General features: G+C 37.5%; 40 protein-coding genes, 1 tRNA gene and 1 other RNA gene. 14 read left to right on the top strand and 28 right to left on the bottom strand.

What is annotated here, in order from left to right; translation table 11 throughout:
• Positions 1-50: 50 nt before the first annotated feature.
• Positions 51-503, bottom strand: a complete 453-nt coding sequence (locus AACV33_RS10395) for a hypothetical protein (protein WP_017022904.1) — start codon at positions 501-503, stop codon at positions 51-53.
• Between the two features lie 111 nt (positions 504-614).
• Positions 615-1,622, bottom strand: a complete 1,008-nt coding sequence (locus AACV33_RS10390) for a helix-turn-helix domain-containing protein (protein WP_182700184.1) — start codon at positions 1,620-1,622, stop codon at positions 615-617.
• A 276-nt stretch (positions 1,623-1,898) separates the two neighbouring features.
• Between AACV33_RS10390 and AACV33_RS10385 the strand changes: the two genes are divergently transcribed.
• Genes AACV33_RS10385 through AACV33_RS10370 form a run of 4 tightly spaced genes read left to right on the top strand, consistent with a single transcriptional unit; the run spans position 1,899 to position 5,782 of the window.
• Positions 1,899-3,020, top strand: a complete 1,122-nt coding sequence (locus AACV33_RS10385; RefSeq protein WP_182700183.1) for an HlyD family secretion protein — start codon at positions 1,899-1,901, stop codon at positions 3,018-3,020.
• The gene (locus AACV33_RS10380) at positions 3,010-4,029 is read left to right on the top strand and encodes a DUF2955 domain-containing protein (protein WP_182700182.1); all 1,020 of its coding nucleotides are present in this window, start codon (positions 3,010-3,012) and stop codon (positions 4,027-4,029) included. Before AACV33_RS10385 ends, AACV33_RS10380 begins: the two co-directional genes overlap by 11 nt.
• A gap of 26 nt (positions 4,030-4,055) precedes the next feature.
• Positions 4,056-5,117 carry an AI-2E family transporter gene (locus AACV33_RS10375; RefSeq protein WP_182700181.1) on the top strand — a complete coding sequence of 354 codons (1,062 nt, stop codon included), beginning with the start codon at positions 4,056-4,058 and terminating at the stop codon, positions 5,115-5,117.
• Between the two features lie 2 nt (positions 5,118-5,119).
• Positions 5,120-5,782 (top strand): potassium channel family protein, encoded by a 663-nt coding sequence (locus tag AACV33_RS10370; protein WP_012550482.1) that lies wholly within the window; start codon positions 5,120-5,122, stop codon positions 5,780-5,782.
• Between the two features lie 445 nt (positions 5,783-6,227).
• Here AACV33_RS10370 and AACV33_RS10365 read toward each other — a convergent pair whose 3' ends face one another.
• Positions 6,228-6,818: a UPF0149 family protein gene (locus AACV33_RS10365; protein ID WP_023603768.1), complete on the bottom strand. Its 591-nt coding sequence runs from the start codon at positions 6,816-6,818 to the stop codon at positions 6,228-6,230.
• Positions 6,819-7,143: 325 nt separating this feature from the next.
• Between AACV33_RS10365 and AACV33_RS10360 the strand changes: the two genes are divergently transcribed.
• The 6 genes from AACV33_RS10360 (at position 7,144) to AACV33_RS10335 (ending at position 13,049) form a co-directional block, all read left to right on the top strand.
• Positions 7,144-7,593 (top strand): L-alanine exporter AlaE, encoded by a 450-nt coding sequence (locus tag AACV33_RS10360; protein ID WP_017022910.1) that lies wholly within the window; start codon positions 7,144-7,146, stop codon positions 7,591-7,593.
• Positions 7,594-7,985: 392 nt separating this feature from the next.
• Positions 7,986-8,073: transfer RNA gene (locus AACV33_RS10355), tRNA-Ser, on the top strand.
• A 454-nt stretch (positions 8,074-8,527) separates the two neighbouring features.
• Positions 8,528-10,459: a penicillin-binding protein 2 gene (gene mrdA, locus AACV33_RS10350; protein WP_182700180.1), complete on the top strand. Its 1,932-nt coding sequence runs from the start codon at positions 8,528-8,530 to the stop codon at positions 10,457-10,459.
• Between the two features lie 35 nt (positions 10,460-10,494).
• Complete coding sequence (locus tag AACV33_RS10345) at positions 10,495-10,890, top strand: ACT domain-containing protein (protein ID WP_017022912.1); 396 nt, start codon at positions 10,495-10,497, stop codon at positions 10,888-10,890.
• 266 nt (positions 10,891-11,156) lie between these two features.
• The gene (gene hflX / locus AACV33_RS10340; RefSeq protein WP_012550486.1) at positions 11,157-12,518 is read left to right on the top strand and encodes a GTPase HflX; all 1,362 of its coding nucleotides are present in this window, start codon (positions 11,157-11,159) and stop codon (positions 12,516-12,518) included.
• A 105-nt stretch (positions 12,519-12,623) separates the two neighbouring features.
• Positions 12,624-13,049 (top strand): GNAT family N-acetyltransferase, encoded by a 426-nt coding sequence (locus AACV33_RS10335; protein WP_012550487.1) that lies wholly within the window; start codon positions 12,624-12,626, stop codon positions 13,047-13,049.
• Positions 13,050-13,101: 52 nt separating this feature from the next.
• Here the strand turns inward: AACV33_RS10335 and AACV33_RS10330 are convergent, their stop codons facing one another.
• From AACV33_RS10330 to AACV33_RS10320, 3 genes are all read right to left on the bottom strand, one after another.
• Complete coding sequence (locus AACV33_RS10330) at positions 13,102-14,082, bottom strand: zinc-dependent alcohol dehydrogenase family protein (protein ID WP_182700179.1); 981 nt, start codon at positions 14,080-14,082, stop codon at positions 13,102-13,104.
• A 162-nt stretch (positions 14,083-14,244) separates the two neighbouring features.
• On the bottom strand, positions 14,245-14,562 hold the full coding sequence (locus AACV33_RS10325; RefSeq protein WP_012550489.1) for a hypothetical protein: 318 nt from the start codon (positions 14,560-14,562) through the stop codon (positions 14,245-14,247).
• Between the two features lie 95 nt (positions 14,563-14,657).
• Complete coding sequence (locus tag AACV33_RS10320; RefSeq protein WP_182700178.1) at positions 14,658-15,818, bottom strand: MFS transporter; 1,161 nt, start codon at positions 15,816-15,818, stop codon at positions 14,658-14,660.
• Positions 15,819-16,240: 422 nt separating this feature from the next.
• Between AACV33_RS10320 and AACV33_RS10315 the strand changes: the two genes are divergently transcribed.
• Positions 16,241-16,870, top strand: a complete 630-nt coding sequence (locus AACV33_RS10315) for a hypothetical protein (RefSeq protein WP_023604745.1) — start codon at positions 16,241-16,243, stop codon at positions 16,868-16,870.
• Between the two features lie 45 nt (positions 16,871-16,915).
• On the opposite strand, the gene AACV33_RS10310 is transcribed toward AACV33_RS10315, so the two are convergent.
• The 3 genes from AACV33_RS10310 to AACV33_RS10300 all read right to left on the bottom strand — a co-directional run bounded on the left by AACV33_RS10310 (position 16,916) and on the right by AACV33_RS10300 (position 18,699).
• Positions 16,916-17,770: a carboxylate/amino acid/amine transporter gene (locus tag AACV33_RS10310; protein ID WP_012550492.1), complete on the bottom strand. Its 855-nt coding sequence runs from the start codon at positions 17,768-17,770 to the stop codon at positions 16,916-16,918.
• A 130-nt stretch (positions 17,771-17,900) separates the two neighbouring features.
• On the bottom strand, positions 17,901-18,275 hold the full coding sequence (locus tag AACV33_RS10305; protein WP_182700177.1) for a DUF333 domain-containing protein: 375 nt from the start codon (positions 18,273-18,275) through the stop codon (positions 17,901-17,903).
• Positions 18,276-18,306: 31 nt separating this feature from the next.
• A complete protein-coding gene (locus AACV33_RS10300) occupies positions 18,307-18,699 on the bottom strand; it encodes a cystatin domain-containing protein (RefSeq protein ID WP_017022917.1) in 393 nt (130 codons plus the stop codon).
• A 302-nt stretch (positions 18,700-19,001) separates the two neighbouring features.
• Between AACV33_RS10300 and AACV33_RS10295 the strand changes: the two genes are divergently transcribed.
• Entirely contained in the window at positions 19,002-21,494 is a 2,493-nt protein-coding gene (locus AACV33_RS10295; RefSeq protein ID WP_023604597.1) for a bifunctional diguanylate cyclase/phosphodiesterase, read from the top strand.
• 67 nt (positions 21,495-21,561) lie between these two features.
• Here the strand turns inward: AACV33_RS10295 and AACV33_RS10290 are convergent, their stop codons facing one another.
• The 3 genes from AACV33_RS10290 to ffs all read right to left on the bottom strand — a co-directional run bounded on the left by AACV33_RS10290 (position 21,562) and on the right by ffs (position 25,665).
• Positions 21,562-24,717 carry a chitinase C-terminal domain-containing protein gene (locus AACV33_RS10290; protein WP_182700176.1) on the bottom strand — a complete coding sequence of 1,052 codons (3,156 nt, stop codon included), beginning with the start codon at positions 24,715-24,717 and terminating at the stop codon, positions 21,562-21,564.
• 193 nt (positions 24,718-24,910) lie between these two features.
• Positions 24,911-25,402 (bottom strand): type II secretion system protein, encoded by a 492-nt coding sequence (locus tag AACV33_RS10285; protein ID WP_017022919.1) that lies wholly within the window; start codon positions 25,400-25,402, stop codon positions 24,911-24,913.
• 166 nt (positions 25,403-25,568) lie between these two features.
• An RNA gene (gene ffs / locus AACV33_RS10280) (signal recognition particle sRNA small type) lies at positions 25,569-25,665 on the bottom strand.
• A 240-nt stretch (positions 25,666-25,905) separates the two neighbouring features.
• Between ffs and AACV33_RS10275 the strand changes: the two genes are divergently transcribed.
• Entirely contained in the window at positions 25,906-26,655 is a 750-nt protein-coding gene (locus AACV33_RS10275) for a DUF481 domain-containing protein (RefSeq protein WP_023604600.1), read from the top strand.
• 244 nt (positions 26,656-26,899) lie between these two features.
• The gene (locus AACV33_RS10270; RefSeq protein ID WP_096325342.1) at positions 26,900-28,732 is read left to right on the top strand and encodes a sensor domain-containing diguanylate cyclase; all 1,833 of its coding nucleotides are present in this window, start codon (positions 26,900-26,902) and stop codon (positions 28,730-28,732) included.
• Here AACV33_RS10270 and AACV33_RS10265 read toward each other — a convergent pair.
• The 16 genes from AACV33_RS10265 to tssA all read right to left on the bottom strand — a co-directional run.
• A complete protein-coding gene (locus AACV33_RS10265) occupies positions 28,729-29,691 on the bottom strand; it encodes a protein kinase domain-containing protein (RefSeq protein ID WP_182700175.1) in 963 nt (320 codons plus the stop codon). The genes AACV33_RS10270 and AACV33_RS10265 overlap by 4 nt on opposite strands.
• Complete coding sequence (locus AACV33_RS10260; protein ID WP_182700174.1) at positions 29,688-30,359, bottom strand: PP2C family protein-serine/threonine phosphatase; 672 nt, start codon at positions 30,357-30,359, stop codon at positions 29,688-29,690. Before AACV33_RS10260 ends, AACV33_RS10265 begins: the two co-directional genes overlap by 4 nt.
• Entirely contained in the window at positions 30,356-33,877 is a 3,522-nt protein-coding gene (tssM, locus tag AACV33_RS10255) for a type VI secretion system membrane subunit TssM (protein WP_182700173.1), read from the bottom strand. The genes AACV33_RS10260 and tssM overlap by 4 nt, the downstream gene beginning before the upstream one ends.
• Positions 33,878-33,888: 11 nt before the next feature.
• The gene (gene icmH / locus AACV33_RS10250; protein ID WP_182700172.1) at positions 33,889-34,716 is read right to left on the bottom strand and encodes a type IVB secretion system protein IcmH/DotU; all 828 of its coding nucleotides are present in this window, start codon (positions 34,714-34,716) and stop codon (positions 33,889-33,891) included.
• A 1-nt stretch (position 34,717) separates the two neighbouring features.
• Complete coding sequence (gene tssK, locus AACV33_RS10245) at positions 34,718-36,040, bottom strand: type VI secretion system baseplate subunit TssK (RefSeq protein ID WP_182700171.1); 1,323 nt, start codon at positions 36,038-36,040, stop codon at positions 34,718-34,720.
• Positions 36,041-36,051: 11 nt separating this feature from the next.
• A complete protein-coding gene (gene tssJ, locus AACV33_RS10240; RefSeq protein ID WP_023604605.1) occupies positions 36,052-36,540 on the bottom strand; it encodes a type VI secretion system lipoprotein TssJ in 489 nt (162 codons plus the stop codon).
• Between the two features lie 32 nt (positions 36,541-36,572).
• Positions 36,573-37,862, bottom strand: coding sequence for a type VI secretion system-associated FHA domain protein TagH (gene tagH, locus AACV33_RS10235; protein ID WP_182700170.1), 1,290 nt, complete (start codon positions 37,860-37,862; stop codon positions 36,573-36,575).
• Position 37,863: 1 nt separating this feature from the next.
• The gene (locus AACV33_RS10230) at positions 37,864-37,992 is read right to left on the bottom strand and encodes a hypothetical protein (RefSeq protein WP_023604607.1); all 129 of its coding nucleotides are present in this window, start codon (positions 37,990-37,992) and stop codon (positions 37,864-37,866) included.
• A 2-nt stretch (positions 37,993-37,994) separates the two neighbouring features.
• Positions 37,995-39,566 carry a sigma-54 interaction domain-containing protein gene (locus tag AACV33_RS10225; RefSeq protein WP_182700169.1) on the bottom strand — a complete coding sequence of 524 codons (1,572 nt, stop codon included), beginning with the start codon at positions 39,564-39,566 and terminating at the stop codon, positions 37,995-37,997.
• Positions 39,551-42,169 (bottom strand): type VI secretion system ATPase TssH, encoded by a 2,619-nt coding sequence (gene tssH / locus AACV33_RS10220; protein ID WP_182700168.1) that lies wholly within the window; start codon positions 42,167-42,169, stop codon positions 39,551-39,553. Before tssH ends, AACV33_RS10225 begins: the two co-directional genes overlap by 16 nt.
• Positions 42,166-43,194 carry a type VI secretion system baseplate subunit TssG gene (gene tssG, locus AACV33_RS10215; RefSeq protein ID WP_017020647.1) on the bottom strand — a complete coding sequence of 343 codons (1,029 nt, stop codon included), beginning with the start codon at positions 43,192-43,194 and terminating at the stop codon, positions 42,166-42,168. The genes tssH and tssG overlap by 4 nt, the downstream gene beginning before the upstream one ends.
• A complete protein-coding gene (tssF, locus tag AACV33_RS10210; RefSeq protein ID WP_182700167.1) occupies positions 43,158-44,909 on the bottom strand; it encodes a type VI secretion system baseplate subunit TssF in 1,752 nt (583 codons plus the stop codon). The genes tssG and tssF overlap by 37 nt, the downstream gene beginning before the upstream one ends.
• Positions 44,906-45,331 carry a type VI secretion system baseplate subunit TssE gene (gene tssE / locus AACV33_RS10205; RefSeq protein WP_017020645.1) on the bottom strand — a complete coding sequence of 142 codons (426 nt, stop codon included), beginning with the start codon at positions 45,329-45,331 and terminating at the stop codon, positions 44,906-44,908. Before tssE ends, tssF begins: the two co-directional genes overlap by 4 nt.
• An 89-nt stretch (positions 45,332-45,420) precedes the next feature.
• Positions 45,421-46,896: a type VI secretion system contractile sheath large subunit gene (tssC, locus tag AACV33_RS10200; protein WP_017020644.1), complete on the bottom strand. Its 1,476-nt coding sequence runs from the start codon at positions 46,894-46,896 to the stop codon at positions 45,421-45,423.
• Between the two features lie 3 nt (positions 46,897-46,899).
• Complete coding sequence (gene tssB / locus AACV33_RS10195) at positions 46,900-47,394, bottom strand: type VI secretion system contractile sheath small subunit (protein ID WP_017020643.1); 495 nt, start codon at positions 47,392-47,394, stop codon at positions 46,900-46,902.
• Between the two features lie 15 nt (positions 47,395-47,409).
• Positions 47,410-48,763: type VI secretion system protein TssA (gene tssA, locus AACV33_RS10190; protein WP_182700166.1), on the bottom strand; the 1,354-nt coding region annotated here is incomplete at its 5' end.

The raw sequence follows: 48,763 nt of genomic DNA, 5'->3' as shown, positions 1-48,763 counted from the left end.
CGACCAATGCGGTCGCCATTTTTATCGGTTCTTTTAGTAAGCTTGATTAATTATTTTTTGTCACTTAAAGCAAAGTAAATTTTAGATACGGTAATTTCTGCTATGAGTATCGTAAATACTACGGCAAAGAAAGCAACGACACCATTTAATGGACCGTCAAACGATACCTTATCACCAAATAGAATATTAATTGCCTCTAACATAACGAATTTACTACCGACTAATATGACATAACTGCTTAAACCACGGTATATTTTTGGTGCGGTTCCTGGTTTGTTTTTAAAATAATCAGCAATTCTATGCTCTGCATTTATGGATAGTTTTAGTAATAACTGCAGGAGTATTGCAGCAGCAAAAGAGATTGTGAATGATTCGATATTCACAAAATCCCAATATTCATCAAAAAAGTTTAGTACAGTTAAATCGACCAATACTGCAAGTGTGTAACCTACAAATAAACGTTGTGGAGTATTAAAACCATATTCTTTTTCTACTGAGCTCATAGTAATTCCTAGCTATTAATTGAATTGTTCGATGTTGTTCTGTTTATTATATTGCCTAATCATCATTCGTATTAAAAGTGAAAGAAAATCGGTTGGCGTATAATGGTAAATTTATTGTGCAAGCCCAAGTATCGACTTTCTATATACTTTTGGTGTTAGCCCACTAATGCGTTTGAATGCCCGTGAAAAGTGGGAAATGTTGTTATAACCAAGTTGGTTTGATATATGAGTTAGTGAATGACCTTCTTCCATCAATTCACATGATATAGATAGAGTAAGGCTTTCTTTTAACTGTCTAAATGATGTTCTCTCTTCTTTTAGTCGACGTTGGAAGGTTCTGGTTGTCATTTGTAATAGCTTAGCGGCTTGAGTGATGCTGAGAGAGTGTTCACGAACATAAGGAAGCAACGAGGTAAAGACGCTATCACTGAAGCTAGAATGCCATTCAATGAATGGTTCTTTATGTTTCGTGTCTGATGGAATAAATTTAACGGTAGAATTGAGCGTTTTTTCATCAATTAATAACGCGCTTTTACTTTGAGCTATAAAGAATTGTGTTTTTTTATTTAGCGCTGAACGAATCACATCATCATCAATATGTTGGACCTTTACTTGTTCAGGAAACCAATCTGATTTTGTTAATGCCTGAATGAGTTCGATGATATATAAGACGGCAAATACTTCACCCCAAATAAAATAGAGTGTATTTTCGTAAGGGGCTGAGCGGCAAAGCCAATATTTATCATATTGATTTTCAAATGTAATTTCACTGCCGGGAGAGTCATGATTGAATATGGCATTTACTTTTTCAAGAGCTTCTTTAACGGTTGCGGTGGTATCAAATTGTTTAAGTATCTGGGGTATTATTCGTTGACGGAATGCGATGCGTAACAACTCGCTAAAACTATTTACGCCTACTTGTGAAGACAGTAAATATACGAGACGTTTCACCGGTTCTACGGGTAAATAGTCTTTATCTGTTTCAAAAAGATCGGGTGGTAAACCGGAGTCATTTAATAATGCCTGAATATTGATCCCGTGCTTTGAAAAAACGTCTAAAAGGATTTTTGTGTATCCAGTCCGGATCATTGGTAGTGGTTTTGAGGCTTTTTTTATCATTAATATCTCCCTTCTTTTTACTAATCCATTCTTTATAGAATTAATTATTGGCGTAAAGTGGTAAGTTTTCATCCTACTTAGTTTGATATATTGATTTATCTGTTCTTTTTGCGACAGGTAACTCAAATGCAAAGTGCGACAGTGTTTCTATCGTTAGAATTTATTATTTTAATAAACTATTAAATAATAAGTGACTTTTGATAAACATCACTCCATTAATTTAAGAAAGCAGCTATACATATATGAATAGAATCAATTAGGTAGTAGGTTATAAATATGACGGAAAAAATAGAAGACACAAAGGCAGAAAACAAATCAGTTAATCAAACGGTTAAAAAGACAAATAAAGTCCGGAAAATAACAAATTACCTACTAATCACGGTCATTACTTTATTATTATTTAGCATTATTTCTGATCGAGTCATTCCACTTACAGATAACGCACGAGTGAAGGGGTATGTGGTTCCAATTAAACCACAGGTATCAGGGCAAGTTTTTGATATTTTAGTTCAGCCTAATCAGCTTGTAGCACAAGGAGAGGTACTCGCTAAGCTAAATCCTGTCGATTATGAAATTGCAGTAAAACAAGCAGAACAAAATTTGGAAATTGCAGGTCAAAATGTTGGGGCGCAAACGGCAGTGATTGCTTCTTCGCAAGCAAGATTAACGAGTGCGAATGTTGAATTAGAAAATGTGAGATTACAATCTGGTCGAATCCTTGAAATGGCAGAGCGTGGAGTTGTGTCTCAATCTGATGCTGACCAATCTCGAGCATCACTGGCAACGGCAAGGGCAAATGTTGTTAATGCACAAGCTGATCTTGAGAAATCAAAACGCCAATTAGGAGCCGATGGAGAAGACAACAGTCAGATTAAAGCGGCGTTATTAGCATTAGAGCAAGCCCAAATTAATTTAGAACGGACAGAAATCAAAGCACCTACCGCTGGTGGTGTTTCTAATTTTAGTTTATCTGAAGGTTTTTACGCGTCAGCGGGACAGCCTATCATGACATTTGTCTCGACAGAAAGCATATGGATTGAAGCTTATTTTCGAGAGAATAGCTTAGGTAACATTAAGGTTGGAGATGCTGTTGAGGTTGCGCTTGATTTTGCTCCAGGAAAAGTAATTAAAGGCACAGTAACGAGTGTCGATTGGGGGGTTGATTGGGGGCAGAATGATCAAGCGGGTAAATTAGCGCAAGCGAATAATCAAACGGGTTGGTTACGTCAAACACAAATGCTACCGATAGCGATTGAGTTTGATCACTCACAAGCAATTGGATTACTACGAATTGGTGGCCAAGCGGATGTGATCGTCTACAGTGGTGATAATGTTATTTTTAATACTATTGGTAAATTGTGGATCCGCTTTGTGAGCTTGATGTCTTATGTCAGATAGCCTTATCGAGGATTCTCGAACCCAAACTAAGATAATAAGATATACCGTCGGTGTTGGCTTAGCGGTGTTTTTAGCTGCGTTGATTGATTGGCCATTGGCGTTTGTAGCACCAGTATTTGTCGCTAAATTTTTATTAGATAAACCAGAGTTAAACAAAGAAACCATTTATGAATTGATGCTCGCGATGGTCGTAACCATTGCGCTTGGATTATTTTTATCGAATGGCATCACCCAGTACCCAATTCCAATGTTAATCCTTATCGGATTAATGATGTTGTGGGGGTATTATTTGTTTACTGATCCTAAGTGGAACTTGTTTGCAACAATATTAATTATTGCGGTACTTATGTTGCCCTTTATGGCGATATCAAATCCTAGTGTGTCTGTATTTTTAGCCATTGGATTAAGCAGTTCTGGAGTTGTCGCGGTACTTATTTTTGCTTTTGTTCATATTTACTTCCCTGAGTCAGAATCGAAATTCACAGGTTATCAATCTTCCCCATTATCAAAGCAACAACGATGGTATGCGGCGTTTAGAGCGATGATTATTTCTTTTCCTGTAGTTTGTTTTTTCTTTATTTTTCAAATATCAGAAGCACTATTAACGATGATGTTTATTGCGTTGCTGTCATTAATGATAACAGGTGAGAAATCGATTAAATTAAGTGCATTTTTAATTCTTAGCAATGGTATTGGTGGTTTACTCGCCATCGGTGTATTTGGTGTTTTAAGCCTTGCACCTAACATCATTTTTTATACATTATTTATTTCACTTGTGGCCATTATTATGGCGACACAAATTTATACTAAACCAGAAAAAGCCCCGATTTACGCAACCGCATTTAGTACTGTACTTGTGTTGTTAGGCAGTACATTAATGAGTTCAGGGGAGATTGATAACAATATTTTTATACGTATATTTCAATTATTTTTGATTGGAATTTATATGATCGTTGTTTCTTTCTTTTTAGAGACGCGTCATTGGAAATTTTTAACTATGCAAACTTAAGTGCGCATAAATAACAAGGAATGTTTATGAAACTTGAAGCGAACTTTTCAAAACAAGCAATTGATGCGTTCATAAAAATTGCAGCCATTGCGATTCTACTTTATTGGTGCTTTTCTATATTAAGGCCTTTTATATTACTTGTGGTTTGGGGGGGAATTATCGCAACTGCGTTATATCCAGTCGTATCATGGGGGCATAATAAATTTAGAATAAGCAAAGGCAAGATGAGTGGGGGGTTAGCTTTTGTTGGTGTATTACTCTTATTGGTGCCGCTTATTGCACTTTCTACTGGTTTATATACGAGTGGATCAGAATTAATTTCTGGTTACCAAGATGGGACGATATCAATTCCTAAACCAGCAGCAAGTATGGCTGATTGGCCTGTTATTGGTGAGAAAGCTTATGCATTTGGTGTTCAAGTATCGTCTAACTTAGAAAGTGTGCTTTTAAAATATGGAGAAGAAGTTAAGGCGATTGCTGGTCAATTAGCTTCTTTAGCTGGTTCGCTTGGCGGTGGTTTCATACAGTTTATTATCTCTACCATTATCGCGGGTGTTTTTATGGCTAATGCTGATAAATGTGAACGTGCCTTTATCGTAATAGCAGATAGACTTACTGGTGAGCACGGTGAAGCATTAACGACATTATCAAAAAAAACCGTGAGAAGTGTTGTTCAAGGGGTGATTGGTGTTGCTGTAATACAATCGATGATGGCAGGTTTAGGCATGGCATTCGCGGGTGTTCCTGCTATTGGGTTATGGATGCTACTTGTTATGCTTGTCGCGATAATCCAGCTCCCTCCTATCTTAGCTCTGTTGCCTGTTATTTTTTACGTTTTTAGCGTAGATACCACGACAACGGCTGTCATTTTTCTTATTTGGTGCATTATCGTTAGTGGCAGTGATGCGATATTAAAACCAATGTTGTTAAGTCGTGGTTCTAATATTCCTATGTTGGTTATTTTATTAGGGGCATTAGGTGGAATGGCGATGTCAGGTATTGTCGGTTTATTCGTTGGGGCAGTAGTCTTGAGTTTAACTTATCAGTTGTTTACCGTTTGGTTAGATAGTGAATCAAAAGAGGAGTAACAATGAAAAAAGTGTCAAGGGATGATAATTTCTACTTTTTATTTTTTGCTTTATTAGGTCTTCTGTTTACTAGTTCGGTAATGCAACAACTATTTGAAGGAGGCCAAAAAATGATCTTGGCGTTGATCATTATTTGTTTGGCGGTTTCTATTGTGGGTGTAAATCATAAACAAACCTTTTATCGAAGTTGGTATGGCTTTTTATTAAGTCTTGCCGCAATCTCGGGAATATTTTCATTTTTTGAAGGTTATGATTGGTCCTTAATTACATTAACAGCGTTATTGTTTTTTTTACTGTCTCATACTTATGCCGCGCTAAAGCAAGTCATGTTAACAGATTATGTTAGCCGCAATCAGATCGTAGGGTCTGTTTGCGTTTATTTATTGCTTGGGATGTCATGGGCAATTATCTATCTTATTCAAATAGAACTTTTTCCACAGGCATTTTATGGTATTGAAGATAAGGCTTGGATAGATAATTTATTTGAAGTGATTTATTTTAGTTTCATTACATTAACAACGGTAGGGTATGGCGATATTTCACCTGTTTTACCCATACCTAAATTCTTTGTTTTTTTAGAGTCACTTATTGGTAGTTTTTATTTAGCGATAATGGTGGCAAGTTTAGTGAGTAGTCGTTTAAATCAGTCAGACAACCAACGTTAATTGATTTGACGTACTGACCGTAAAATCTCGTTATCTTTTAAATAAAGTAACGAGATTTTTTATTTTATTATAGGGATTAAGTCGTTATTATCTCATAACATAACGGTATGTTTTCTTACTTGTCCAAACGAGACCTTTACCTATATTTAAGCATGAGTTTATTACAAACTGAGATATAGAAATACCGAGTTCTTTTGCGACTTTTAGTATGTGATAAAAATCTGAGTGTTTAAAATCATTCATTGTCATTTTTTGCTTCCAAAAGTTGGTGGCATCCAATCCAAAGTGTTTTTGATGGAAGAATGATACGTTGAAAACAAAAATGATAATTACCATTTAGCGCCAATGATGAAATGCATTACTGAGTAAATATCATGATTCATATAATAAAAAATGGCGACCGATTTGGTCGCCATTTTTCTGGAAAATCTTTGTTTATCTAGATTTACTCATCTCTGCTTGCATCTGCTTCTGCTAGTTCACTACCACGCATCGTTAAGCCACAAAGCATCATTGGTACCGCTTTGTAGATTTCTACGAATTCGTCCAAGCCTGCAATGCCTTGCTCTTTTAATGTAGATAATGCGGTTTCTGGATCAAAAAGCATGCTGATTGAAAGTAATACACCACCAAGTAATGCGTTATTTTCACTATTTTCTGGCATCAACGTTTCCCAATCATCACGCGTTAATTGCCAACCTTGTAACAAACCTTCAGAAAACTGACGAGTTTGTGTGGTTACAATTTCTTCATCGTCAAGTTGGCAAGCTTCTGGCCATTGCCATTGACCATTTAAGAAAGACTCGCGATATTCATTCCATAAATTGACAACTGCGTTTGCATAATCTTCTAACTCTTCAGCTGTTGTAAATGGAGATACTTCTTCACCACCCCATAGAAAAGCTAACCATTCATTTGGGCTAATTAAGTTAGGAGCAACAGCCATAGCGGCAACAAAGCCTTGAGTTTGGGCTTCTGTTAGTAATGTATTTTCAAATTCAGGGTTTGAAAGAATTTCAGTAAGTGATAAAGACATAATATTCTCATTTCATTCAAGTTTTACTCATTGTATCAAGAACTTTTCTCCTTGTCTGAACTGAAATGTTACGCGGTATTTGATAGTGACAAGTTGCAATATTGTGAAATTAAACTACGAAATGTAAGAGGTAGCGGATTAATCTGATTTTAAATCAGAAAATAGTTGTAAATTTACTACATGCTTTTAACTTCGATATCTAATTCTGATTAAGTTGTGATTTAATAGCGATAATTACTGCTCATGCCATTATTGGTGGTCGGTATGACTGTAGGTTGCACTTTGAGTAGTATTATTAACTTTATTTTTTGGGGATAGAAAAAGAATGTCTAGAAAAGGACCATTTAGTATTCGCAATGCTGCGGCTGATACATTTGCAATGGTGATTTTTTGTTTTATTACGGGCATGTTCATTGAAATTTTTATTTCAGGAATGACGTTTGAGCAATCTCTAGCGTCACGCACGCTGTCTATTCCAGTTAATATAGCGATTGCATGGCCTTACGGTGTTTTTCGAGACTTTATGCTACGCCAAGGATCTCGAGTATCATCGATGTCGTTTATAAAGAACGTTGCAGATTTAACGGCTTATGTATTATTTCAATCACCGGTTTACGCGGCTATTTTATTTACGGTTGGGGCGAGTACCGATCAAATAATTACCGCAGTATCAAGTAATGCGGCTGTTTCATGTGTGATGGGTGTTTTTTATGGATATTTTCTTGATGCATGCCGTAAAGCATTCAAAGTTCCTGGCTATACGCAAAGAGTGTAAAAATTAGTAACATAAAAGCAGTATGCATTGTTAATGCTTATGTATAAAATGTAAAGAATACATTTTATTAATGCATCTCCCGTTTGAGACCTAATTTAGATTAATGGAATAATGAAAAGACATTTTTATGCAATGCTGTTTTTAAGCCTTATTGGTTTAATTGGTATTTCTACAATTTCAGCTGCACCATTTTTGTAATTAACGTGCAGTAGTGACTTTATTTTTAAACAGTAAATCTGTGATTTTATACATAATAAGCGCTTCAATACGCTTATAAGATCGTCATGGCGAACAAAAATAAAGCAAATAGACATATTCAGTAAGAAAGGCCTTGACCCTAAGCGGTTAAATCATTAAATTAGCGCTCGTTGTCTTGAAAGAGTCAACGACTTGGTGAGTTGTCCGAGTGGCTGAAGGAGCACGCCTGGAAAGTGTGTGTACGGCAACGTACCGAGAGTTCGAATCTCTCACTCACCACCACATTTTAAAGCCCTGATTATTCGGGGCTTTTTCGTATCTATAGCTTGCTCAGTGCCCACTGAGAGTACAAAAAAGAGTACACAAGCTAACGATAATCTAAAAAATCTACTGCATACCCTCTAAAAATAATGCGTATTTAATCTTCATACTATTACTTTTCAGTGCTTTACCACTTTCTATTGTGATTTTTTATTCTATTCATTTCTGTTTTTATCTTTTCTGAATATCTATTGGTTTTAACCGGGTGATCTAACTTGATCCGTCTTAGCGCTTGATATTCACAAACAAGTTATTCTATTTGATGTTAGTTTTCGGTAAAAAATGACAGGGGGTATCGCAAATGGATCTTAAGCGAGTATATTAGAGCCCTATTTAATACATTAAATCCTGCCAATAAATACCTCACAGAAAAGAAGGTAGAGTAGTGACCGTCCCTCAGTTATAAAGAGTTGTTATGCCCAACAGAAAGATGCTATTCAGAGATCATCAATTTGAAATATCCTTATTTGCTCGACGAGTTATTATTGCTTTCCTATTTATATTGGTAGGTATTGGAGGGTTGATTTATAACTTATATCATCTGCAAGTTGAAGATCACAATCAGTATCAAGCTCGTTCAAACAATAACCGTATTAAAGTTATTTCTGTTGCGCCGAATCGTGGTCGAATTTATGACCGCAATGGGGTACTACTCGCACAAAACGTCCCTGTCTATGCTTTAGAGTTAATTCCCGCCAAGATAGATGATATGGAGGGTACATTAGCGTCATTAAAAAAAATGCTGAGTTTGGATGATGATGAAATCACTGAATTTAAAAAGGCAATGAGCCGAACGTTAAGGACTCGCCCTGTTACCTTAATAGAGCAGATGAGTGAAGTGCAAGTTGCTGAGTTTTCAGTGAATCAATTTCATTATGATGGAATTCATATTGATGCGTATCTTGAACGTTATTATCCATACGGGGCCAGCTTAACCCATGTTTTAGGTTATGTCGGTAAAATTAATGATCGTGATATTCGTCATCTTAAAGAAGGGAATAAATACACTAATTATAAAGGCACTCGTACTATCGGAAAGTTAGGTATTGAGCGTTATTATGAAGACACATTACACGGCCAATCAGGCTACGAAAAAGTAGAAGTGGATAGCCGTGGACGTATTGTTCGAACTCTTGATTATGTCGCTCCAATTTCAGGTAAAGACATAAAATTAAATATTGATTTGGGTCTGCAGTTGTATGCTTATAAGCAATTAACGATTCAGAAACAAAATCCTACGACTCATAAGATGGAAGATTATCATCGTCGTGGGTCTATCGTGGTGTTGGATCCTAGAGATGATTCGGTATTAGCGATGGTATCCAGTCCTAGTTATGATCCGAACCTGTTTGTTCATGGTATATCATCAAAACATTATAATGCCTTATTGAATGATCCTGATCTTCCATTATTAAATCGAACGACTTTAGGCGTTTATCCTCCAGGTTCAACTGTGAAACCACAGATAGCAGTGGCAGCGTTGAGTGTGAAGGTGATCACACCAAGTACAACAAGTAATTTCCCTGGTTGGTGGAGAATACCACACTCTAAAAGCCGTAAATTTCGTGATGATGTTCGTTGGGGGCATGGTGAGGTGAATGTTGTAAAGGCGATTGAAAAGTCAGTAGATACCTTCTTCTATCAAGTTGCTTACGATATGGGAATTGATCGATTGTCGGTATGGATGAATAAATTCGGTTATGGGGAACCATCTGGTATTGATATTAAAGAAGAAAGCTCGGCTAATATGCCAACACGAGACTGGAAACATAATAATTATCACCAAGCTTGGTATCAAGGCGATACAATCCCTGTTGGTATTGGACAAGGTTATTGGACTGCAACGCCAATGCAAATTGCAAAAGCGACCGCGGTTGTTGCAGATAAAGGTGTGGTACATCGACCACATTTGCTAAAATCAGTGATGGAAGATGGGCAGTTTGAATCTGTGGCATTTAAAGATTTTCCGCCCGTCAGTGGCGCTAAAGAACAATATTGGGATTTAGCAAAAGAAGGAATGCATCGCGTATTAGTGTCAGGGACGGCACGTAAATTATTTCAAAATTTAGCGTACGAAGCGGGTGGTAAAACAGGGACGAGTCAGGTATTTGGTTTAGCAAAAGGTGAAGAATACGATTCAGAAGAGGTGGCAGAGCACTTGCGAGATCATGCTTTATTTACGAGTTTTGCCCCATTAAATACGCCCAAGGTTTTAGTTGCAGCGGTACTAGAGAATGCAGGGTGGGGGAAATATGCGGCTCCAATTGGTCGTAATATCATGGATTATGTCCTGATCAGTCCTAAAGTTAACTTAGATGATAATTCATCTAAATTACCACCAACTTAAATTAGACAATGTTGAGAAAATAAAGGAATGTGTAGATGAGTGGAATTGTAGATTTAAAGATATTATTGAAATCGATGTCACCAGAGCTTCAGAGTGATGAGTATGTTTTTTGTTCTTTGCCTGGTGAGTATGGTGACTATCAGCATTTAATGCCATTGGCGTCTTTTAGAGAAAAAGAAGGGCTTACTTTAGTGGTGACTAAAAATCACGCAGAGCAAGAAGGAATTGAATTTGAATCGACATTCAAAGTCATTACTTTAACAATTCATTCAAGTTTAGATGCTGTGGGTTTAACCGCGGAAGTTGCTAGAAAATTAACTGAGCATAATATTAGTGCGAACGTTATTGCGGCTTATTATCATGATCACATTCTTGTTCAAACAGAGAAAGCCGATGCGGCAATGTTAGCGTTGTCTGAATTCTCTGCTTGATGTAAGTTGATCGCCCCCTCATATCTTACCGTTCAAGCTGCTCAGAAAATCAGCCCTGAAACACTAAATGTATGGTCTTATTGAAAATGTAAGGTTGAAAAGGTGATATAGCGGAATATACTCGCTAAATGACGTCGTTTTTTCTCCAATTAAAATAATATATGTATTTAGTGTTCTATTCCTCTATAAAGCTCATCTATAACAGCGTAGGATCAGGTAACTTTAGATAAAACCAAGTTTGCACTTAGGTGCACTAAGAGAAAATAATGAAACTAACAGAAAAAGCATCACTTACTAATGCTTTACTTATTTCTATCTGCACACCGCAGTTTAAAGGTGATGAGGCAAAAGACTCACTTGCAGAACTTGCTCGCTTAGTGACTACCCTAGGGTTTAAAGTCGTCGGTACGCAGTCGCAAAAACAAAGTTCTACTCAAAAAGTGAATGTTCTGGGGTCTGGTAAATTGGCTGAAATAGCGCATCTTACTGGTAATCAAGGCGAGAGTGATGACGCTGATACTGAAGATTTCTTTGATGAGACAGATTTTGACGACGTTCCTTCAGAAGATCTGCCATTTGCATGCGCTGATGTAGTGGTATTTGATTGCGATTTAAGTCCGTCACAGTTACGTAATGTCGAAAACCAATTAGGCATTAGAGTGTATGACCGTACCGGTATTATTATTGAAATCTTTAGTCGTCACGCTCGTACTCGAACGGCACGTTTACAAGTTGAAATGGCTCGCCTTAATTATGTCGCACCGCGATTAAGAGAATCGACCATTGGTGATAATGAACGCCAAATGGGTAAAGGTGCCGGTGAAACTGATCTAGAGCTAGATCGCCGTAAAGTTCGAGATCAATTAGCTGAATTACGTCGAGAGTTAGAAAGCGTTCAAGGTGAGCTGAAAGGCCGCCGTAAACAACGTTCAGAGCTTTTCTGTGTGGCTTTAGTTGGGTATACCAATGCAGGTAAATCCTCCATGATGCGAGCGCTTACGGGAAGTGAAGTATTAGTAGAAGATAAACTTTTTGCTACGCTTGATACGACGGTACGTGCACTCTATCCAGTGACTCAGCCTCGTATCTTAGTATCCGATACTGTTGGTTTTATTAAAAAGCTGCCTCACGACTTAGTTGCCTCATTTCACTCAACACTAGCGGAAGCACATGATGCTTCATTACTGCTTTATGTTGTTGATGCCTCTGATGCGTCTTTCCGTACACAACTTGATGTTGTGCATGAAGTACTAAAAGAAGTCGGGGTTGAAGACGTTAAGAAACTACTTGTACTTAATAAATCAGACCAACTGACTGTTGAGCAACAAGAAGAGTTAATGGAAGAGTTTCCTGATGCGATGATGACGTCAACTCGAAACCCGCTTGATATTGCTAAACTACACAAATATATCGTTGGGGTTTCTCAACACGAAATGATTGAAGAAGAGATCATTGTGCCTTATACCGCTAAAGGTATTATTGGGGAAATTCGTTCAAGCATGAGTGTCGTTAAAGAAGAATATGAATACAGTCATATTAAACTGACAGTACGATCAAGTGCCATTGACTTAGCAAGATTAGAAAAGTTAATGTCGAATTTAGACGAAGAAAATAACGAAGAGTTATAAGTCTAAGTTTCATGTGTATTGATAAAGGTTGAAGGCATTAATGCTTTCAACCTCTATAACATACCCTAATACCAATTTGATAATAAATATAGCGTGAGTATTAACATGTTTGAAGTTAAGAATGTTGAATATACCGGTGATCATAAAAGTGCGATCCGTAGCATCCGTGATACGGTGTTTATTAAGGAACAGCAGATTGATCCTGAGATTGAATTCGATGGTTTAGATGAGGTCGCGGTACATGCGCTTGTGTTATCTGATGGTAAAGCGGTAGGAACGGGTCGCATTCTTAATGATGGGCATATCGGACGTATTGCAATTATTAAAGAGTACCGTGCGCAAGGTTTGGGCTCTAAAATTGTGTTATCGCTGATGAGTGTTGCTGAAAATAATGAGTATCAACGTGTTTATTTAGGTTCGCAAAAGCACGCAATAGACTTTTATACTAAATTAGGATTCCAACCTTATGGCGAAGAGTTTATGGAAGCGGGTATTCCACACTTATCAATGGAAAAACAATTAAATAAATAATGCGTTTGTCGTTCAATACGTTTTTTATTCCATACAGTATTGAACGAGAGTATTAAAATGTAATCAGTATTTTCCCTTTTTTTGTCTTTTTCTTATCTTGAATATAAGTGATGGCTTTATGGATCTCATTTAAAGAAAAATGAGCGCTAATGATCGTATCTGCAATGCCACTATAAACGAGCAGCATGACTTCATTGAGTTTTTCTTGGATGATGTTTTTTTCTGAAGAATGAATCCATTGTCTTAGGTGAAAATAAGAAAAATCAATATCAGATCGTTCACGCCAAAAAGTAGGGGGGATTGGTTTTCCTGATAATAAACCGTAGTTAATGAATTGTCCGCCTTCTTTAAGTAAGTGTGATAATTGCAAGGCTTCTATCCCTCCAACACAATCAAGAACCGCGTCTATTCCAGTACTCTGTTTACTCTCCAAAAGCTGTTGTACGCTATCTCTGTTTTGTATATTGATGATGCTACGAACATTACATCCTTCAAAATCTGCTTCTGTGTTATCTCGACGAACCAATGCTATTGGCGTTATTCTTAGGTGATTGAGCATCCGTATTAGTATGAGTCCAATCGCTGAGTTGGCCGCATTGATGACTAATGTCATTTCTTTGTGTCGACGTAAGCGTTCCGATACGATCAACCATGCTGTCATTGGGTTTATGTAAGAGGTTGCCGCTTGTTCATCGCTTAGTTGGTTTGGGATCGTAAAACACCATTTTTCGTCTATATTTCGATAGTGTTGCCATGCGCCAGCACTGCCAATAGGGAGAACTCGGTCGCCAATAGAAAATGCAGAGTGTGAATCGTAGCGTTCTTTTATTATACCAAGGCCTTCAAAGCCTGGAATAAAAGGGAGCGGTATACGCGAGCGATAAGCCCCTGAAATGGTAATTAAATCAGATGGGTTTATTGTGCTGTAACGCATTTTTAGCTGAATCTGAAAGGGAGTCAAAGGTTTTGAAGTATAAGGTTCTACTGTGATAGATTCTGGTGCTAAACCAAATTGATGAACAATTGCTCTCATTGATAACTGCCTAGATACGCGCTTGAAAATGAAAGACAATATGTAACATATCAGAACGAATGATGAAAGAATTACCGAAATAAGTCTATTTACTAGAGACTAAACGAAGAAAGCACACCGTTAATTAAACCGTGTGCTCTTATTATTCGATTAAAAAATTATTTAATAATCGCCGTCGCTTGGTTCGATGAAGAACTCACCATCAGCGGTTTCTGTAATTTCTAGAATTTTCACAATCTCACCATTAATGGTGATGTTTGCTAGACGAACAGGATCTTCATCATAAGGATGGAAAGGTGCTAACTGCATCTCGATACGATATTCTTCATCGTCAGGGCCTTGGAACCAACCTTCGCCAAAGTCTAGCTCAATCTCATCGCCTTCTTCTGGGCAAGTGTGATATGCAGAAACAATTTGGGCGCCTTCAAAGCTTAGGGTAATCGTATCACCCCATTCCACAACGTATTGTGTATCTTCCATTGGTCATTACTCATCAAGAATTCTTAGGGCTATTGTATCGCTATGAACCCTAAGAACCTAGTTTTTATGAAAAGAAAGGCTTTACCGGTTAGAAGTTATTCGCCAGCAACCATTGGTCGCTGTTGGCGCATACTCGCTAGTAACATATAAATAGCGGTCGCTAGTAGAATGGCGAATAAATAGCTCATTAAACCTTCAGCAGTGTTCATTAGTGTATTTGCTAATACAGGGCCACATACAGAACCAATGCTATAGCTAAATAGCATTACTTGTGTTGCTGAAACAATGTAAGACTCATCCAACTGATCACAACCCAAAGAGATAGCAATAGGATAAATAGCAAAAGCGGCCATGCCTAGAAGCACCAATGAGGTTGCTAGAACGGCAGCATGATCACTTAGCGTAGTTAATCCAATAGCAAAAACGCCCAGCACGCAGAATAATGCCATCAATAATGTTTTCCCTAAGTGTCGAGATAAGTACGAAACTAATGGTTGAACTGCCATTCCACCTAAAACAATCAACGCCATTAAGCTGCCAATTTGAGTGATATTAATATTACGGTGTTTTAGTTCTAGAGGCATCAGGCCATAAACTGCACCGAGTAATAAACCAGAAACAACGCAGCCCATAATAGACGCTTTGTTTAGTTTTAAAATTTGTTTTAGGTTTAATATATTATGATGCTGAACTTGGGGTTGAGCACCTTTACCAAACAGTAAACATGCAATAGCCATCATAAGTAAGCCAATGATCATATAATAAGGAAGTAACCCTTCAATACCAATAAAACCGATACCCAGTTGACCTAAAGATGAACCACCGTATAAAGCACCCATGTATAAACCTAAGCGTTTTGGACGACTTTCAGCGTCACCAATAAGCAGCCAAGATTCAACAACAACAAAAACGCCTGCAACCGCAATACCAGCCACAAAACGAAGAGTCATCCATACCCATTCAACAGGGGCTACAGGTAAGATCACGATAGTTGCAGCAAGTAATGCTAAGAATAATACAAATGCATTTTTGTGACCAAGACGAGCAACAAAAGGTTCAATTAATCCTGCGCCAACTAATAGGCCTGCGTAAAAAGCACTTGCTAACCAACTGGCGTATTTCGCCTCCATTCCATATTGACTTAACATCAATGGGATAAGACTCATTAAGTACCCAGATGCTATAGCAAATAAAGAAAGTGCAATCACTGGAACGAATAAACCAGATTGTGATTGAGTTGATGTTGTTGTGTTCACCGCAGTGCCTCAAATAATGAATAGGAAGTAGATTTTCCGCGACTATGAGGCTAAAAAGCGACCAAGTAAAACGAGTAATTTTTCTTGTAATGATTAAATTTACTAATGGTAAAAGGGATATTTTAGAAAGTTAAATTTTGTATAAATATATAGATATTACAGGGCGAAACACACTATTTACGCTAGTTATTGATAAGATTGTTATTATTTGTTTTGTTGATTGAATTGGGTTAAATGGAAAGTTATGTTTTTATTATGTATTAATAAATTTAATCTAAATTATCAAGACGTAAAGATAACCTCTATTTTAATATGGTCTTAATTTTAAGAGGGCAGCAGCGTTGCTATTGTCATTTGAGAGGCAGAATATTGGAGCTTGTAAATTACGTCATATTCCTATCAACCGTATTAGAGGTAGCCTTTTGAATCACATTATCCGCCAGATCTTTGAACCTAAAAAAATAATGCTTTATTTTGTTTTTGCATTTATTCCTGCAATCTTATTTTATGCACTTTCACTTGTTGGATTGCATCAGGCACTTGGGTTTACACCTATGCAGGTCTTGCGTGATTTAGCGCAACAAACAGAAGTACATAGCTTTTTAGGTTTTCTTTCTAATATTGGAGTCTGGTTTTGGATTTCCTCACTCGCGGTTGCTTATTTCAGTGCTATTTATCTACACAGTGGCAAACACAGAAGGTTGTTGATATTAATGGGAATGCTGGCATCTATCTTAGCGGTAGATGATTTCTTCTTAATTCATGATCGTTATGTAAATCAATATATCTGCTATTTCTTTTATGTGGTGGTGGCATTAGCGCTATTGGCTTTTCATTTTAAAGATATTGTTGAAATTGATGGATTTGCATTTTTAGTTGCTGGAGGATTACTTGCGGGTTCTATCGCTACAGATGTTATTCAAGGGTATTTGCCGTTTGGTTATGAAGTGACTCAAGTATTTGAAGAAGGCTGTAAATTTATTGGTGCAGCTTCATGGTTATATTTTACTTGTACTGCTGCGTCCTATGGTTGTAAGAGAGTAGAGAAGTAATTGGTAAAGGGGCACTATTTATTATTTTAATAGTGCCCTATTTATTTATCGAGAACGTCGTTTTTCTAATTGTTGGTTGACGATTAAAGCGATGAGAATTAACCCTCCACCAAGGCTTAAACGGAATATATCAGCATCGCGATTCCAAATGACTAAGTTGACTAATATCCCCGCTGGAATTAATAAATTATTCATGACTGCTAGAACGCCAACATTGACCAGTGTTGCCCCTTTATTCCACATGAAATAGCCAAGCCCAGAAGCAATTATCCCTAGATAAACTAATACTCCCCATTGTGTCGATGTTGTTGGAAGTTTTTCACTATTTCCAAAAAGGGCATAACACACGCTTGCTACAACCAACGCGCCAATAAAGAAAAAACCAAATACGTTTTTTTGTTCAAGTTGGTTATCTTTCATTAATCGTTTATAAGTGACTTGTCCTGTTGCAAAGCACAGGTTCGCGCCTTGTACGGTAGCAAAACCTAATAAAAACCCGGCATCTATGCCATTGTATCGGATAGCTATTGCTCCAAGAGTGGCAATGAGAGCGCTGATCATAAAATGAGGGTGAAATTTACCTTCAAAAGCATCGTTTAATAAGGTGATATAAATGGGTGTCATTACGGTGAAAAGTAAAACTTCAGGAACCGTTAAATAGAGAAAAGATTGATAATAGAAAACGTACATTAACCCAAGTTGGATCGCGCCAATGAGCATTAATTTAATAGCGATTGGCAAAGGGACTTGTTTTGGACGTAAGAAAGGAAGAAAAACAAGCGTCGCTAGGCCTATTCGCATTAAGACAGAGAACCAAGCATCGACTTGTCCTGCTAAATACACGCCAATTAAACTGAATGAAAAGGCCCAAAGTAAGGTTATTGAAAGTAAATACGACATGTCTAATCCATTAATAAAAGCAATGAAGGCATTCTAAATGAGATTTACTATCAGTAAAGAAAAAGATAATAAAAAAGGCTGAGAAATCAGCCTTAATTTTATCTACTTAGAAGAAGCCTAAGTTAGGGTATTATTTTTGATTGCTACGAAAGAAATCCCAAGCATCAACCATTTCACCATTTTTTAGTGTGCACGTGCTGTTATCTAAATTATAAGCACCCAGTTGGTCAATACAATAAGTTGCAGCAGGGTTTGGCTTGCCAATTGGTTTCTCAACTGGTTTTGTCATCGTGTGCTTTTGGCTGCGGTAGTATTCCCATCCATTCACAACTTCACCAGTATTTAAGTTACAGTTACCTGACTCTACATCATAAGTTCCATGTTCAGCACAAAATTCAGCGGCTGGATTGGCTTTTTGAGCTGTTGTTGGTTCTTGTGTGCCTGAAGAGCTGCACGCAGCTAAAGAAAGAAGCAGGCCAAGTGTAATGCATGTTTTCTTAAACATAAAAAATCCTCTTAAAACAGTATAAATGAAATTATTGGCAATCTTGAGTCATGCTGCCTTGTTGCGCGGGTTGGGTCATTTTGAATTTGCCATCAAGACTTCTAAATACTCGAGTATTCCAAATTTGACCGTCATCAAGCTCAAAATCAATCGCGTAGTTAATGCCATTAACAACTTGTGTTTTCACTTCGGTAATTTGTTTTAGTTTTGCAGATGTATTCATCATGCTTAACACATGATTTAAAGCGGCTTCAACTTCTGGAGTTACGGTTGATGTTACCCAACCTCCACTCATTCCATTATCAACATTACACAGTGGATTTATATTATCTGAAGATAGTAGTGTTGTTGATTCTGTTTGTTGGGAGCATCCTGCTGTGAATAATAAAACAGTTGATAGTGTTAATATAGCAATGCGTTTCATGAAAACCTCAAGATGGTAACTATTTATTTAATACCCACTAATTTAGTACGGAGTTAAGGGTTATACAAATCAAATTTACACAGGTTATTGTGAGTCTCATATTCAGGGCAATTATTTCAGGATAAATTAATCGATTGATTATTAATGTGTCTATAATTTACTTAAGTAACAGGCGTGCTTATATTTGGCAGGAGTCACATTTTTTTCTGTTTGATATTAATGATAGTAAGATTATTACTGTTATTAATTTGTAAATTTATTATCATGTCATGTTGTATTTCTAATTTTGGAAATGGGTATTGATGCCACGACAATCAGATAAAAAACTACTAATGCTGATTTCTATTATGCCAATTGTATTAATTGGTGTGTTTACATTCGTGTTAAACGCAATGGTGATTCATGAAAATAGATCAAAAGTAGAAATTTTAATTGAATCCGTTTATCGAGAATCTGTTGATCAACAGAAAGATCAAATTAAGCATCAAGTAGAAAATATTTTTCAGCAAATAGAGTATGAACGTAATTTGGCAGAAACAACGCTAAAGAAACGGATAAAAGAACGAGTGGATGATGGGTATAACACTATCCGTTTTATCTATGAAAAAAACAGAGACAAAACAAAAGCAGAACAACTTAGTTTAATTTCCAATGCATTACGACAAGTTAGATTCAATGAGGGAAGAGGGTACTTTTTTATTCATTCAATGGATGGTATTAATATTATGCATCCTATTTTTCCTGAGTTTGAAGGGACGGACATTAGCCAATTTCAAGACGTCAGAGGCACCTTTGTACATAAAGAATTAACCGCATTATTAAAAAAGAAAGGCGAGGGCTTTAGTCGTTGGTGGTACCCAAAACCGAATGGTTCAGAGCAAGAGTTTGAAAAAATAGGATACGCAAAATATTTTAAACCGTTAGATTTATACATCAGTACGGGGGAGTATATTTTTGATATAGAGCACGATATACAAGCGCGTTTATTGAGTTGGATATCTGAAATTCGTTATGGAAAAAATGGATATATTTTCCTATTAGACTCATTTGGTAATGTACTAGCCCATTACAATAAAGAGTTTGTTAGCCCACAAAAATACACAGTAGACACCCCAAATCCAATGAATCTAACTAAGAAGATGTTAGAAATCGCTCAAAAAGGTGAAGGTTTCATTGAGTATACCAGTTCATTTAAACCAGCGACTTTAGGGCCTGCAGAGAAACTCAGTTACATTAAAGGGTATAAACCATGGGGATGGGCAATCGGTGCTGGAATATACACGGCGGATACTGAAAAGCTATTAGAAGAAAAAGAACAAATGCTGATTGTTCAAAATGAAAAAGAGTTAATGAAGATATTATTATTAACATTAACCTTGGCTTTTATTTTAACGTTGTTGTCATTAGCGGTAAGTCGCTATGTTGAAATGCGATTTAATCGATTTAAAACTCGTATTCATCATGATTTTACGACGCTAGAAAAAACGAAAAATAAAATGCAGCATATGGCCTTACATGATTCTTTAACGCAACTTCCTAATCGAGTGATGCTTGAATCTAAAATTGAATTGGGTATCCAGCGTGCTGAATTGTCAGAAAAGAAATTGGCAGTGATGTTCGTTGATTTAGATGATTTCAAAAAAATAAATGATCGCTTTGGTCATGAAGTTGGTGATGTCTTACTTAAGAAAATAAGTTCTAAATTTAGTCGTATGCTTAAAGGACAAGATATAGTCGCCCGATTTGGGGGGGATGAATTTGTGTTCTGTTTCCCATTATTAACCTCGGTAGAAGAAGCAGAAGTCAAAGTAGAGCTCATTAAATCTGTATTTAATGAGCAATTTTTGATTCATGGTAAAGAGATATCGACAAGCTGCAGCATTGGTGTTGCGATGTACCCAAGTGATGCGAATAATTCGACGGCTCTTATTTCTAAAGCTGATATCGTGCTTTATAAGTCCAAAGAAAAACAAAAAGGGGGCTCACTCTTTTTTGATCAAAGTATTGATGACCAAGTCAGTTATGAGTTTCATCTAGAAGAAGAATTACGTTTTGCTTTAGATCGTTCAGAAATTTTTGTTTGTTATCAACCACAGATAAATATTCAAACGGGTAAATTATGTGGTGTTGAAGCGTTATGTCGATGGAATAATAAAAAGCTGGGCTTTGTTTCTCCTGTTGATTTTATTGCGGCGGCAGAAGAAATTGGGATTATTGATTCGATTGGTGATTTTGTATTGCAGCGAGCGTGTGAAGACTTATTGGCGTTTATGCCAAATGGAAAAGAGGCAGCGAAAGTGTCGGTGAATATTTCTCCGAAGCAATTAATTCAGCCAAATTTCATTCAACGTGTGATGCACATTATTGAACAAACAGGCATCGATGTATCGCGAGTAGTATTAGAGATAACAGAGAATATTTTAATCAGTGAATTAGATAATGTGTCTCCTATTCTACAAAAACTACAACAATTAGGCTTTGGTATTTCATTAGATGATTTTGGTACGGGTTATTCGTCATTAAGCTATTTGAATATTTTGCCAATTACAGAGATTAAAATTGATCGAACTTTCATTAATAGTTTGTTTGTAAATGAGCAAAGTGAAACCTTAGTTAAGGCGATTATAGCGATTGGTGCTTCATGTCAAATGACGGTTGTCGCCGAAGGGGTAGAAACGAAAGAGCAGTTTGATAAATTGAAAGAGTACCAATGTGATTTAGTTCAAGGCTATTATTTTGATAAGCCACTCTCGATAGAAGATCTTCGTAGTAGATATAGAATTACTCCCTCATAATAATGATGTTTTAATTTGATAAAAATAAAAAGAGCAGTCATTGAATGGCTGCTCTTTTTGTTATTAATTAAATATTACACACTTTTGTCCAACTGCCATCGCTGCCTGGCGTCGCTGATGTCCACCAGTTTGCTTGATAAATTACGTTATTATGAACGATTTTATCGCCAGTGTTTGCATGACTAGGGTTACCTGCCACATCTGTTTGTGGTAAGTCAGGGTACGTTACTAAACCTGTCGCGTCACAGCCTGCATCAGGAATACCACCATTATCACCACCGCCAGTAGATAAGTCAGCGACAGGTAAATCTGGTTGTTCAAAGGTAAATGCATATTCAATGTTATTAATTTTTACTGAATAATTTGCAGGACCAGAGATTGGTAGGTAATACACCATGTCTAGTTCATATACGCCACCAGCAGGAAGAGCTTTCCAAGCAGGAAGAGTAAAAGCAACCCGATGCATTGTGCCATCTAGACCACCAATATTATCTGCACGAGTGTGACCAGAAGCGATGACTTGTAAACCACCACCAGATTGATCTTTTGCGTTATCAGGTGCAGATACAGGGATGTCAAATTGGAATTCAGTTCCACCAGGAATGTCTTGTCCTGTGTTGTTTGTGAAACTGATTTTTGGATTGATAGGGTAGTTTTGATCACCCACTTTAAATCCATCAATCGAAATAGCAATATCAACGGTTTCTGTTGGAAGTGCTCCCGTAGCAACGGTATTACCATAAGGCGTTGCGGCGGCGAATTTATCGTAGATCGCTTTAGTCATGGTATTACCCATGTGGTATTCACCATTGCCAGTTTGACATGCGGCTTCCGTGGCATCTACTGAAGTACGTTTACCGTTGGCATCAAGTACGTAACAGTTATAATCGCCAGCAAGTTCCCAGAACATGATGCCGCCGATCTCTTTATCGATCACGTAATCCGCTTTTACGTTAATAGATGCTTTATCTTCTGTTGATAAGAAGACTTTTTTCTCTGCATTCCACAACCAAGGGGCAACGGCAACATTATCGTAATGACGAGTATAAGTGCCGACCAATTTATCCGCAGGATCATTTGCAGGGTCTAACCCATAAATGTTTGCATAAGAACCAAAGATACCTTCTTGAAGGTTTTTAGCATGCCACATAGGGTTAGAGCCTGCGCCCATTTCTTGGCCGTATGAGTTCTTATCATGCCACATGTTATCGATACCTAATGCACCGTAACCACAGTTGTTTTTCTCACCTTCACCAGTACCAGCATCACACTGTGCTTGATCTGGTAATGGTGCTCGACCCCAAAGGCCATTTTCACCACCAGTGACACCTTGCCAACCACGAGTATAGTAAGGAACACCAATATTGATTCGACCTGCTGGCATAGAACCACGGAAGTAATGGAAAGCCCAATCGGTATTTAAATAGCCAATACCCCCGTAAGCTTCAGTGTCATAAACACTCCATTGTGCTAATTCAGAATCTTTGCCTGTATCAAACAATGCGGCATTGTGGCCAACATGATCGTTCCACGCGCCGTGTAAATCGTAAGACATGATATTGACGTAATCGAGATACTTAGTGACGGCCATTGTTTCCATGCCACGGAGAAGGTAAGCAGAAGATGGAGCGGCAATCGTTAACATGTAATGGATATTATCTTCCGAACTAGCCACATCCAGCTTTTCACGTAGAACGCGCATTAGTTCATGATATGACTTCATTAAGTAAGGACGACGTGATTCAGAGAACGTCTTATCGTCAGGGTTACCGGCACCAGCCATTGATGTTGGGTACTCATAATCGATATCTAGACCATCGAATTTATACTTACGCATCATCTCAACAGCAGAAATTGCAAATTTTTCGATTGCTGCTTGATTGATACTGCCATCGGCATTGGTTGTCATAGTATAGAAACCGCCATCAGCAACGCGGTTTCCGTCGGTACCAAAGTGACCGCCTGTTTCAGCCCAGCCACCAATAGAAATGAGTGTTTTAACACCGTGTTTTGCTTTTGCTGTTGCTAATGCACCGAAGTGACCCTTAAAGCCAAGAGTTGGATCAATTTCAACACCTGCCCACTCTTTGCCTGTGGCCGCATTATTTGGGTCGGTTACATCACCGACATTCACATTGCCATCAGAACCAATACTTACGAAGGCATAGTTTATATGCGTTAATTGCTCCCAAGGAATATCGTTAACCAGATAACTGTTTTGGTCATCACCACCATCACGCCAGCTAGTGAAATAGCCGATAACACGACGAGGGTGATCGGCCCCCATTAACTCACGACCTTCTTTATCATAAACAGTACAGTATGGAACATTTACCCCTTCAGTTTGATACATACCATCAGGACGGCAGTTGTCTGCAATAGGAAGTGAACTTGTTACGGTTAATGTAGAAGGAGAAGAGTTGGTCGATGCGCCTAAATTATCGGTTGCTTTTGCATAAACAGAAAGTGAACCAGCAGCCGTTGTTTTGTATTGTAGAGTATAAGGTGCGGTTGCTGTGGTACCAATAAGCGTATTGTTTACGTAGAAATCGACTTTATCAATCGTTCCATCAGAATCGGTTGCATCAGCGGTTAATGCGACGATAGCCCCCACCTCTACACTTGACGCAGATAAGTTTAAACTTGCCGTTGGCGCAATATTGTCAGTTGGAGTCCCGGTTACAGCTACAACAACAGAGCTTTCAGTGCTGACGGCACCTTTATCATCATAAGATTGAGCACTAAAGGTATGAGATCCTTCAAGAGCTGTCCAAGGAGCGCTATAAGGGGAGGTCGTTGATGATGCTATTACTGACCCATCAACCGAAAAATCAACGCGAACGACTGAACCATCACTGTCCGCCGCAGAAGCGGTTAACGTTACAATATCCCCAATAGCGATGTTATCTGTTGAGCTAGGAGAGGTCAAATCGACGGTTGGTGCAATATTAACAAGATCACCAGAGCAAGAGCCTAAGTCTTGCCATGCACCCCATTCACCAGCCGTTGCCGGATCATTATTCTGAGTCCAATACTTTGCTTTATAAGCATTATTTCCCTGTTTCACTTGGTCACCACCATTATAAACGGTGTCGCCACTCCATGTATTTAGAGGACCGCAATCTATCGCAGCTTGAGCATTAAATGCCATAAGACAAGAAATTGTGAGGGTAGAGAGGGTAAATTTATAATTATGTTTTCTTTTTAAATTTGAATGTTCCATTTCATATCCTTAAAGATAATTCAAAAATCATCAACCACTTTTTAATCGATGTGAAATAAGATTAGAATAGAAATAAATATGTGCTAGGAACAATTTATAAATTACAGGACAGATCTCAATAAAACTCATGTAAAAGTGAATAGTTGCACAAGTTTTTGTATGAAGGTGGGGTATTTCTAATTAAATTATGTGATTAACAACCAGTATCAATCAATTCAAATTCAGGGATTGCAGATCTATTTACCGCTTCACTGTATTTAATATGACACTTATCAGTACTGTATTTTTTACTTCTGTGCATGAAAGTAATATAGGGTTTACTGGTGTCATTATGAAAATACCATTCAGATGGAATATTGTCATTGTATTGAGAATCAACAAAAACTTGATTCATTAGTTTATTCCAAGATTTGGCTGCATCGGCTTTTGGGTAACCATATACAATGTGAATATTATCACCAAGTATTGTTATAGACCCGCTTGCTTGAGTGTCAACTCCTGCAAGAATTGTTTTTGGGTGTAGTTGGTTCATTGCTCCAGTCATTTCTCCTTTTAGCCCTTGTAGCGCTGAAATTCGAGAATCACGTTGAAGGTTTATAAATTTTGATGCTGCAGTAATTGCTAAGATACTTAAAACCACAATTACAATGATAAGTTCTATCAAAGTGAAGCCTTTCTGTTTCATCGTATGCAATCCTGATTATTTAGAAGGCTATAGTCTAAACAATATAGATGAGCAGTAAAGTATTGATTTGATGAAGTTAGAACAATGTTGGTTTTATTTACATTACGAATTTAATTTAGGGAATAATAAAGCTGAGGATGTTGTTTTGCAAAGGGGGATTGGGTGGAAGCCCCAGCCACATCCCGGCACACACGTCACTCGCTGCGGCTGCTTCCTTCCGGATCTGACCGAGTTCACGAGTTAGTGTTGCGGGAGGACCAGGGCCTCCATAGATTCTGTTGTTCGTTAGAACGAGAGAGATTATTAAACATGGCTATGTAGATTGCAAGGATAAATAATGAAAAACAGGCCAAGTGCTTAATTAAACAACACAAGCAAGAAATTTAAACTAAAATCAGCGATAGTTCATGTCTTAAATGTAATACGACTGTGTAGGTTTGGCATTCAATAAAGCAAACCCCGTTATAATCATTAACAATTATAATTAATTTAAGAGGATACGCATGTTTAGGTTAACTGCGATAGCATCGTTTATTTCGGCACTTACTTTATTTAATTTTTCCGTCGTAGCGGCAGAAGAAGATGATGTTTCTGGTGAGTTTAGTGGTGATGCGAAAGTCGGTTTCATTTATTCAAAAACAGATGAAACCTCGATGTCAGTTAATTCTGGTATTATTTTAAAGTATCAAGAAGCACGATGGCATCATACTGGCGAATTTTCTACGTATTACACAAAAGGTAATGAAGAGGATGACGGAACCAATAAGAATAAGACAATTTATGATGTAAAGTATGACATCACTGAGAGAATTTTTGCTTTTGGTAATGCAAAATATGAACATGACCAATTTGCGACTTATCGTGAACAAGCACTATTAGTCGGCGGTTTTGGTGCGAATCTTATTGATACTGAACATTCAGCATTAGATGTCGGGGCGGGGCCTGGTTATAGATACTCTAAACGCCAAGCATTTGATGACGATTTACCTAATAATTCAGAAAAAGAAATGATTGCGAACTTTTTTATTGAAGGGCAATCAAAAATAACAGATGGCTTAGAAGCCGGTGGTGGTGTCCGTGTCGATTATGGCAGTTCAAATACAACCACAACGACGCATGTATTCTTAAAGAATAAGCTAATGGAAAGTTTATCGCTCATGTTAGACGCTGAATATATTTATAACAGCGTAGTAGCAACAGGGAAGACACACGATGAGATTTACAGTACATTAAGCTTAAATTATGGCTTTTAATGAGTAACTCTTAGTTATAATTGATTTTAATCTTAAAGCTCGAGCTATTTTCGAGCTTTTTTGTATGAATAAATTTAAATAGTGATATCACGTTAGTTATTCTATTTACTCGCGTGATATCACTATTTAAATTTATTGATTTGGTAGAATAAAAGAAAAATGTTGGCAAGCAGTGAAGAACAGTATTAATTTTAAACAAATAAAGTATTTTGTTATTACCATGGTCTTAATCGGGATTACTCCAATGTTTTATTTTGGAAATCAGTATGAGACACAACTAAATACAATTTACACTGATGGGCAAAATGAAGCTAAGCATCAACTGAATTACAGTAAAAAAGAAGTTTATTTTATTGGTTCTCAGTTAGGCACTTCATTGAACTTACTTGCGGATAATCGGGTTTTATTACAATTCATTCAAGATCCCTCTTCTAAAAATAAAGCCTTATTAGAAACATTGTGGTCGTTAACCGTGACTAATTTAACCTATATATCACAAGTTCGTTTTCTTGATGTTAATGGTAGAGAAGTCTCTCGCATCGATCATGGTGTTAATGGAATATCGATAACCCCTGAACATCAGTTACAAGACAAATCTAAACGAGATTATTTTATTTACGCTCAAACACTAGCGGCAAGTGAAATTGGTTTTTTTGGTGTAGATTTAGAAACGGAGAATGGGAAATCACTTATTCCGCCACAACCAGTATTGCGTTTATTTACACCTGTAGAGGTAGGGAATGAACGAAAAGGGTATTTGGTTTTTAATGTTGATGCTTATAACATCGTTACCCAAGTTGAGCAGTCTATTAATACTGGCTATTCGCTAGAGTTTATTAATGAGGATGGCTATTACCTAGCATCTAAAGATAAACGAAAAACCTTAGGCCATCTTATTCCGGAACGTAACCAGTACAACCTTTTAGTGGAAAGGCCAGAACTGTGGAAGTTAATGAAATCTCAAAAGAGTGGAAGCGTTGATTATAAGGACGTGAATTATTCATTTTCTAAGATAGAGTTAGGCGGAACATATTATAAGAGTACGCTTTATTTATTATTAAAAAATAATCATCTTCAAGAGAGTAACCTGCAGAGTCATAAGCTTACGTTTATCATTTACGAAGCAATAATGGCCCTCCTTCTGATAATTTCTCTCTCCATTATTATTTCTCGATATATATCGAAACATAGAACAACGAGCCTTGAGAGCCAATTGGCTTTAGCGGCTCTAAATGGTATGTCTGCTATTGTCATTACGGATAAAAAAAATCGTATTATCAAAGTTAATGATGAGTTTACTCGATTAAGCGGATGGGAAGAGCATGAAGTATTGGGCAAATCGCCTTCTATTTTTCAATCGGGTGATCATAAACAAGATTTTTATATCGAGATGTGGAAAGCATTAGAAACCGATGGTCTTTGGGAGGGAGAGGTCATTAATAAGCGCAAAGATGGTTCTCTTCTTACTGAGATATTAAGAATCCAAGCTGTTTTTAATAAAGAAGGAAAAATGGAGTTTTATATCGCTTCTTTTGTGGATATTACCGCTCGTAAAGAATTAGAAAATCAACTCCGTGATTTAAGTGAAAAAGATGGATTAACGCAATGCTGGAACCGCCGTAAATTTGAACGTGAATTTGCAGCAATAATTCATGAGTTTACAACTAACGTAACACCAAAACCGTGTTGTTTAGCCATTGTGGATATCGATCACTTTAAACGTATTAATGATAATTATGGTCACGACGTGGGTGATAAGGTCATTATTGAAGTTGGACGTATTTTACAAAAAGAGAGTCGCCCGAATGATTTTATTGCTCGTATTGGCGGAGAAGAGTTCGCTGTTATTTTGCCTAATACGAACCTTAAAGAAGCGGAAGTAATATTAAATCGACTCAGAGTTGCAGTGAGTTTGTATGCCGATATAAGAGTTTCTATCAGTGGTGGGGTTACCGATATTTGTCACAGTAATGAATCCTCTTACAAGCGGGCAGATATTGCGTTGTATGAATCAAAAACAAGTGGCAGAAATCAAATATCGTGTTTTAGTACTGATGATATGAAAGAAATCGCTTAACGTTTGGTGAATATTGACGTCACTCGTTTTAAGGCCGATATATTATTGGTTTTGGATTGCTGTGTGTTGATGGATTTAATTATGGATAATAGCGCTTTCATATTCATTTGACGTTCAGATGGAACCACTCTCATTGCTTGAAGCAACAATAGATGTAGTCGCTGTTCTTCTTTTGTTCGGTGAGTTGAAATGTCTTTTTTTTGTTGATAAGGGTGCGTTTTTAGTAGAAGTTTATAAAGTAAAATAGCGAGGGAGTAGAGATCACTTTTAATGGTTGGCGCATTCCCTTGAAGTACTTCTGGAGCGGCATAATCACCACTCCAGGCATGTACGTTTTTAAAATCAATCGCAAATTTATTATGTTCAGAATTCACATTTCGGCTAATACTGAAATCGAATAAATGCACTTCATTATTATTTGAAATAAGTACGTTACTCGGCTTTATATCGCCATGAATTACACCTCTTTTATGACAATGAATGAGGCAATTAATTAACACATAAGCGTATTTTAACCGGTCATTGTCTGGAATGGATTCAAAAGGGGATTCTAATAATAAAGATAAGAGATCTCCCTTTATCATTGGCATAACAAGAAAACCTCGCTGAGATTCATTACATAACGCGAGGTGTGAGATTGGGACAATATTTGGGTGATGCAGTTGATTGGCTTGTAAATACTCATTTACTAAAATTAATTCAGCGTCATGATAAGAAGAAGCCTCACTATTTAGCACTTTGATTGCGAATTCACACGCGTCAATACCAAGGCTATGAAGTAATAAATCATCCACTTGATACACCACTCCCATGCCTCCAACGCCTAATACTCGTTTTATTTTATAGCGGCCATTAATAACTTTAGGTATGGGCTTAATTTTTTTAGGTTTCGTTGAGTCTATTGCATTGTCGATCGAATTATTTTCGCCAATAAACTGATCTATATTCATAGTATTCATCGATACACCTTAATCATTATTGCAGATAAATTGTCATTTGCAGGAGTCAGTAATACTTGCTCTTTTAGGTGATAGCATCCCTTAAGCGTACTAGGTAATGCCATACAAGCTTCTATCATGGCATTTGATAGGTATTTATGTACCCCATCACTTGTGAGTAAGAACGTATCTTGATGTTGAAGAGGGATGATACAGTGTTCAATTTGCAAGTTACTCCCCATTCCAATGGCTTGAGTTAGTGCCTCTTTTCCATTCTGTTCTTGAGTGTGATCTTTTGATATTTGATACAGTTTTTTATGTCGAAATAAGTAGCACCTTGAGTCACCAGCCCAAAGACAAGCCATGTGCCCATGATGAGCGATTAACATGCAAACGGTACTGCCTATAATGCGACTACGAGAGAGCGTTTTTTCCTGACTTAGGTGATGATTTACTTTTAAAAGCATTCGTTTTGCTTTTGTGATTTTTTGATCTAATGTTCCATGAAGCTGCTCTGTTTTAAATGAATTGGTGATCATGCCACTGGCAATCTCACCGTGTTCATAGCCACCCATTCCATCAGCAACGACCCAAATCCCTTGTTCAGTAAGAGACAAAATAGAATCTTCATTTTTGTCCCTTACTTTTCCTTCTGCAGAGAAATAAGCCATTTGAAATTGTTGACTCATCCATTAATCCTTTTTGGAAGATAGAAATTAGTCAGAATTTTACGATTAAATGGGTTCGGTGTTCGGTCACTATAAATAAGGTACTTTGCGTTCATCCCTCGGTTTTTAAGATCGACTTTGATGACATCTTTTCCTCGGTACTTATTTACAGTGAACTTATCTAATACTCTGAAGAAAGCCCAAGGACCAGAGTTTTGTTGATTAACTACTTTTGTACCGCTTAAGTCTTGCAAGACAAAGCTGACGTATTGACGTTGATTTGTAATAGGCCAAGTGAACTGTTTCTTCTGAATAGGACCGTGACGATAAGCAAACTTATTTTTACCATAATAGAAGGTTGATTGCAGAGCACTCGCATCCAGTTCAAATGGGGCAATTCGGAAGGAGACATTTGCTTCTTTTCCTTTTGAGCCATAGAACATTTTTTGAATGGTTAAGCCAAAATAATATTGGTTCAAAAAAGAGTTAGAGAGGCCTAAAGAGCGTCCGTTTAGTTGCTTCTCTAAAAACTTCCCTTTTTGTTGATGCACAAATGAAGCTAAATAAGCATCGTAGAAATGATCTAAAATCCCCCCAGTTTGGAAAAATTCATCAAAGTCAGCAATATTAACGTCTTGATTGCTGTTTCTAAATGGATAACGACCTGCGAGTGCGACGTCGTAATGATTGATGACTTTGTCTTGGTAGACCATTTGTATGTGGTTTCTAGAATGGGTAAGTAAAATACCCCATGTATTATTCGCAACTTGTCTCCACCATTGTTGAAGTGGTTGCGGCAATGTTTCTGCCATGACTCGAATATCATTTAATTCATTTGGCATTCCTTGCATGCGATCTCGTGCAATTTTAAAGGCTGATGAATCTTGGTTCGGCGAGTACTTAACCATAGAAAGACGTCCCCCAAGTTCATTTATTACGACAAGAGCATCTTCTAATGGGATCGTCGCTTGCGCTTTATCAGTTAATAATAAATTCAGTGGTTCAAATTGATTACTGACTGCTTTTCGTGCACTTTGTGACCGCTCTTCGACACTATGTAGACCAAGAGAAGCGACTTTTTTTAATTTGTGATTTATCGGTAATTTCTTCGCCGTTTTTGCGGTATTTTCAGCCAGTTGAGCTTGGTCTATAAAGGTTGTGTTCTCACGTATTAAATTGAGTAATTTTAATATAGGTTGGCTTGAGCCTGTGATGTTTGATATCTGCAGGATCGCTTCATCAATATTACGTGAGGGTTTTATTTGCAATTGATCGACCGCATCTTTCCAGTAGCGGATGTAATCATGAAAATAAAGGTCTTCAACTTCTGAATATAAATTACGTATTTCATTAGTACTTAAATCGCTTGATAGTCCGATGACCCAATTCTCATCAATGAGTTGTTTTACTTGGTCTAATCCTTTGCTTAGGAAAACGGTTTGGTACCCTTTTTGAGTAAACAGCCCAGGAATAATAATATTGGTGTGATTAAATAGATTTTGATTTGGCCCTAGATGGTCACTGATTTTGATGTCACGCAGTTTCATCTCTTTGGCGTCTTGTTTCAGCTGTTGGTAAACTAACTCTGATGTGTCGGCTTCACGCAGAAATTTTCGTGATTTCGCGATGAGATTATTATTTAATTCAACAGGTTCAAAACCAATATTAAGTAAATTAGATAAATGAGTTTGCAACGATTGTTGTTCGGTTGCTGAGCCACTGTATAAATATGACCAATGTAAGCTCATCCATTCTTCAAGGTATTTTCTATCAAGGTGATCATGCAAATTAAGCATGAGATAAGCGCGAAGTGAAGGGGTTAAAAATTCTCGATTTTCTTGATTATTCGTTACTTGATATTCTAACTCACTGGTTATTTTTGGAAGTAATAAATGGTTAAGTTGATTATGGTAAGCAGTCTCTGCCGCTTCTTTTAATTTTTTGTTTTGTTGTAATCCGGTGAAGCCTTCAGTAAATGAAGACTCATCTGATTGGTACACTTTTGTTGCCAATAATAACGCATCTAATGTCGGTAATAGTTCAACAGAGGTGGCAAGAGGAGAAAGATGAACAATCGACTGGTTATAATCGTCAGCAAATGTGAGTAACTGCTGTTGCTTAGTATGGTTACTTAAAAAGCTCGTTGCCCATAGTGCGCCTAACCCGATGATAACTGAAAATGAAAATGCATAGATGGAGGCATTCTTTATTTTAATTCTCTTTTCATAATTATCATCAAGAGTCGCTAATTCACTGTTAGGGAAAATAACATCATCTAATAGTTTACGAATAAAGAAGCCTCGTTGGTGTTGATAGGTCGGTAATACTCGAGAACTTATCCCTAAGTTTTGTCCAATACTTGATGTTGTCGATTCTGTATGTTGATGGCTTGGCTCTGGCACAGAGGTTAGATACAAACCACGTAAATGAGCGGCTTGGTGATAGCGTGTTTTGGTAAATGCCAATTCAGAGAATAGAGCTAAACGTTCGGCTAAAAAGCTTAATTGGCGGGGGAACTGCAACAATTCTGCGCGTTTCATTACGTCTCGCTCATCATGTAATTTAGACATTACTTGAGAATCTATTCGTGAAATTAGCTTTTCAAACTCATGTTTTATTTTATTTGCTTTCTGCCCTTCGCCTTCGTTGAATGTAATTCCAAAAACTTGATCCATTTCTTCTCGAGAAAGAGAGGAGAAAAAAGGTTCAAATCCTTCGACCTTATCCATTTTGGTTAATAGAAAATAAATAGGCATATCAGAGCTTAATTCGTGTCTTAATTCTTGTAGGCGTTCGCGTACATAACGAGCTTGAAGTTCAATGCTACTCTCATCAGGTGACTGTAATGCACTGACATCAATGGTTAAAATTACGCCGTTAAGAGGGCGACGACGGCGTTTATTTTGTAATGCTTTTAGAAAACGAATCCAAATAGGGTTGGTCAATTCGTGTTCATGTTGATCAAAAAAGCGTCCAGCAGCATCTAATAATACGGCATGATTACCAAAGTACCATTCGCAATGTTGGCTATTTTCGATGTCTCTTGTGTAATGCCCATCGGTTTGATTTAGGGGGAAATCGAGCCCTGAGCATTCTAGTAAAGTCGTTTTTCCGCTATTTTGAGGGCCGATAACCATGTACCAAGGAAGTTGGTATTTAATGTTGTTATTTAATTTTCCATACAATCCAGCCCGTTTAATTGTGGCAATAGCCGCATCAAGTTTTTCTTTTAGTATGTTTGAATGTGCATGTACATAAGCCAACTCTGTTTGAGCGGCTTGGTATGCGTCTTTATTTTCTTCTTTTTGTGCTTCTTGTTTTTCTAACCACCAAAGAGAGAGGTTATAGGTACCCCATAAAATAAGACAGACGATAACGGTTAATATTTTTCCTGTCGTCGACTCAATTAATGGCGTCGATGCTATCGCGATGTAATGGCCAAACAAACAAAAAAGAAGGGCGATAAATAAGGCGATTAATAAAGACCAACACCATGTTTGCTTGAGCGTATTTAATAAAGCGTTAAAAAATGATTTCATCCCTGACAATCCTATAATTCAATGTGTTCAAATGCTTGAATAACGTGAGCTGATTGCTGGTCTAAGACATAGTAAAAACCACCATAGATAGCACATAAAGAAAACAGAACTACGCAGACAATGCCTACCCATGATGTTTGTCTTGTCAGCTTATGTCGTTGCACTTGTTTAGGCTCCCAATTTGGCGAAAGATTTGATTTTTCATCACCACGTAACGATCGAATTTGGCGGTATAACGAATCTCGAATGGCGTCTAATTCAATTAAACCTCGAGATAAAACACGGTATTTACCTTCAAAACCTAAGCTTAAACATAAATACATTAACTCTAATAATTCTAAATACTTAGCTGGATTTCGACTTAGCTTTTCAAGCAACAGAAAAAACTTCTCACCGCCATAGGTTTCATTGTGAAAGCTACTAAGCATACTTTGTGATGCCCAGTGGCTTTCGGCTCCCCAAGGTGTAGTAACCACCACTTCATCAATAAAAGAGCACAGTAAATAGCGGGATAGTGCGACGTAGTTATTCTCAACGCCTGAATTTAAGGCTTGGAATTCAAATGATTTAATTTCTTCGACTAATTTAGGCTTGAGTAGATCTATATCTTGATACGTTTCTTTCTTTAAATCACACGTAATGCAAAGCAAAGACGATGCGGCGCTAATCAGTGGGTTGTTGCCAGCAAAGTTGTACTCTTCAGGTTTGATACGAGCGGCATACACCATTCGATTTTGTAATTGATCAAACTTTGGGGCATTGGGGCTCTGAGTTAACGTAGGGCTAACTTGATTTGGGTCTTGGGTAATAAGTACCGTGCGGTCATCCATGCTGCTCATATTATTTATTCCTTATAGCCCAAAAAAAGAGGGACAGTTCTGGAAAATCTCCAGCGATATGGAACGCAAAACCTCCTGATTGAGTTAATTGAGAGCGGTCATTCGCATTCAAATCAAGAGTAAAATAACAATAATCGCCATGGAAAGGGACTTGTCGCGGTGCGACCGATAACGATCGGCAAGTTATTCCTGGTAATTGTAAGTTGACTAAGTTTCGAATTTTCTCAACAGGGCCTACTTTTAATTGTGGAGGAAGCTGCTTACGTAACGTTTCTGCATCCGTATGAGAGCGGGCGGCAAGAATAAAGGAGGCTTCTTGTAACAAGCTCGTATCTGAAATCGGAGCAATGAGAACGCCGGGATTACGTTTTTGAAGTGGGATCTCAAAGGCATTTTGTTTGAGTGATTGGTTTAATTGTTTACGAAGGCGGAAAAGAAGGCGCTCGAAGGAATCCCCTTGTTCTTTATGGTTATAAGCAAGACTTAACTCTGCACGACGTTGAGCTGAATCATAGGTTGCTAATTCGCCTTGTAGTGTGGCAAGTAATAAGTACAACTCTTCTGGATGATATTGATTGCATTGGTTTAAGTAATGCAATTGAGGTTCGTATTTATTCAGTAATTGAAGTAATAAAAAATCCCCGATCTCTGATGTCGCATGGCCTGATTGAGTAATTCGTTCTGCAAGAATGTCAGCTTTATGAGTGACTAACGTTAATACTTCTCGCAAAGAGCGATGAACCAAGGAAGAGTGCTGACCATTAATGAAACTGGCTTCAAAGTTTTGGTTTAACTGAATTGCGCCTTCAGGAGTGACTTGTTTTATTTCACAGAGTTTCAATTTTACCCAGTGATTATCTAGTTCTTCTTCTGTAATGATATGAAAATCTAATTCACCACAAGAGATGGTTTGTAAGTTTTGTATTTGAGCGTTGTTATCTGCAATAGTGAGATCATAAGAAAGATAGCGAGTGTTAATGCCTGTTTCTTTGTCACTACGAGCTTCCGGGCTATTTACGGTGGATAAAGATAAAGCCAAATATAATGTGAGGTTTGTTTTTGGTTCGTCAGATTCCCAAATAATTGGCGTTGCTTGATGCTGGATATCAAATAAGGAACCATCAGGTAAAATTCCACTGGCTTGATTTATCACGATTTTTCCCACAGATAGGTGGTGATTATCAAAACTTAGAGAATGAAATCCCCAATTGAAGCGGTGTTGCTGTTGGGTTCTTGTTTGTAATTGATGATTATAATAACGATCATTTTGTTGGAAATGTTGAGGGCGTAATAACATGCCTTCATTCCATATTACTTTTTGCATAGCGATGTCCTCTAAATGTGGGGGTTATTAGCTGGGGTTGTGTTTTTTTTCTTTACGCGTTCCAGCTTTACAATAGAGGTATCCGTCGCTATCAATTCTATTTTCTGAGCTTCTTCTGGTTCAACGGTATAAATATAACGCCAATCGGCACTTTCAATATTTTGATAAGCGCCAATAACAGCAAGGTATTGTCCTTTTTCACTTAATTTTAGTTTGATGATCTTTTTATCGCCGGGACGTAAGATTATTTCTTCTTCTGCAATAAAATCAGGACCTAAATTGGCTTTTGCATTGTTGTATAAATCAAAGAATTCGGCATTCTCAAGACTTGTGATTGATGACAGTTCAATGATCCTGATAACGAGTGGTGATGGACGATCAACATGATCAGGGTTAAGATTTGCCGAAGCATTAAGGGTTAATGCAACGTAGGTTGGTTCAGGCGTATTGCTACAGCCACTGAACATTAATATCGTCAATAAAGCGAACAACGATTTCATGAATGTATTCCTTTAATTATCATTAGTTGTGTTTACACGCGTAAAGCGGCAGATAACATTTGCAGTTGAGATTCGTATTGTTTCGCAAAGTCTTGTTCTAGTAAGGCATTTCTCCAATCAGAATCATGACTTATTTGCTCATGCAGTTTCTTATAGGCTTGCCAGTACAACGCGTCTGGTTTTGTAAATTTTGTTTGAATACCATCCTGTACAAACCGATATGTTAATGTCTGCGGTGATAGCTTTTCTATGAGTGCATCCAAGGTATGTTGGCAAGCATCATGAATGGCGAGTTGGTTGGCTTGTATGTCTTTACAGCTTTGGTTTATGGCTTCAATCCCCTGTAAATAACCGGGTTTATGGTGAATAATGACATTAAGGGCATCATTGACATCATGGCTGAACTTAATGGGGTTATTTCCCTGAGCCTGAATCGTGGTGGCATTCGCGGTGAGCTTATTTTTAATTTCAGTTCGGGTTCGTAAAAGCTGTTGAATGCCATTGATCGAACTTCTTAATGCGCTACCAATATCAAATAATGTTTGCTCTGGATCTTCTAGATTGGTTAATTCAATCCCTAGGCCTTTTGATAACGCGACTAAATAGGCTTGAGATTGTTCGGCATTATTCTCTTTTTCTATCGTTTTTTCTTTAGATTCTGGTATTGGGTTATCCGTAGATCTAGTTTGAGTAGAAAAAATGTGGTCTTCTATTATTTGTTCTTCTCCGGTATAAGACGTCGCATTATTTCCTTCATCAAAGTCATCATATAAAACGGGAGAAATGAATTGTTCTTTAAGTAAGGTATCGTCCATTTGAGATTGAGGGGGTACCGCATCTTCGACTTGTTTTAAAATAATGTCTTCATCGGTGTTAAGTAATTCTTCGATAGGCGCATTGCTTAAAAAACTGTCGTCAGGGATCATATCAAAGACAGATTGTTCATCATTTGAGGAAGAATCAAGCGAGTTTTGGCTTGGTGAAATATAATTCTCTGGGTCTTGTAACAAGCGAGCTCGAATTTTTATTAAACCTAATTCGTAAATATCACCATGAGAAACAGGGTGCAATTCTCCGTTGTTTAGTGAAGCCTCTTGCCCATCAAGATAAGTTCCGTTTGTGCTACTGTCTGAAATGAAAAATTGGTCATTTTCATAACTTATGGATACGTGAACATTCGACAGTTGGCGTTTATTGTCTGCGATATACCAATCTGAATTGGGACTACGGCCAATGGTGCCTCCTGCTTTTTTAAAGGTAAAAGTAGGTAGGGTATCGATAGGTAAATCTTGTGATTGAATAATATCAAAGGCGAGTTCCATTTTATTTCTCCTCTGAAACGAGAGTTGTTTGTTCTTGTGGTGCCGGATTACCAACAGGTCGGTAATCATCATAGTTACTGCATGCACTAAGCATTAAAATCGTGGTGAATAATGATAAACGTAATAACATGCTTAGAATCTCCATTCCTTGGCAGATAAATTAAATTTGCGTAGACGATAATCTAAAGAGCCTTTTGATAGCTCTAATCGGTTCGCAATGGTTTGTAGATGACCCTGATGTTTCTCTAAATATTGAACGAGCACCGTTTTCTCAAATTGTTCTATTTGAGTGGATAGACTGCCTGTTAATAGTGAGTCATTTGATGAATGTACGATGGGTGATATTACGGTGAATTCATTCAGAACACGTAAAAGAATGGATTTATTTAGTCGTCGCGCGTGGGGATCTTCTATACAGCAACGTTCTATAATGTTCTTTAACTCCCTAACGTTTCCAGGAAATGGATACGTTTGTAATGAATCAAGAAAACCATCACTGAGTTCTGGTGTCGGTTGATTTTGTTCTATGGCATATTGCGCAACAAAGAAGTGAGCGAGCAATGATATATCGCCTGTTCTTTCTTTGAGTTGCGGCAATACGATGGGGAATTGAGCTAACCTAAAATAAAGGTCTTGTCGAAATTCACCGTGTTCAATTTTTTTCATTAATGCTTGGTGTGTTGCTGCGATGACTTTGACATCAATGTCATAAATTGTTGTTGATCCTAAAGGGCGAACTTTTTTTTCTTCTAAAACTCGTAATAATTTGGCTTGCAATGAGCTGGGCATGTCGCCTATTTCGTCAAGAAATAGAATGCCTTTGTCTGCCGAACGTATTAGGCCTATATAATTACGGTCAGCGCCAGTAAACGCCCCTTTTTCATAACCAAATAATTCACTTTCTAACAGATGTTCAGGAATAGAGGCACAGTTCTGTACTACATAAGGTTCATTACGACGATTGCCAAATTGGTGAATGGCTTTTGCTATTAATTCTTTGCCACTGCCAGTGTCCCCAGTGACGAGTATGTTACGGTTAATATGGAGTGCTTTAGATATATTGAGTCGAACTTCACGCATCGCATTACTGTTGCCAATAATATTAAAATTAGCAGGAATGCACTGTGTGTGTGAGGGACTGTCTATTCTTGTTTCTAATAATTCTTGTTGATGTTTACTCGTTAACGCGACACGATCGATTGCGAGAGAATTTAATGTTTGTATTGTTTGTCGATCGCTTTGTTTGTACGTAATAAAATCTGAGAAATAGAAAACGAGTACGCCAGAAACACATTTTTTAGAATTAATTAATGGCATAAACTCTACTTCTCCATCTGTTAATTCATAATGCTCTGATGGGGTAAAGATAATGTTTTTGATTTCATCGCTACATTGACTAAAGTGAAGATTAAAATTACGTCCTTCACTCATGCATAAGGTCAGTGTATTAAATTGATTATATTCAGTACTTATTGTCTTTTTTTTCTGATCTCGACCTCTTGATACCGGCTCTGAAAAACAAGTTTGAATGTCATTACTGCATCCTTCTGCTATTTTTATTAATTCCACTCCAGAGGTTTGAGAAAGAAAGCAAATCACTTTGGTCGCTTTACTGTGCTTAATTATCCCTTGAAGCCAACATTGAGTTACCTTCATTAGGTTATCGTCTTTAACCGGATTTATATTCATCAATTTGGCAGGCATACTTCTTCCTCACCTGTACCGTGCTGTTCAAATTGACAATATACTTGTCCATCCTCATCAATATTCACTGAGATTGCTTTTAAAGGTTCTTTTTGAGCAAGAGCCAATAGTATTTGAGATGAAAATGCAGGTTTAAGCTGACCATTAATAATGGCATCAATATTACGAGCCCCGGTTTCTGTTAGCGTGCAGCTTTTGGCTATATGGCTAATAATATGAGCATCGTAGTAGAGGGTTATACGCTGCTTTTGTAATTGTTGACTTAATTGTTGCATACGAATATCAACAAGCGCTTCCATGCTCTCTAAATCCAGTGGATAAAAAGGAACGATATTCATACGAGCAACTAACGCGGGCTTAAAATATTGATTCAGAATTGGACGAATGGCTTTAGTGAGTGATTCTACTGAAGGTAACTCGTCTTGATTACATAATGACTCGATGTGTTCAGAGGAAAGATTTGAGGTCATGATAATTAAGGTTTGTTTAAAATTTATTTCTCGACCTTCACCATCATTTACCACCCCTTTATCAAAGACTTGATAGAACAAGTTCATGACTTCAGGATCTGCTTTTTCAACTTCATCTAACAGTACGACAGAATAAGGGCGTTGGCGTACGGCTTCGGTTAGAATGCCTCCTTCACCATAGCCGACGTAGCCTGGAGGTGAGCCGATCAATCGAGAAACGGTATGTTTTTCTTGAAATTCGGACATGTTTATCGTGGTAAGAAATTGTTCTCCGCCATACATCAAATCAGCAATCGCTAGTGCTGTTTGTGTTTTTCCTACACCGCTTGGACCTACAAATAAGAAAACGCCTGTGGGTGCATTGGGATTATTAAGTCCTGCTGCCGTGGCTTGAATTGCTTTCTGTAAGGCAACAATGGCTTGATCTTGGCCTTTGATCTGTTGTTTTAATTGGGTATGAAGTGTTAATACTTGAGACGATTGTCCACGCAGTAAGGTACTCATTGGTATTCCGGTCCAGTGAGAAATTACTTCAGCAACAAGTGATGGGCAGGTTTCATAATTAACTAAGACTTGGCTTGATTGAGCTTTCATTAGTGCATGATAGATCTCTTTTTGGGCACTCAGAAGTTGTTCACATTCTTCGCTATCATCACATTGAGCGACATTAATACGAGATGTTAATAAGGCTTCAGCTAATTCTTTTTGATTAAGCCAATCCTGCTCAAGGTATTGTGCTTTGATCTGTGTTTCTTTCAGTTTATTCTCAAGGTCATATATGTGTTTTTCATCAATATGAATACCGGCTTGTTTGTCTCTAAGTACGCAATTTAATTCTCGTTGAGTAATCGCAATAGTATGAAATAACGCTTCTAAAGACTGAGGTTTGGCTTTAAGGTTTATTTTTACACGTGCACAGGCGGTATCGAGCAGATCAATGGCTTTGTCTGGTAATTGTCGACCTGTAATATAACGCGCTGATAATTCAGCGGCGGCAACAATGGCATCATCTCTCACATAGACACCATGGCTCTCTTCGTATTTATCAGCCAACCCTCTTAGAATCGTAATAGCTTGAGAAACGGTCGGTTCGTCGACTTTTATCGGTTGGAAACGACGAGCTAAAGCCGGGTCTTTTTCGATGTATTTTTTGTATTCAGACCACGTTGTTGCGCCAATAGTTCTTAATTCTCCACGTGCTAAGGCGGGTTTTAATAAATTGGCTGCATCGTTACTTCCTGCTTGTCCACCAGCGCCAATAAGCGTATGGGCTTCATCAATAAATAAAATAATAGGGGTAGGGCTTTGCTGTACCGCTTTGATTACTAAATTTAGACGACGTTCAAATTCGCCTTTAATGCTTGCACCTGCTTGTAATAAACCAAGATCAAGAGAAAGTAATGAGACATTTTCTAAAATGTCAGGGACTTCGCCTTGCGCTATTTTTATTGCAAGACCTTCAACTAATGCCGTTTTTCCTACACCCGCTTCACCAACAATCATTGGATTGTTTTTACGGCGACGAGCCAAAATATCAATCATTTGGCGGATTTCACTGTCACGACAAAGAACGGGATCAATCTTGTTGTCTTTTGCTAATTGTGTGTAATTTGTGGTATAGGCGCTAAGTGCATCTTGATGTTCATGGTTGGCTGTTTTATTTTCAGTAACCGAATTAATTAAGCCTTCGACTTGTTGCTTTAAATCAGTTAAAGGAATCACACTTAATGCACGATAATAAGGAGTATGGCCATATTTATTAGGGTGTGCGAGTAGGGTTAACAGTAAGTTAGCTGAGAGTATTTCAGAGAGTTTCATTTCTAACATTGAGTATAAATAACTTTCTTGAAGCCATTCAATAAGCGCAGTAGAGATAACAGGGTTATTGCTTTCAGAGGAGCGACTTCGACGACCATGTTGCAAAGCTTCGATTAAATTTTCAATTGATACCTCATATTGAATACAGGCTTTATTCCAAAAGCTTTGAGGGTTATTTAGTGCGGCTAAAATAAAATCTTCACATAGAACTTCATGACCACCGCGAGTGACACAAAGTTGAGCGGCTTGCTCAAGAGCAAGGTGTGACTCTTTATCTAATGTTTTTATTAATTGTGGTAATTCTACGTTAATCATAATGTCTTCCCTGAAAGTGTTATACGTCCTTCATTTGGTTTTGAGCCGAGCCAACTTGTCCAACCCAGACAGCATTCATTACTTTCTGATAGCGTTAATGGGCGGGGTTCATCGTTTTTTAAATGAAGTTGAATATCGAAATCTAGCGGATCTTTTACCGTGAATCGAACTAAGCGATTTAATGTGATCCAGTTTGGTTTATTGGTTAAAAATGAATGAAAATGATCCCAAGTTAATTCAGTTATATGAATTCTAAATTTGTTTGCACGATCTGGCGTGCTGTCACCAAGAACAACATCGCCTCCGAGTGAGGAGTTTGTATTTCCTAATGTGCATTGCTGCTGATTCGGAATTTTACAATGGCGTAGAATGCACTCTTCAATGTGTATATTTGGGTGTTGAAAGTAATAACGAAGTAGACCTTCGATGGTATTTGCTGATCGAACTCGTTGGCTGAGTAACCCTAAGTATGGGAATAATCGAGACCAATTGATTGAATCATCATCGCGTAGTTCTTCACTTTTTAATCCCAATAATGCAAAAATATGCTGAGAAAAAGGGTCATTAGCACCTTTGCGAAAAGCAGCGTTGTAGCGGTATTTTTGCCAGACACCACGGATAAGTCGATGTAATCGGTGGTGGAAAATATCTAAAAATGGTTTGATGATGTTGTTTTCATCTTGTTGTAAATAATCATTATAATAATGAGGCAGAGGTGACGAAGCCCCAATCAGCGATAGCATATTAAGCGTTAAGAGTACTTTTGGTAAACCATCGTCCTGCATGAGTACGGTCACGGTTTGTATCTCTCTTGGTGCAAAGCCTTGCGATGGATTTGCGATGAATTGAATACGATCATAAGCTTCATCATAAGACCAAGGATGGTATTGAATAAGTTGATGACAAACGTGATCTAAGGCTTTCATTAGCGACAGTTGTCCAATGTATTCTATCTTTATATCAATCGTTTTATTTTTTGACATTGGATTTAAATTAGAGGTTGTTGCCCCATTCGTGGTTGCCATGAATAGTCGCCTCCATAAGTACTTGTCACATTGAGTTTATTGAATGAGTTCATACTGGTGTATAACGATAAAAATTCATTAATTACGGATGAAAACAAGTAGAGTTCGCCTTCACATAAAAAGTGCTTACTGTTAAGTGATAATTGGGTATTCATTGCTCGAACAGGCGCACCTTCATAAAGCATATCGCAAGGTTTTGTTGTGATGTGTTTGATACCATCAATTAATCGACGATGTTTTTTCCCTTTAGAGTCGTCCTGTTGCCCTGCAAAATCATAGGCAAGTAAAATGCGTTTAAATGCTTCTGGCTTTGTTAATGAGAGGTAATTGAGAGACATATTAGAGATCAAAGACCAGAGTCCATCCTTTTCAATTGGCGGAGTATAACAAGGCGTGACTGCGCGAATATTTGAAAAGGTTGCTGATCCTGTCGTCTGTTCCGTTGCATGAGTAATACTGCCGACGGATAAGCGTTGTGCAAGTTGTCCATTGCATGCAGTAACGCCAATCGATACCGTAATGTTATTTGAAAATGTATTTAATGAACGAAAAGATAAGTACGTATCAAAGTGACCATTAACAATATTTTTTTCTTGTTTGATGCTGTAGTAGTTGGCGTGTTTATTTGTATCATTATGTTCAAAAGATTCAAAATGATAGAAGTTAATACGACCTTTTTGTCCAGGGGTCCACCCATGTACTTCTTCAACGGATAAAATAGTACTGCTGCTGTCACTTAAAGAGGATGGGGTTACTTTATATTGATCTTTTCTATGACTTAATAAAATCGGTTGAGTGTCCGCTGTGAATAAATTAACAATGGGTGTGCAAAAAAGAGCGGGTTGTATTCGAGTAGCATAAAAAGGCTGTTGAGTAATGTGAGCTAAGGTAAATTTGATATCGATGAACTTACATCCTTGACTAAACTGAGCTGGCCATACTGGAAGTTCAGTTAAGTCAATGTAGTAATATTTTTCTGGATAGCAAAAGAATTCTTGAATATGACGGTATCCTTCAAATGTGTTTAATGGATAATCGTATAATGCTTCTTGCGGTGAAAAACCACCGGATTTGATACTCTTGGTTGGAAAGGTAGAACGATTAATTAACTCATTATCGCTATCTAATGCACAAAATTCGGCTTGAGTAGTTGACGAGCAAAGTGCCATGATTAATGAAAGGCTACTGGCTTTATCTCCATTAAAATGAATTTTTAATTTATTCATATTTAAAGAATGCAACTCAATACCTGTCGGTAATTCTAATCGTAGTTGATAGATCCCGCCATTTCCATTAGCGGTAAAGGAAGACGAATGTAAGCTAATGGGATACAACTCAACGTCATAACAGGTTTTGAACTGACAATGAACCCCATCAATTAACTGACTTTTTACTTTAGTTCCTCGGGGAATAGTTGAGCATTGAGTCGCTTCTGCATTCGGTGTAAATTGCAATGTACTCATTGCGGGAATGGCTTGAACATAGTTAGGCCAAAGTAATCGCATTAATGAATGCGTTAACTCAGGTAATTGATTATCAAGACGTTGATGTAATCGACCGACTAAGAAAGCGAAACCTTCAAATAAGCGTTCAATATCTGGATCTAACCCTTCTTGTCCAAGAAAAGGAGCTAGGGCGGGGTTCTCTTCTGAAAATGATTTCCCAAGCTCTCTCAGTGCCGCTAACTCTGTTTGATAATAGGTATTAAAACTCATGCTAGGCCTTGAATTTCATAGCTATAAGGCTTTGTATTAACTTTTTGAGCGTAAGTATTAAAAGAGATAGGCGTTAGTTGGTTATTTAATAAAATATCACCATTGATTTCAAAATAAAGATGTATAGGGCTGTTTATATTACCTAAATAATTAACTTTGGTATTGATAACTCGAGTTTCGTACTGTGAGATGACACGTTCTACTTCTCTTTTAATGTGCAGAATCGCATCATGAGGCGTCATGTGTGAGATATTCAAATCTGGTAAACCTAAATCGGGGCGAATTTTTGCGTCACCTTGCCTTGTTGAGAGTAATTGAGTGACGTGATTTTTAATGGATTCCGTTAATGTCATTACTGATACCGACGTATTCATCGATACATTCCCGGCCAATAAACGTTCAAATAATCGTTGTTTAAGCATTACTTTCTCTTTCTTCCTTAAATGAATGATGTCACGTTAATATTGCCTTGTGTTTATTGTCATTAATAAGCACAAGGCGCACGATTTCGTTATTCTTGATCTAATTTACCAACGAGTGACAAAGTAAAATCAGAACCCATATATTTAAAATGAGGACGAACGGATAAATTTACTTTGTACCAACCAGGGTTTCCTTCAACATCGATAACTTCAATGCTTGCGGCGCGTAATGGACGACGGCTTCTCACTTCGGCTGGTGGATTTTCTTGATCAGCAATGTATTGTCTTATCCACGTATTCAATTCTCTTTCAAGATCGGTACGCTCTTTCCAGCTGCCAATTTGTTCTCGTTGTAGTACTTTGATGTAATGTGCTAAGCGGCTAATAATAAATAAGTAAGGGAGTTGAGTTCCCAATCTGTAATTTAGCTCTGCACTTTTTCCTTCTTCAGAATTACCAAATAATTTGGCTTTTTGAACCGAATTAGCAGAGAAAAAAGCAGCATTATCTGAGCCTTTGCGCATGGTTAAGGCGATAAATCCTTCTTCTGCTAGTTCGAATTCACGGCGATCAGACACTAAAACTTCAGTGGGTATTTTTGTTTCGATATCTCCCATGCTTTCAAAATGATGCAATGGAAGGTCTTCAACAGTGCCACCAGATTGAGGGCCGATAATATTTGGACACCAACGGAAATTAGCAAAGCTTTCTGTGACTCGAGAGGCCATAGTAAACGCGGTATTACCCCATAGGTAATCTTCATGAGTTACAGATACATTCTCATGGTAGTTAAATGTTTTTACTGGGTTTTCTTCAGGATCATAAGGTTGACGAAGTAAAAAACGTGGTAAGGTTAACCCAACGTAACGGGCGTCTTCTTGATCTCTAAAACTCTGCCATTTTGCATATTGTGGGCTTTCGAAATGATCATTAAGATCTTTGAGATCAGGCAATCCTTCAAAAGAATCTAATCCAAAAAATTTAGGACCCGCCGCTGAAATAAAAGGGGCGTGAGCCATCGCCGCTACAGCCGCCACATTTTGTAGATTTTTAATATCGGGTGCTGAAGGGCCAAAATCATAATTACCAATAATAGCACCGACAGGTTGACCACCAAATGTACCAAATTCATTCGTATAGACATGTTTGTATAAACCGGATTGAGTGATGTCAGAAGCATCTTCAAAATCTTCGAGTAGATCTTTTTTAGAGATGTTTATTATTTCAATTTTTGTGTTCTCTCGAAAATCGGTGCGATCTACTAATAACTTAAGTCCTCTCCAAGCTGATTCAAGCTGTTGAAATGAAGAGTGATGTAATATTTCATCAACCTGAGTACTCAAGCGCTGATCAATTTCTGTGATCATTTTGTCGATTAATGCTTTTTTTACCGGCTCAGATTGATTATGAGGTTTCAATAGCTCTTGAATAAATGCGCTGACGCCACGTTTAGCAATACCATAGGTTTCATCCTCTGGTGTTAAATTAGTTTGAGCAACGATTTGATCAAGGAGACCTATCGTTGTTTCTTTTTGTATTTCTTGGGCTGTGCTTGTTTCAGACATTGGTTATTCCTTTTCCGTCACTAAACCTAATTCACTTAATAGCTTTTCACGAGCCTCGTCATTGACTAACGCATCTTCAATTGCTTTTCTAAATGAAGGAACATTACCCAATGGGCCTTTTAGGGACACAAGTGCCTCTCGTAAATCCATTAATCCTTTTAGCTCAGGGACTTGCTCTACGATACTGCTAGGGTCAAAATCAGTCATGTTCTTGAATGAAAGGTTGACGGGGATCTCTTTATTTTCATCATCTTGAAGGCGATTCTTTACGCCAAATTCAATGTTTAAATTTTGTTTTTCTATCACATCATTGAAGTTATTTTTATCAATGTTGAGAGGCTTACGATCTTCCAATTTTCGATCATCTTGCTGCAGTGTAAAATCACCTAGTACCATCATTTTTAGAGGAAGTTCAAGTGCCTCCGCTGCATCACCTGACGATGGTTTAAATGTCACATTTATGCGCTCTTTTGGCGCTACAGATCCGTCTTTTGACATGATGTCTCCTAAGATTTAAAAATTAAGAACTCGCATTGGATTTAAGCAACAGAGTCTTTCTCGTAATGTATTCATTAAATGAGTGTCTTGTTCTTTATTGGGTAGCTTGTTTTGAGATGAAAGCCATAACTCTAATAACCGCTCTTCTAGTACTGGATCCCAATGAATTAAGATTGAGTGAGAGTAGCGAGAATCTAACCAACTTGTTAAGGCACAAACTAAGTCAAATTTATGAGCTTGATATAACAATTTGGCTTGTGAAAACTTCCAAAAGAAAACTTCTCTGTCTGAACGGCATTGGTTGTGTCCAGTAATTAAAGGAAGAATCGCATCTGATAAATTGTCGGTAGTGAGAACAGATTGTGCAGCTTGTAAAGCGTCTTCCCAATCTGTGCCATCACTTATTTCATTGTAAGTATTTGCTGTTATTTGAGATGATGCTGCTGAGGTGCAATGTTCTGCGATCCAGTTTTTTGCACTATTACTCGCAAATTCAGTTCCATCATCAAATTTTAATGTGATAATTTCAGGGATCTTTTTAACTAATAATGCCATTTGGTCGAGAATGATTTGAGCTGCTTCTGGATGGTTTAATGAGATTAAGCTCTCCCAAGCGATAAGGTGTCCATCTATCCAAAAAGGCGACTTTGACAAGCTTTCTTCTATTTCAAGTAATAATGTTTCGTGATCAGATTCATTCTTCAATTTGATGAAATATTGAAGTCGTGTTTGTGGGATCGGTTTTAACATGGTTATTTTTTCATCGTTACTCGCCGGGAGTTGGATGATGTGTAGCCATGTTAATGTACGGTTTAGTTGATAGGCTTTTTCGTTGTTAATTCGTTGAGTAAGCCAAAATTTTGATAAGTTACGGGCAATATCCTGCAAATGTCGAAATGCTTTATTTGCATCGCGCTCATTTGTAATGAGATCGATAGAAAAAGAAACGGATGCGATTGATTTGATAGCCTCATTATTAATTAAAGGAGATGAGGAAATACTCCCTTCTTTTTTTTCTGATGATATTCTTTTTATATGTATATTTAGTTTATTAATTGTTAAGTATAAATTATCGGTATTAGCATTAAATGATTTATCAATCGTTGTATCTAATATTGATAATAATGTGATTAAATTATTTGATTCGTCAGTATTTATTGAATTGTCAATTATGTTTTTGACTATATCATCAATTGTTCCTATTATTTTATTAATCGTTGAATAAAGCTGTTTTTCTCTTAATGGATAAATAGTCGTGCTATATTTAATGATGAATTGATTAATTGTGGGAAGCATAATGGTGAACGTATTATGGTCATTTTCTTTTTTTATTGATAATAACAACCAATGAAGCAAACGATAGTCTTTA

This window comes from Aliivibrio sp. SR45-2 (assembly GCF_963890165.1).
In the GTDB taxonomy this organism is placed as follows: Bacteria; Pseudomonadota; Gammaproteobacteria; order Enterobacterales; family Vibrionaceae; genus Aliivibrio; species Aliivibrio salmonicida.
This window is presented reverse-complemented; position numbering and strand designations above follow the sequence as displayed.

Excerpts from the sequence above, each read along its gene's own strand:
- AACV33_RS10395 (WP_017022904.1), bottom strand. The coding sequence starts at position 503 with ATGAGCTCAGTAGAAAAAGAATATGGTTTTAATACTCCACAACGTTTA.
- AACV33_RS10390 (WP_182700184.1), bottom strand. The coding sequence starts at position 1,622 with ATGATAAAAAAAGCCTCAAAACCACTACCAATGATCCGGACTGGATAC.
- AACV33_RS10385 (WP_182700183.1), top strand. The coding sequence starts at position 1,899 with ATGACGGAAAAAATAGAAGACACAAAGGCAGAAAACAAATCAGTTAAT.
- AACV33_RS10380 (WP_182700182.1), top strand. The coding sequence starts at position 3,010 with ATGTCAGATAGCCTTATCGAGGATTCTCGAACCCAAACTAAGATAATA.
- AACV33_RS10375 (WP_182700181.1), top strand. The coding sequence starts at position 4,056 with ATGAAACTTGAAGCGAACTTTTCAAAACAAGCAATTGATGCGTTCATA.
- AACV33_RS10370 (WP_012550482.1), top strand. The coding sequence starts at position 5,120 with ATGAAAAAAGTGTCAAGGGATGATAATTTCTACTTTTTATTTTTTGCT.
- AACV33_RS10365 (WP_023603768.1), bottom strand. The coding sequence starts at position 6,818 with ATGTCTTTATCACTTACTGAAATTCTTTCAAACCCTGAATTTGAAAAT.
- AACV33_RS10360 (WP_017022910.1), top strand. The coding sequence starts at position 7,144 with ATGTCTAGAAAAGGACCATTTAGTATTCGCAATGCTGCGGCTGATACA.
- mrdA (WP_182700180.1), top strand. The coding sequence starts at position 8,528 with ATGCCCAACAGAAAGATGCTATTCAGAGATCATCAATTTGAAATATCC.
- AACV33_RS10345 (WP_017022912.1), top strand. The coding sequence starts at position 10,495 with ATGAGTGGAATTGTAGATTTAAAGATATTATTGAAATCGATGTCACCA.
- hflX (WP_012550486.1), top strand. The coding sequence starts at position 11,157 with ATGAAACTAACAGAAAAAGCATCACTTACTAATGCTTTACTTATTTCT.
- AACV33_RS10335 (WP_012550487.1), top strand. The coding sequence starts at position 12,624 with ATGTTTGAAGTTAAGAATGTTGAATATACCGGTGATCATAAAAGTGCG.
- AACV33_RS10330 (WP_182700179.1), bottom strand. The coding sequence starts at position 14,082 with ATGAGAGCAATTGTTCATCAATTTGGTTTAGCACCAGAATCTATCACA.
- AACV33_RS10325 (WP_012550489.1), bottom strand. The coding sequence starts at position 14,562 with ATGGAAGATACACAATACGTTGTGGAATGGGGTGATACGATTACCCTA.
- AACV33_RS10310 (WP_012550492.1), bottom strand. The coding sequence starts at position 17,770 with ATGTCGTATTTACTTTCAATAACCTTACTTTGGGCCTTTTCATTCAGT.
- AACV33_RS10305 (WP_182700177.1), bottom strand. The coding sequence starts at position 18,275 with ATGTTTAAGAAAACATGCATTACACTTGGCCTGCTTCTTTCTTTAGCT.
- AACV33_RS10300 (WP_017022917.1), bottom strand. The coding sequence starts at position 18,699 with ATGAAACGCATTGCTATATTAACACTATCAACTGTTTTATTATTCACA.
- AACV33_RS10295 (WP_023604597.1), top strand. The coding sequence starts at position 19,002 with ATGCCACGACAATCAGATAAAAAACTACTAATGCTGATTTCTATTATG.
- AACV33_RS10290 (WP_182700176.1), bottom strand. The coding sequence starts at position 24,717 with ATGGAACATTCAAATTTAAAAAGAAAACATAATTATAAATTTACCCTC.
- AACV33_RS10285 (WP_017022919.1), bottom strand. The coding sequence starts at position 25,402 with ATGAAACAGAAAGGCTTCACTTTGATAGAACTTATCATTGTAATTGTG.
- AACV33_RS10275 (WP_023604600.1), top strand. The coding sequence starts at position 25,906 with ATGTTTAGGTTAACTGCGATAGCATCGTTTATTTCGGCACTTACTTTA.
- AACV33_RS10270 (WP_096325342.1), top strand. The coding sequence starts at position 26,900 with ATGTTTTATTTTGGAAATCAGTATGAGACACAACTAAATACAATTTAC.
- AACV33_RS10265 (WP_182700175.1), bottom strand. The coding sequence starts at position 29,691 with ATGAATACTATGAATATAGATCAGTTTATTGGCGAAAATAATTCGATC.
- AACV33_RS10260 (WP_182700174.1), bottom strand. The coding sequence starts at position 30,359 with ATGAGTCAACAATTTCAAATGGCTTATTTCTCTGCAGAAGGAAAAGTA.
- tssM (WP_182700173.1), bottom strand. The coding sequence starts at position 33,877 with ATGAAATCATTTTTTAACGCTTTATTAAATACGCTCAAGCAAACATGG.
- icmH (WP_182700172.1), bottom strand. The coding sequence starts at position 34,716 with ATGAGCAGCATGGATGACCGCACGGTACTTATTACCCAAGACCCAAAT.
- tssK (WP_182700171.1), bottom strand. The coding sequence starts at position 36,040 with ATGCAAAAAGTAATATGGAATGAAGGCATGTTATTACGCCCTCAACAT.
- tssJ (WP_023604605.1), bottom strand. The coding sequence starts at position 36,540 with ATGAAATCGTTGTTCGCTTTATTGACGATATTAATGTTCAGTGGCTGT.
- tagH (WP_182700170.1), bottom strand. The coding sequence starts at position 37,862 with ATGGAACTCGCCTTTGATATTATTCAATCACAAGATTTACCTATCGAT.
- AACV33_RS10230 (WP_023604607.1), bottom strand. The coding sequence starts at position 37,992 with ATGTTATTACGTTTATCATTATTCACCACGATTTTAATGCTTAGTGCA.
- AACV33_RS10225 (WP_182700169.1), bottom strand. The coding sequence starts at position 39,566 with ATGCCTGCCAAATTGATGAATATAAATCCGGTTAAAGACGATAACCTA.
- tssH (WP_182700168.1), bottom strand. The coding sequence starts at position 42,169 with ATGATTAACGTAGAATTACCACAATTAATAAAAACATTAGATAAAGAG.
- tssG (WP_017020647.1), bottom strand. The coding sequence starts at position 43,194 with ATGGCAACCACGAATGGGGCAACAACCTCTAATTTAAATCCAATGTCA.
- tssF (WP_182700167.1), bottom strand. The coding sequence starts at position 44,909 with ATGAGTTTTAATACCTATTATCAAACAGAGTTAGCGGCACTGAGAGAG.
- tssE (WP_017020645.1), bottom strand. The coding sequence starts at position 45,331 with ATGCTTAAACAACGATTATTTGAACGTTTATTGGCCGGGAATGTATCG.
- tssC (WP_017020644.1), bottom strand. The coding sequence starts at position 46,896 with ATGTCTGAAACAAGCACAGCCCAAGAAATACAAAAAGAAACAACGATA.
- tssB (WP_017020643.1), bottom strand. The coding sequence starts at position 47,394 with ATGTCAAAAGACGGATCTGTAGCGCCAAAAGAGCGCATAAATGTGACA.